Source organism: Streptomyces seoulensis, assembly GCF_022846655.1.
GTDB lineage: Bacteria > Actinomycetota > Actinomycetes > Streptomycetales > Streptomycetaceae > Streptomyces.
In genome coordinates this window covers 3792069-3849739 of sequence record NZ_AP025667.1, presented here as the reverse complement: position 1 = coordinate 3849739, position 57671 = coordinate 3792069, and the positions used below count along the sequence as shown (strand labels likewise).

At 73.8% G+C, this 57671-nt stretch carries 43 protein-coding genes (2 of these 43 cut by a window edge); 27 read left to right on the top strand and 16 right to left on the bottom strand.

Annotated elements, in window-relative coordinates; all coding sequences use genetic code 11:
- The 7 genes in view from HEK131_RS17675 to HEK131_RS17645 are tightly spaced (at most 47 nt apart) and all read left to right on the top strand, a layout consistent with a single transcriptional unit that may run on beyond the window.
- Positions 1-252, top strand: partial view of a hypothetical protein gene (locus tag HEK131_RS17675; protein WP_244336072.1) — the end only. It extends 285 nt beyond the left edge of the window; the window shows 252 of its 537 coding nt (coding positions 286-537); its start codon lies beyond the left edge, outside the window; its stop codon occupies positions 250-252.
- Positions 245-1426: an SRPBCC family protein gene (locus HEK131_RS17670; RefSeq protein WP_244336070.1), complete on the top strand. Its 1182-nt coding sequence runs from the start codon at positions 245-247 to the stop codon at positions 1424-1426. Before HEK131_RS17675 ends, HEK131_RS17670 begins: the two co-directional genes overlap by 8 nt.
- A 33-nt stretch (positions 1427-1459) precedes the next feature.
- On the top strand, positions 1460-1894 hold the full coding sequence (locus tag HEK131_RS17665; RefSeq protein WP_244336069.1) for a gas vesicle protein: 435 nt from the start codon (positions 1460-1462) through the stop codon (positions 1892-1894).
- Positions 1887-2666: a GvpL/GvpF family gas vesicle protein gene (locus HEK131_RS17660; protein WP_244336068.1), complete on the top strand. Its 780-nt coding sequence runs from the start codon at positions 1887-1889 to the stop codon at positions 2664-2666. Before HEK131_RS17665 ends, HEK131_RS17660 begins: the two co-directional genes overlap by 8 nt.
- 2 nt (positions 2667-2668) lie before the next feature.
- The gene (locus HEK131_RS17655; protein WP_244452054.1) at positions 2669-2902 is read left to right on the top strand and encodes a gas vesicle protein; all 234 of its coding nucleotides are present in this window, start codon (positions 2669-2671) and stop codon (positions 2900-2902) included.
- Positions 2903-2904: 2 nt separating this feature from the next.
- Positions 2905-3207 carry a gas vesicle protein K gene (locus HEK131_RS17650; protein ID WP_217462134.1) on the top strand — a complete coding sequence of 101 codons (303 nt, stop codon included), beginning with the start codon at positions 2905-2907 and terminating at the stop codon, positions 3205-3207.
- Positions 3208-3254: 47 nt separating this feature from the next.
- A complete protein-coding gene (locus tag HEK131_RS17645) occupies positions 3255-3665 on the top strand; it encodes a hypothetical protein (RefSeq protein WP_217462087.1) in 411 nt (136 codons plus the stop codon).
- 118 nt (positions 3666-3783) lie between these two features.
- On the opposite strand, the gene HEK131_RS17640 is transcribed toward HEK131_RS17645, so the two are convergent.
- The gene (locus tag HEK131_RS17640) at positions 3784-4881 is read right to left on the bottom strand and encodes a glutamate--cysteine ligase 2 (protein ID WP_244336067.1); all 1098 of its coding nucleotides are present in this window, start codon (positions 4879-4881) and stop codon (positions 3784-3786) included.
- A 56-nt stretch (positions 4882-4937) separates the two neighbouring features.
- The gene (locus HEK131_RS17635; RefSeq protein WP_244336066.1) at positions 4938-5738 is read right to left on the bottom strand and encodes an SDR family NAD(P)-dependent oxidoreductase; all 801 of its coding nucleotides are present in this window, start codon (positions 5736-5738) and stop codon (positions 4938-4940) included.
- Positions 5739-6012: 274 nt separating this feature from the next.
- Here HEK131_RS17635 and HEK131_RS17630 point away from each other — a divergent pair, with 274 nt between their 5' ends.
- The gene (locus HEK131_RS17630; RefSeq protein WP_217462084.1) at positions 6013-6162 is read left to right on the top strand and encodes a hypothetical protein; all 150 of its coding nucleotides are present in this window, start codon (positions 6013-6015) and stop codon (positions 6160-6162) included.
- Positions 6163-6172: 10 nt separating this feature from the next.
- Here the strand turns inward: HEK131_RS17630 and HEK131_RS17625 are convergent, their stop codons facing one another.
- The 3 genes from HEK131_RS17625 to HEK131_RS17615 are packed head-to-tail and all read right to left on the bottom strand — an operon-like array spanning position 6173 to position 8810.
- Complete coding sequence (locus tag HEK131_RS17625; protein WP_244336064.1) at positions 6173-7186, bottom strand: NAD(P)/FAD-dependent oxidoreductase; 1014 nt, start codon at positions 7184-7186, stop codon at positions 6173-6175.
- Positions 7183-7707: an isoprenylcysteine carboxyl methyltransferase family protein gene (locus HEK131_RS17620; RefSeq protein ID WP_244336062.1), complete on the bottom strand. Its 525-nt coding sequence runs from the start codon at positions 7705-7707 to the stop codon at positions 7183-7185. The genes HEK131_RS17625 and HEK131_RS17620 overlap by 4 nt, the downstream gene beginning before the upstream one ends.
- Before the next feature lie 44 nt (positions 7708-7751).
- Positions 7752-8810: a type III polyketide synthase gene (locus tag HEK131_RS17615; protein ID WP_244336060.1), complete on the bottom strand. Its 1059-nt coding sequence runs from the start codon at positions 8808-8810 to the stop codon at positions 7752-7754.
- Positions 8811-8948: 138 nt separating this feature from the next.
- On the opposite strand from HEK131_RS17615, the gene HEK131_RS17610 reads away from it, so the two are divergent.
- Both HEK131_RS17610 and HEK131_RS17605 read left to right on the top strand, forming a co-directional pair.
- Positions 8949-9827, top strand: a complete 879-nt coding sequence (locus HEK131_RS17610) for a UbiA family prenyltransferase (RefSeq protein ID WP_217462080.1) — start codon at positions 8949-8951, stop codon at positions 9825-9827.
- 88 nt (positions 9828-9915) lie between these two features.
- Entirely contained in the window at positions 9916-10095 is a 180-nt protein-coding gene (locus HEK131_RS17605) for a DUF6480 family protein (RefSeq protein WP_217462079.1), read from the top strand.
- A gap of 7 nt (positions 10096-10102) precedes the next feature.
- On the opposite strand, the gene HEK131_RS17600 is transcribed toward HEK131_RS17605, so the two are convergent.
- Genes HEK131_RS17600 through HEK131_RS17580 form a run of 5 tightly spaced genes read right to left on the bottom strand, consistent with a single transcriptional unit; the run spans position 10103 to position 15438 of the window.
- Positions 10103-10972 (bottom strand): carbohydrate ABC transporter permease, encoded by an 870-nt coding sequence (locus HEK131_RS17600; RefSeq protein WP_217462078.1) that lies wholly within the window; start codon positions 10970-10972, stop codon positions 10103-10105.
- The gene (locus HEK131_RS17595; protein WP_244336058.1) at positions 10969-11937 is read right to left on the bottom strand and encodes a carbohydrate ABC transporter permease; all 969 of its coding nucleotides are present in this window, start codon (positions 11935-11937) and stop codon (positions 10969-10971) included. The genes HEK131_RS17600 and HEK131_RS17595 overlap by 4 nt, the downstream gene beginning before the upstream one ends.
- Entirely contained in the window at positions 11931-13256 is a 1326-nt protein-coding gene (locus HEK131_RS17590; RefSeq protein ID WP_244336056.1) for an ABC transporter substrate-binding protein, read from the bottom strand. The genes HEK131_RS17595 and HEK131_RS17590 overlap by 7 nt, the downstream gene beginning before the upstream one ends.
- Positions 13253-14233: a GNAT family N-acetyltransferase gene (locus HEK131_RS17585; protein WP_244336054.1), complete on the bottom strand. Its 981-nt coding sequence runs from the start codon at positions 14231-14233 to the stop codon at positions 13253-13255. Before HEK131_RS17585 ends, HEK131_RS17590 begins: the two co-directional genes overlap by 4 nt.
- Before the next feature lie 29 nt (positions 14234-14262).
- A complete protein-coding gene (locus HEK131_RS17580) occupies positions 14263-15438 on the bottom strand; it encodes an exo-beta-N-acetylmuramidase NamZ family protein (protein WP_244336052.1) in 1176 nt (391 codons plus the stop codon).
- A gap of 155 nt (positions 15439-15593) precedes the next feature.
- Here HEK131_RS17580 and HEK131_RS17575 point away from each other — a divergent pair, with 155 nt between their 5' ends.
- The 6 genes from HEK131_RS17575 (at position 15594) to HEK131_RS17550 (ending at position 20931) form a co-directional block, all read left to right on the top strand.
- Positions 15594-16064 carry a DUF6584 family protein gene (locus tag HEK131_RS17575; protein WP_244336050.1) on the top strand — a complete coding sequence of 157 codons (471 nt, stop codon included), beginning with the start codon at positions 15594-15596 and terminating at the stop codon, positions 16062-16064.
- A gap of 375 nt (positions 16065-16439) precedes the next feature.
- Positions 16440-18188 (top strand): sensor histidine kinase, encoded by a 1749-nt coding sequence (locus HEK131_RS17570; RefSeq protein ID WP_244336048.1) that lies wholly within the window; start codon positions 16440-16442, stop codon positions 18186-18188.
- A gap of 83 nt (positions 18189-18271) precedes the next feature.
- A complete protein-coding gene (locus HEK131_RS17565) occupies positions 18272-18730 on the top strand; it encodes a roadblock/LC7 domain-containing protein (RefSeq protein WP_244336046.1) in 459 nt (152 codons plus the stop codon).
- Positions 18727-19074 (top strand): DUF742 domain-containing protein, encoded by a 348-nt coding sequence (locus HEK131_RS17560; RefSeq protein WP_217462072.1) that lies wholly within the window; start codon positions 18727-18729, stop codon positions 19072-19074. Before HEK131_RS17565 ends, HEK131_RS17560 begins: the two co-directional genes overlap by 4 nt.
- The gene (locus tag HEK131_RS17555; RefSeq protein ID WP_217462071.1) at positions 19055-19672 is read left to right on the top strand and encodes a GTP-binding protein; all 618 of its coding nucleotides are present in this window, start codon (positions 19055-19057) and stop codon (positions 19670-19672) included. Before HEK131_RS17560 ends, HEK131_RS17555 begins: the two co-directional genes overlap by 20 nt.
- A complete protein-coding gene (locus HEK131_RS17550) occupies positions 19669-20931 on the top strand; it encodes a cytochrome P450 (RefSeq protein ID WP_244336044.1) in 1263 nt (420 codons plus the stop codon). The genes HEK131_RS17555 and HEK131_RS17550 overlap by 4 nt, the downstream gene beginning before the upstream one ends.
- 43 nt (positions 20932-20974) lie before the next feature.
- On the opposite strand, the gene HEK131_RS17545 is transcribed toward HEK131_RS17550, so the two are convergent.
- The gene (locus HEK131_RS17545; RefSeq protein WP_244336042.1) at positions 20975-22201 is read right to left on the bottom strand and encodes a cytochrome P450; all 1227 of its coding nucleotides are present in this window, start codon (positions 22199-22201) and stop codon (positions 20975-20977) included.
- A gap of 663 nt (positions 22202-22864) precedes the next feature.
- Between HEK131_RS17545 and HEK131_RS17540 the strand changes: the two genes are divergently transcribed.
- The 3 genes from HEK131_RS17540 to HEK131_RS17530 all read left to right on the top strand — a co-directional run bounded on the left by HEK131_RS17540 (position 22865) and on the right by HEK131_RS17530 (position 45287).
- Entirely contained in the window at positions 22865-23083 is a 219-nt protein-coding gene (locus tag HEK131_RS17540) for an MbtH family protein (protein ID WP_244336040.1), read from the top strand.
- Positions 23084-23481: 398 nt separating this feature from the next.
- On the top strand, positions 23482-37785 hold the full coding sequence (locus HEK131_RS17535) for a non-ribosomal peptide synthetase (RefSeq protein ID WP_244336039.1): 14304 nt from the start codon (positions 23482-23484) through the stop codon (positions 37783-37785).
- Complete coding sequence (locus HEK131_RS17530; RefSeq protein ID WP_244336038.1) at positions 37782-45287, top strand: non-ribosomal peptide synthetase; 7506 nt, start codon at positions 37782-37784, stop codon at positions 45285-45287. Before HEK131_RS17535 ends, HEK131_RS17530 begins: the two co-directional genes overlap by 4 nt.
- Here the strand turns inward: HEK131_RS17530 and HEK131_RS17525 are convergent.
- The gene (locus HEK131_RS17525) at positions 45284-45697 is read right to left on the bottom strand and encodes an SRPBCC family protein (RefSeq protein ID WP_217462065.1); all 414 of its coding nucleotides are present in this window, start codon (positions 45695-45697) and stop codon (positions 45284-45286) included. The two genes, HEK131_RS17530 and HEK131_RS17525, sit on opposite strands and share 4 nt — an antisense overlap.
- Before the next feature lie 258 nt (positions 45698-45955).
- Between HEK131_RS17525 and HEK131_RS17520 the strand changes: the two genes are divergently transcribed.
- Positions 45956-46507, top strand: coding sequence for a DUF4334 domain-containing protein (locus HEK131_RS17520; RefSeq protein WP_244336036.1), 552 nt, complete (start codon positions 45956-45958; stop codon positions 46505-46507).
- Positions 46508-46593: 86 nt separating this feature from the next.
- Complete coding sequence (locus HEK131_RS17515; RefSeq protein ID WP_244336035.1) at positions 46594-47583, top strand: NAD-dependent epimerase/dehydratase family protein; 990 nt, start codon at positions 46594-46596, stop codon at positions 47581-47583.
- A 2-nt stretch (positions 47584-47585) separates the two neighbouring features.
- Here HEK131_RS17515 and HEK131_RS17510 read toward each other — a convergent pair whose 3' ends face one another.
- Together HEK131_RS17510 and HEK131_RS17505 are read right to left on the bottom strand one after the other, a co-directional pair.
- A complete protein-coding gene (locus tag HEK131_RS17510; protein ID WP_244336033.1) occupies positions 47586-48698 on the bottom strand; it encodes a sensor histidine kinase in 1113 nt (370 codons plus the stop codon).
- 1 nt (position 48699) lies between these two features.
- A complete protein-coding gene (locus HEK131_RS17505; protein WP_244336031.1) occupies positions 48700-49539 on the bottom strand; it encodes a response regulator transcription factor in 840 nt (279 codons plus the stop codon).
- 105 nt (positions 49540-49644) lie between these two features.
- On the opposite strand from HEK131_RS17505, the gene HEK131_RS17500 reads away from it, so the two are divergent.
- From HEK131_RS17500 to HEK131_RS17490, 3 genes are all read left to right on the top strand, one after another.
- On the top strand, positions 49645-50376 hold the full coding sequence (locus HEK131_RS17500) for a glycosyltransferase family 2 protein (RefSeq protein WP_244336030.1): 732 nt from the start codon (positions 49645-49647) through the stop codon (positions 50374-50376).
- A gap of 94 nt (positions 50377-50470) precedes the next feature.
- Complete coding sequence (locus tag HEK131_RS17495) at positions 50471-51088, top strand: TIGR04282 family arsenosugar biosynthesis glycosyltransferase (protein ID WP_244336028.1); 618 nt, start codon at positions 50471-50473, stop codon at positions 51086-51088.
- On the top strand, positions 51085-51846 hold the full coding sequence (locus HEK131_RS17490) for a class I SAM-dependent methyltransferase (protein WP_244336027.1): 762 nt from the start codon (positions 51085-51087) through the stop codon (positions 51844-51846). Before HEK131_RS17495 ends, HEK131_RS17490 begins: the two co-directional genes overlap by 4 nt.
- Positions 51847-52171: 325 nt before the next feature.
- On the opposite strand, the gene HEK131_RS17485 is transcribed toward HEK131_RS17490, so the two are convergent.
- Positions 52172-53413, bottom strand: coding sequence for a molybdopterin-dependent oxidoreductase (locus HEK131_RS17485; protein ID WP_244336025.1), 1242 nt, complete (start codon positions 53411-53413; stop codon positions 52172-52174).
- Between the two features lie 113 nt (positions 53414-53526).
- Between HEK131_RS17485 and HEK131_RS17480 the strand changes: the two genes are divergently transcribed.
- On the top strand, positions 53527-54864 hold the full coding sequence (locus tag HEK131_RS17480; protein WP_244336023.1) for a hypothetical protein: 1338 nt from the start codon (positions 53527-53529) through the stop codon (positions 54862-54864).
- 13 nt (positions 54865-54877) lie between these two features.
- Here the strand turns inward: HEK131_RS17480 and HEK131_RS17475 are convergent, their stop codons facing one another.
- Complete coding sequence (locus tag HEK131_RS17475) at positions 54878-55378, bottom strand: GNAT family N-acetyltransferase (RefSeq protein WP_244336022.1); 501 nt, start codon at positions 55376-55378, stop codon at positions 54878-54880.
- A gap of 237 nt (positions 55379-55615) precedes the next feature.
- Here HEK131_RS17475 and HEK131_RS17470 point away from each other — a divergent pair, with 237 nt between their 5' ends.
- Both HEK131_RS17470 and HEK131_RS17465 read left to right on the top strand, forming a co-directional pair.
- Positions 55616-56467 carry an SDR family oxidoreductase gene (locus HEK131_RS17470; protein WP_244336020.1) on the top strand — a complete coding sequence of 284 codons (852 nt, stop codon included), beginning with the start codon at positions 55616-55618 and terminating at the stop codon, positions 56465-56467.
- Between the two features lie 173 nt (positions 56468-56640).
- A protein-coding gene (locus HEK131_RS17465; protein ID WP_244336018.1) for an MFS transporter crosses the window boundary here: on the top strand, positions 56641-57671 show its 5' portion. The gene runs 322 nt beyond the window's last position; the window shows 1031 of its 1353 coding nt (coding positions 1-1031); the start codon lies at positions 56641-56643; the stop codon falls past the right edge of the window.

Genomic DNA, 57671 nt, shown 5'->3' with positions numbered 1-57671 from the left:
CGCACGAAGGCCCTGGACGGCCCTCAGGGCGGCGAGGCCGAGGAAGAGGCGGAGGAAGAGGAGGAGAAGCCGGCCAGGCGGCAGCGCTCCTCCGCCTCCGAGGGAACCCGCCGCAAGACCGCCCCCGCCCGCAAGCGGACCGGCGCCGCGAAGTCGGCCGCCTCCCGCACCGGGGCCTCGCGGGCCGGCGGAGCCGCCAAGAAGCGGGCCTCCTCCGCCACGCGCAAGAGCGGCGGTAACGGCAATGGCTGACTCCGCCCTGAGCAAGGCCAAGGACGAGGTCGTCCACAACGAGTCGACCGACCGCCTGAAGGAAGCGCTGGGCAACTACCTGCGCGCCCGCGCCGAGCACACCGTCAGCCAGCTCGGCCACCGGCTGGGTGAGAGCGTCACCAAGCTCGGGCAGCCGGGCGAGGGCGGCCCGCTCAAGAGCCTCGCCAAGGGCGGGCAGGCGCTCGCCGACGGCAAGTCCCCCGCACAGGCGGCCATGTCCGCGGGCGTCTCCCACCTGAAGGACACCGTGAAGGACAAGGTCAAGGGCCTGTTCGGCAAGGGCCGCAAGTCCGGCGGCGGCAAGTCCAAGAGCGTGACCATCGTCGAGGACATCGACGTCGGCGTGCCCGTGCGCGAGGCGTACGACCAGTGGACCCAGTTCCAGGAGTTCTCCACCTTCGCCAAGGGCGTGGTGAGCGTCGAGAAGGCGGACGACACCACCAGCAACTGGAAGGTCAAGGTCGCCAAGTCCACGCGCAGTTGGAAGGCCAACGTCACCGAACAGGTCCCGGACGAGCGGATCACCTGGACGACCGAGGGCGCCAAGGGCACGGTCAAGGGCGTCGTCACCTTCCACGCCGTCACCGACAACCTCACCAAGGTGCTGCTGGTCCTCGAGTACTTCCCCAAGGGGCTGTTCGAGAAGACGGGCAACATCTGGCGCGCCCAGGGCCGCCGGGCCCGTCTCGACCTCAAGCTCTACCGCAAGTTCATCATGATGCGCGGCGAGGCCACCGACGGCTGGCGCGGCGAGGTCCGCGACGGCGAGGTCGTCGTCACTCATGACGACGCCATCGAGCAGGAAGAGGCGGAACGGGCCGAGGAGGAGACGGACGAGCCGCGCGCCGAGGACGAGGGCGACGGCCGCGAGCCCACCGAGGGCGAGGAGGCCGACCTCGACGACGCGGACGACGACGCGTTCACCGACGAGGACGAGGAAGCCGCCGAGGACGACGAGGACGAGTACCTCGACGAAGCCGACGACGGGCTGACCGACGAGGCCGAGGAAGACCAGGACGCCGAGGACGTCGAGGAGTACGAGGCGGAGGCCGAGGAGCCGGACGCCGAGGAGTCCTACGACGAGCCCGAGGACGACGAGGAGGCGGCCCCCCGGTCCTCCCGACGCCGGCGCACCGCCGGCGCCAGGGCCTGATCCGGGAACCAGCCGAAAGACAGGGTTGAGAACGTGTCCGATTCACTCGCCGGTCGTATGCCGGCCCCTCCGCGCACCGCGCCGTCCTACGCGGGGCAGGGAAGCAGTGCCAACCTGGCCGACATTCTGGAGCGGGTCCTCGACAAGGGAATCGTGATCGCGGGGGACATCCAGATCAATCTGCTCGACATCGAGCTGCTGACCATCAAACTCCGCCTGCTCGTCGCGTCCGTCGACAAGGCGAAGGAGATGGGCATCGACTGGTGGGAGCACGATCCCTCGCTGTCCTCCCGCGCGAAGCCCGCCTCCGCGGCTCCCGCCGCCCCCGACCCGGCGCTGAGCGAGGAGAACGAGCGGCTGCGTGCCGAGATCGCCCGGCTGCGCGCCGCCACCGAGCTGCCCGCCGGCCACACGGCCGACGGCGGCGCCCGGCCGGAGCCCGCGGAACGGGAGGCAGGCCGTGAGTGAAGCGGAGATGCAGTACGTGTACGCCGTCGGACTCGGTGATCCGGGCCTGGGCGGGACGACCGTCCCGGTCACCGGGGTGGACGGCGGCGCCGTACGCGCGGTCGGCGGCGGACGGGGGCTCACCGCCCTGGTGTCCGCCGTCCCCGCCGACCGGTTCGCCGAGGAGCACCTCGCCCCCCAGCTCGAGGACCTGGAGAGGCTGGAGGCGATCGCGCGGGCCCACCACGCCGTGGTGGACGCCGCCTTCGCCACGGCCACGGTCCTCCCGATGCGCCTGGCCACGGTCTACCGCGACCAGGCACGCGTGGCCGCCATGCTCGACGAGCAGCACCCCCACTTCGAGGAACTGCTGCGCACGCTGGACGGCCACGTCGAGCTCGGCGTGAAGGTCTACGCCGAGCCCCGGGCGGCGGCGGCCGCGCCGGAACCCGAGCCGGCCCCGGCGAGCCCCGGACGCGCCTACCTGCAACGCCGCCGCGCCGAACGCCGCCTCGCCCAGGACACCTACTCGGCCGCCCGCGACACGGCGGAGCGGGCGGCGGGCCTGGCGTCGGCGCTCGCCTCCGCCCGTGCCGTCCACCGGCCGCAGCAGGGCGAATGGTCCGCCGGGCGCGGCGAGAACGTGGCCAACGAGGCGTACCTCGTGCCCCGGCGCGACGTGGACCGGTTCCGTACGGAGCTGGGCGCGCTCGCCCTGGAGACCCCCGGTGTCACCGTCGAGGTGACGGGGCCCTGGGCGCCGTACTCCTTCGCCGGCGGTGGCGCGCGGTGAGCATGCGGCCCGCCGACGGACAGGACGTCGAGCCGGTGGCCCAGCCGCCCGTCGCCCTGATCGACCTGCTGGACCGGCTGCTGAACGGCGGGGCGGTGCTCACCGGCGACATCGTGCTGAGCATCGCCGATGTCGACCTGGTGCACATCAACCTCCGCGCGGTCATCCGCTCGATCACGGGGGACGCGCCGGGGCCCGCCATCATGCCGCCGCGTGCCCGTACCGAGGAGCTGTGACGATGCCGGAAAAACCCGCGAACGCGCTCGCGGCCCATATGCGGACGGATCCCGACACGGTGGAACGGGATCTCATGAAGCTGGTGCTCACCATTGTCGAATTGCTGCGCCAGCTCATGGAGCGCACCGCCATTCACCGGGTGGACCAGGGAGATCTCGATGACGACCAGGAGGAACGCATCGGTATGACGCTGATGATTCTCCAGGACCGCATGGAAGAACTCTGTGAGCGGTACAACCTGACAATGGACGAACTGAATCTGGATCTCGGGCCGTTGGGATCGCTGCTGCCTAGGGACCTCTGAAATCGAAAACCCTGTTTCGTCGCCGGGGGAAAGGACAGTAGGGAATTATGACTGACGACAAAAAGACCACCAGGAGCACGACCGCGGCGAATGCCAAGAAGACCGCGTCCTCCGCCAACTCCACGACGCGTGCGGCGGCGGCCGGCACCAAGGAGACGGCACGGGAGGCGAAGAAGACCACGGTCTCCGGCGCCCAGTCGGTCGGCGACACCACCCAGCGGGTGAGCCGTGCCGCCGTCTCCGGTCTGCAGACCGGGCAGCAGGTCGTCGCGGCCAACACGGCCAAGGCCGTCGAGGCGGCCGGCACCGCGTGGACGGTCATCAAGCACCGCAAGGCGGTCGCCGCCGCGGCCGCGGCGGGTGTGGCGGGCGTCGCCGGAGCCGCGTTCGCCATCGGCCGCTCGACGGCCAAGCCCCAGATGGGTCCCCTGACCCGGCTGGCACGGGGCCGGATCTGAGCACAGCCGCTCCGGCGAGGAGCGTGATCACCACGGCGACCTCCCTCGCGTCCCAGGACGCGCGGGAGGTGCTCGTGTGTACGGGGGCGGACCACCCACGGCGTGGCGGGGCCTGCGGTCATCCTCCGGCGGTGAGGCGTACGCACTCGGTGACGACGGCCCGGAGGCTGTCGGTGCGCCCCAGGATCGCGCGCTGCGCCCTCGCGCCGTTGCCGTGCTTCAGCAGGCCCGACAAGGTGTCCTGGACGCCCTTGGTGTCGCCGTGGGCGTCCAGGGCGTCGCGGACGTGGTCGAACAGCGCGCGCACCACCGTCTCCGCCGGGGCCGGGCGCATGGTCAGGGGATGCAGCAGACGGTCGTCGAGGCCGTAGCGGGCGGCCTGCCAGTTGGCGAGATGCACCAGCGAGGTGCCGAGCCGGGCCGGGGGTTCGCCCGCCTGCCACTGGCGGGCGGCCGTCTCGACGAGGGCGCGGCACAGCAGCGCCAGGAGGACCGTGGTGTCCGGGTCCAGGCAGACGTCGGCCACCCTGATCTCGACCGTGGGGTACCGGTGGGAGAGGCGGGCGTCGAAGTAGAGCATCCCCTCGTCCCGCAGGACCCCGGTGCCGACCATGTCGCGTACCTGCTCGTGGTACCGGTCGGCGGAGCCGAAGATCTCCGTCGGCCCGGCCGAGGGCCAGCGTCCCCACATCTGGCTGCGATAGCTGCTGTAGGAACTGTCCTGGCCCTGCCAGAAAGGGGAGTTGGCGCTCAGCGCGAGCAGGACGGGCAGCCAGGGACGGATGCGGTCCAGCACGGCGACGCCCTCCTCGTCGGAGTCCACCGAGACGTGCACATGACACCCGCAGGTGAGCTGGTCCGACAGGGTCAGCCCGAAGCGCTCGGCCATCCAGCGGTACCGGGGATCGGGGGTCAGCGCCGGGCTGACCGGGAGGGGAGAGGTGCCGAGGGCGGCGACCGCGGCACCCGTCCGCCCGGCGAGCCGTGCCGCCTCGGCACGGCACCGGCGGATCTCGGCCGCGAGTTCGTCCGCCCGCGTCTGCGGGCTGGTGGCGAACTCCACCTGCTGGCGCTGCAGTTCCTGCTCGAAGACCTGCTCGCCATGTGTCCCGACGGCTCCGTCGGAGTGGGCCAGCACCGCGGCCGAGACGGCCTGCGGTTCACCCGTCTCCGCGTCCACCAGGAGAAGTTCCTCCTCCACTCCCACGCTGCGCACGCGGCCGTCCTCCCTGTCCGGTCCGGGGACCGGTCCTCTTCCACGCGTACCGTCGGTCAGTCCTGGTCGCCGGAGCCGGGTTCGGCCAGCTTGCGGTGGGCCTCGGCCTTGAGCTTGTCGGGCACCACCTTGGCGGCGATTCCCTGCGCCTTCGTCGCGGCCGACCCCGCGATCACCTTGTCCCTGCCCGCGAAAAGGGCATCCAGTCCCTCCCGCGCGACCTCGGCGGGGTCGTCCTTCTCCTGTCGGCCGACCTGGGTGTCGTCCATCTCCGCACGGTGGAAGAAGTCCGTCTCGGTGGGGCCCGGCATGAGCGCGGTCAGCGTGACGCCGGTGTCCTTCAGCTCGCTCTGCAACGCCTGGGTGAGGGACTGCACGAACGACTTCGACGCGTTGTACACGGCCTGGAAGGTGCCGGGAATCGTGGAGGCGATGGACGAGGTGACCAGGATGCGGCCCCGGCCGCGGTCGACCATCTGACGCACGACCCGCTTGGCCAGATGCACGGTCGAACGCACGTTGAGATCGACGATCTCCAGTTCGTCCGCGAGATCGGTGTCCGCGAAGGCGCCGCCCTGGCCGACGCCCGCGTTGAGCACCGCGACGTCGAGCGGGCGCTCCGCCGCGGTGACCGCCGTCCACAGCTCCTCGACCTGGTCGTAGTGGCGCAGGTCGGCGCGGACCGCCTCCACCGACACCCCGACCGCCCGGATCTGCTGGGCCGCCTGGCGCAGCCCGTTCTCGTTCTCGGCGTTGATGATCAGGTCGTAACCGCGCTCGGCCAACTGCATGGCCAGTTCGAAACCGATACCGCTGGACGCGCCCGTGACGAGGGCGAGGGGCTTCACGTCGTTCATGGCCGGATCACTTCCAGGGTGAGGTCGGTGCGGGGGAGGCGGCCGGGGCGCGCCGTGCGCACCTCCCGAAGTTCCCAGATCGGCCCGTATTGAACGGCCGGACGGCGACGGCCCCGCGCGAACGGAACGGCCGGGCGTTTCCACCGACCCGCGCGTGGGGACTCGCCGTCCAAGGTGGCCGCCGTGTGCCGGTCCTGCGGGCCCACCGGCCGAGCGGAGTCCCCGCGAGGTCCGCGACCCCGGCCACACCGATCACCCGACAAGGAGGCCGGTCATGAGCGAGACGACACCGTCCCAGGCGGAGGGCGAGCGGGAACCGGATCCCGAGACCGAGGGCCGGCCGGGCCGGACCGTCCACCCCGACGTGCCGCGCACGACACCCTCGCAGGCCGAGGGCGAGCGCCTGCCGGAGGACGACGAGTAGCCGCCCCCGGTCACCGGAGCGCGTGGACCGCCGCCGAGAAGACCGCGGGCACCCGGCACGCCAGCGGAACGACGAGCCGGGCGGTCCCCGGACGGCCGCTCGCGGCCAGCAATGCCCTGGTCAGCAGGCGGTGGCGCCGCGTCAGCAGGGTCCAGTCCCGCTCGTACCGCTCCGGCCGTCCGGCCACGACACCGCGCACGGCGGCCTCGGCGGTCGCCAGGGCGAGGGCGATGCCCTCCCCGGTGAGGGCGTCCACGTAGCCCGCCGCGTCGCCGACGAGCAGCACCCGGCCCGCGACCCTGCGCCGCACCCGCTGGAGCAGCGGCCCGGCGCCCCGCACCTGGGTCGCGGCGGCCCCGCGCAGCACGGCGGTGAGCGCCGGGAAACCGGCCAGATGCTCGTCGTAACCGCGCCGGACGCGGCTGAGCACCGCGACCCCCACCAGATCGTCGGCGACTGGTGTCACGTACGCCTCGCCGTGGCCGGACCAGTGGACCTCGACGAAGTCCGTCCACGGTTCGACGCGGTAGTGCCGGCGCAGCCCGTAGCGGCCCCGCGCGCCGCCGGGCAGTTCCAGCCCCAGCCGACGGCGCGTGGGGGAGTGCAGGCCGTCGGCGGCGATCAGCCACCGCGCCGTGATCCCGGCGGCCGTGACGCCGTCCGGCGTCTGGCGCACCTCACCGACCTTGCCGGGCTCGACGTGCACGCCGAGGCTGAGGGCACGCTCGTGGAGCGCGTGGTGGAGGGTCGTACGGCGGACGCCCAGCCCCGGGCTGTCACGGAAGGGAGCTTCGGCGCGGCGGGCGCCGTCGACGTAGCGGATGCCGCGCAGCTCCCGGCCCGCCGCCTCGACGCCCAGCGCCCGCAACGCGGCGACCCCGCCGGGCATCACGCCTTCCCCGCACGCCTTGTCCACGGGCGCTGTACGCGGCTCCACCACCACGACGGTCAGTCCGGCGAGCCTCGCGTGCACGGCCGCGGCCAGCCCGGCCGGCCCGCCACCGGCCACCAGGACGTCGATCACGCCGGTACCGGTGCGTCGGCGGTGGCCAGGGCCTGGTTCTCGCACCGGATGCGCACGGTGAGCACGACGGCGTCGAGCACCGTGAAGACGACCGCCGTCACCCAGGCGGTGTGCACCAGCGGCAGCGCCAGCCCCTCGGCCACGACGGCCACGTAGTTCGGGTGCCGCAGCAGCCGGTACGGCCCCCGCGCCACCAGCGGCAGACCGGGTACGACGATCACGCGGGTGTTCCAGCGCGGCCCGAGCGTGCCGATGCACCACCAGCGCAGCGCCTGGGCGCCCGCGAGCACGGCCAGCATCGGCCAGGCCAGCGCGGGCACGAAGGGCCGGCCGGCGAGCCACACCTCCAGCGGGCAGCCGACCAGCAGACCCACGTGCAGGGCCACCATCGCCGGATAGTGACCGTCGCCCGCCACGATCGCGCGCCGGGCCCGGCTCCACCGCTCGTTGCGGCGCGCCACGACGAGTTCGGCGACCCGCTCACCCGCCACGGCGGCCACCAGCAGTGCGTACCAGATCATGTGTCCTGTTCCCGTGCCTAGTTCCGCCGCCTCCGTCCTTCACCTCACCAGCGCAGCAACACCAACTCGCAGGCCAGCCCCGGTCCGATGGCCAGCAGCAGGCCCGGAGTCCCGGGTGGCGGGGGGTGTTCGGAGAGGGTGTCGCGCAGTACGTGGAGGACGGAGGACGAGGAGAGGTTGCCCACCTCGGCCAAGTGGCGTCTGCTCAAGGTGAGTTCGTCGGCGGGGAGATCGAGCGCGTCGGTGACGGCCCCCAGGATCCTGGGGCCTCCGGGGTGGCACACCCAGGCCGTGACGTCCTGGGGTTTCAGGCCGTGGTCGCCGAGGAACTCCTCGACGTCGTCGGCGAGATGGCGGCGCAGCACCTCGGGAATCCCCGGATCGAGGACGACCTTGAAGCCGGAGTCCCCGATGTCCCAGCCCAGGGCGTCACCGGCGTCCGGGTACAGACGGCTGCGGGCGTCCACGATCGTGGGACCCGTGAACTCGCCCGCGCGCTCGGCGCCGCAGGCCACGACCGCGCTGGCGCCGTCCCCGAAGAGGCCGGTGGCGACCAGATTGGCCGTCGAGGCGTCGCCGTGCTGGAGGGTGAGCGAACACAGCTCGACCGACAGCAGCACCGCCACCTGATCGGGTCGCCCCAGCAGGAGGTCGTGCATCCGCGCCAGGCCCGCCGCGCCTCCGGCACAGCCCAGCCCGAACAGCGGCAGCCGCCGGACGTCCGGCCGCAGCCCGAGCCGCCCCGCCACCCGTGCGTCGACCGACGGGACGGCGACACCCGTGACCGACGTGAAGACCAGCAGGTCCACATCGGCCGCCGACAGCCCGGCCCCGCGCAGCGCTTCCCGGATCACCCTGGTGCCCAGATCGGTGGCGGTGGCGATGAAGATGTCGTTGGCGGCGCCGAAGCCGTCCAGCGTCTCGTACCGGTCGAGCGGCAGGGTCATGTGGCGGGAGCGGACCCCGGCGTTGTGGTGCAGCCGGTCCAGCAGCCGGCGGTCGGCGCCCTCGGGCAGACAGGCACGGGCCACCATGTCGGTGATCTCGGACTGGGCGTACCGGTGCGGCGCGAGGGCACCGTGGAGGGCGGCGATCCGCGTCATGAGGCTCCCGTCCGGAGACCGATCTGGGCTCAGCAGACCTTCCCGCGACCCGTGCCCCGACACCAGAGATCGCCCGTCCGGCCGGTCAGGACCGTGGCGCGCCCCTGCCCGGCCGCCGAGGGCTCCTACGATCGCCGGGTGGCGACTCCCGAGCACTCGACGACCGGCGGCTCCCCGGCGACCTGGGCCCGCCGGGCGGCCGCCCTGGCCGGGGCCTGCCACCCCGGTCCCCTGGTGGTGGTCACCGCGCTGACGGCCGCGCTGACCGTGGCCGCGGGTCAGGAACCGGGACGCGGCCTGCTGACCACCGGCGCCGTGCTGACCGGGCAACTGTCCATCGGCTGGTGCAACGACGCCTTCGACGCGCGCCGGGACGTCGACACCGGCCGCCGGGGCAAACCCGTCGCCGACGGAACGATCGGCACGGGCCAGGTGTGGACGGCCGCGTGTGCCGCGCTGGCCCTGTGCGTCCCGCTCTCCTTCGCCTGCGGCCGGTCGGCGGGCGCCGTCCATCTGACCGCTGTCGCGGCGGCCTGGGCCTACGACCTGCGGCTCAAGGCCACCCGCTGGTCCTGGGCGCCGTACGCGGTGGCCTTCGCCGCGCTCCCGGCGTTCGTCACCCTGGGCCTGCCGGGCCGCCCGTGGCCCGCCTGGTGGGTCGTCGCCGCCGGGGGGCTGCTGGGCGTCGGGGCCCACCTCGGCAATGTGCTGCCGGACATCCGCGGGGACCTGGCGACCGGCGTACGGGGCTGGCCGCAGCGGCTGGGTCCCGACCGGGTACGACTGCTGCTGCCGGTACCCCTGGTCACCGCGTCCGCCCTGCTGGCGCTGGCGCCGCCCGGACCGCCCGGTGCGCGCCGGGTGGCCGCGCTGGCGGGGGCCGGGCTGATCGCGGTGGCCGGCACGGTACTGGGCCGCCGCCGGGAGCGGGCCGCGTTCGCGGCGGCTGTCGCCGTCGCGGCGCTGGACGTGGCGCTGCTGCTGGGCGGCGGTGGCCTCGGAACCGGCGCATCCTGAGAGAACGGGGGAGCCGCATCCGAGCGGCGCCCCGGGACCGAAGTACCCCACGTGTCGCCGGTGGCGGCATCGCCGCAGGAGGTGAACCATGCCCGACTCACTGCAGCCGCCCGGCGAGACCCCTCCCGTCGAGGGATCGACCGCGGAGGCCCACCCCGAACGGCCGGACGGCGGGCCCTTCGAGCACCCCCGGTTCTGGCTGTTCCTCATCATCCTCGGCTGCGCGATGATCGCCGCGTTCTTCCTGGTCAGGATGATCGACCTGTGAGCACCCCTCACTTGAGCCCGCTGAGCATGATCCCCCGGACGTAGTGCCGCTGGAGCAGCAGGAAGAGGACCAGCACCGGAAGGATGCTCAGGACCAGGCCGGCCATCACGATCGGCATCGTGCGCGTCGGGTCGACGTGGTCCTGGAGCATCTGGATGCCGACCGGCAGGGTCATCACGCCCGGGTTGGCGGTCGACACCAGCAGCGCCCAGATGTACTCGTTCCACGCGTCGACGAACGTCAGCAGCCCCAGCGTCACCATCACCGGCTTGGTCTGCGGCACCACGATCCGCCACCACACGGCGAACTCCCCGGCCCCGTCGATCCGCGCGGCCTCCAGCACCTCGTCCGGGATCGAGACCATGAACTGGCGCATGAGGAAGATCCCGAAGCCGTTGACGAGGAACGGCATCGCCAGCGCCACGATGCTGACGGTCAGCCCCGCACCGCCCCGCCCCAGCAGGTCGTTGCCGCCCGCCAGCGGCCAGTGCACCAGGATCAGGAAGTGCGGGATGAAGAAGAGGAACGGCGGGAACATCATCGTCGACAGCACCAGCCGGAAGATGAAGTCCCTACCGGGGAAGCGGAGTTTGGCGAGCGCGTAGCCCGCCAGCGACGAGGTGAGCAGCACCGAGGCGTTGATGACGGTCGTGGCGATGACGCTGTTGCGGAACAGCACCGGCAGATCGAGCTGGTCGACGGCCGCCCGGTAGTTGGACAGGTCGAACGCCTCGGGCAGGAACCGGTACGGCAACGTCCCGGACTCGCCGGGCCCCTTGAACGACGTCATCACCATGTCGAGGAACGGCACCACCGTGAGGACGGCGCCCGTCACGACCACCAGATACGACAGCCACGGGAAACGGCGGCGGATCATGCGTCCTCCCCCTTGCGCCGGAAGATCCACAACTGCACCAGGGTGACCAGCAGGATCACCACGAACAGCACGAAGGCGGCGGCGCTCGCGGTCCCCCAGTCGCCGTAGGAGAACGCCTGCCGGTACATCTCCAGCGCGGCCACGTTGGTCGCGTCACCGGGACCGCCCTTGGTCATCACGATGATCAGCGCGAACGACTGGAGACCGGTGATGAACTGGGTGACGCACACGAACAGCAGCGACGGCCGCAGCAGCGGCAGCGTGATCCGCCAGAAGACGGTGACCGGCCCGGCGCCGTCCAGCGCGGCCGCCTCGTAGTACGACTCGGGGATCGACTTCAGCCCGGCGGTCAGGATGAGGATCGCCGTGCCGACCGACGCCCACGCCTGCACGACCACCACGGCGGGCAGCGCGGTGTCCGGGTCCTGGAGGAACGCCACCGAGTCGAGCCCCACGGCGTTCAGGGCGCCGTTGACCAGCCCGCCCGGTTCGTACATGTACTTCCACACATTGCCGACGGCGACCACGGTCGTGACGATCGGCAGCAGGTACAGGGTGCGCCACAGCCCCTGGAAGCGAAGGTTGTCGATGCAGGTGGCGACCAGCACCGCGCCCGCCAGTGCCAGGGCCACCGTGCCCAGCGCGAACAGCAGGGTGTTGGTGAGGATCGGCGTCAGGAAGGTCGAGCCGTCCGCGAACAGGCTGGTGAAGTTGTCCAGGCCGACCGGCCGGATGTCACCGAGGTCGAACCCGGCCCAGCGGGACATCGACAGCAGCAGCGCGAAGCCCAGCGGCAGGATCAGGAAGACCGCGAAGAACAGCAGCGTCGGCGCCAGGAACAGGTAGGCGACCACCGCCTGATGCCGCCGGGCCCGGCCGAGCCGGTCAGCGGTGGCTCCCGCGGGCGCCGAGGAGCGCGGGCGCGGCGGCCGAGTGGTCGTCTCCGGGGTAAGGGCGTTCACCATGAGCGCGACACCTCCTGGTCGACCTGGCGGCGGATGGTGCGCAGCGACGCCTCCACCGACTGCTGACCGGTCCACAGCGCCTCGATGTTCTTGCGCAGCAGCGACTTGGCCTGCTGCGCGCCCGGCACGTTCGGCTCCGGCACCGCGTACTCCAGCGCGTCCAGGAACGGGCGCAGGTTCGGATCGCCGCCCTTGCCGAGCAGCGTCCGCATGTCGCCGGGGCGGCCGGTCAGGGAGCCCACCGACACCTGGAGGGCGCTCATCCGGGTCACCGTCGCCCCCTTGCTCACGCCCACCCGGTCGCTGTTGAGCCAACGCAGGAACTCCCATGCCTCACCAGGGTGTTGACTGGAGGCGTTGACGCCCAGCATGAACCCGGTGGCGAGCGTGGCCGGCTTGTCGCCCAGCTCAGGGACGGGCACCGGAGCCACGGCCACATCCCGATAGGCCGCGCCCATCTGGGACTTGAGGCTGCCGGTCCACCATCCGGCGCTGATCACCATCGCCACCTGCCCGGACTGGAACGCCTTGTAGACGTTGACGCCGGGCGCGCTCGCCCCTCGGCTGACGAGACGGTGCTCCAGATCCAGCACGGCCCGCCCGGCCGGTGAGTCGATGGCGGTGCTCCTGCCGTCCTTCGACACGAACGTGCCCCCGGCCGCGTTGAGCAGGGCGAGGGTCTGGCCGACGGTGGTGGAGTCGTCGTACGTCGACAGGCCGAAGCCCTGGACCAGGGTGTTGCCGTACCGGTCGCGGCGGGTGGTGCTGTAGGCGGTGTCCTCCAACTCCCGCCAGGTGCGCGGGGGATGGGTGATTCCGGATGCCCGGAGCAGGCGCTTGTTGTAGTAGAGGGCGTACGTCTGCGCCTCGGTGGGATAGCCGTAGACCGTGCCGCCGACCGATGCCGAGCCGACCGCCGCCGCGCCGTAGCCCCGGGTGATCTCCGCCGTGTCCTCCGGCGGGGCGGGGCGCAGGACTCCGGCGCGGACGAGCTGGCCGTTCCACAGGCAGTACGGCTGGAGGATGTCGGCGCCCTGCCCGGCCGCCTGCCGGACCATGAACGTGGTCAGCAGGTCGTTGAACTCCACCGCCTTGGTGCGCACCTTGACCCGGTCGTGCGTGGCGTTCCACTCGTCCACCGGGCCCTGGAGGGCGGCCTTCAGCTCACCGCTCGCGTAGTGGGAGAGCAGGGTGAGGACGACCGGGTCGCCGGGCCGCCCGGTGCCCTGGCGCGGGGCGGCACAGCCCGCCGCGAGCAGGGTCGCGGGGAGCGCCAGCGCGAAGCGGCGGCGGCTCAGCCCGCGCGGTGCGCCGCTCACCGGGCCGCCTCCCGGCGCAGCACCCGGAACACCCGCGTCGTGCCGAACCCGGCCCGGCGGTACAACCGGGCCGCCGAGGACTGATGGTCGGTCCACAGGAACCACGCCGACCCCGCGCCCAGCGCCCGCATCCGCTCCAGGACCAGATGCAGCAGCACGTTGCCGAGGCCGGTCCCGCGCATCTCGTCCAGCACCCCGAACGGGCCGAACCGCTCGATCGCGGACTCGTACGCGCCGTGCATCGCCCAGCCCACCAGCCGGCCCGAGGGGTCCCGCGCGACCACGATCCGGTCCAGCGGGGCGCCGTCGAGCAGGCACTCCCGGATCGCGCGCGCCCAGTCCGGGACGAAGTGGACGGCGGCCAGGGCGAGGAGTGCGGGCAGGTCGTCGTCGGTGGGGGTGCCGAACTGGTAGCCCTGCGCGCTCAGTTCGGCGGCCCGCCGCGCGACCTCGGGCGGGAGGGTGTAGCCGGACAGCGAGCGGTCCATCGCCACCGCCTCGTCCACCGTGCGAAAGCCCAGGGACTCCAGCAGAGCCGCCGCCTCCGGGTAGGTCCCGGCGTCCAGACCGGGGAGGAAGTAGTTCGGGGTGTACGGGGCGAAGTCGACGCGGGTGCGGCCGTGGGCGAGCAGCCAGTCCAGGGCGTCGGTGAGCAACTCCCGTCCCACACCGCGCCCACGGGCGTCCGGGTCGACGAAGAAGAACGGCAGCCAGCCCTGCTCCGGCTCCAGGTCGGTGCCGGTCATCGGGGTCAGCCGGCGCACCGCGTAGGCCGCGCCGACGACCCGGCCGTCCTCCACGGCGACCCGGAGCCCGGCCGGGTCGAAGTTGGCGTCGAGCAGCACCAGGGAGCGGAAGCGGTTCGCGGTGACGGGGTCGGCGGGCGCGCTCCGGCACCACGCCGCCACCAGCGGCGGACCGTCGCCCGCCCGGAACCCGCGCAACTCGGTCCGGGCTCTCGTCGTCGGATCGGTCATCGACGTCCTTCCATGCGCGGTCGCGGCCATCAGGGGTAGAGCAGTACGTCCTCCCCGGCCCACCGGCCGGGCGGTGCGGGCGGATCGCACAGCGGCAGCGGGTCCTCGCCCGCGTCGATCGCGCGCCGCAGCCGGTCGGAGCCCCAGAGCTGGTCGATGAAGCCGCTGTCCGCGCCGTCGGCCCAGGCGAAGTCGTCCGGGTACAGCCGCCGCAGGGTGGCGAGCATGGCGACGGCGGTGCGCACGGGGGCGAACGCGTCGCGGTCCGTGACGTGGAGCTGCACCCCGCGCAGGGGGCGTCCGGCGTGCTTGTGGAAGGTGGGTACGAAGCGCAGGTCGCGGAAGTGCACACCGGGCAGGGCGAGTTCGGTGAGCGCGGGGGCGAAGCGGGCGTCGATGTACGGCGCTCCGACGATCTCGAAGGGCTGGGTCGTGCCCCGGCCCTCCGAGACGTTCGTGCCCTCGAACAGGCAGGTCCCCGGGTAGACGGCGGCGGTGGCGGGCGTCGGCATGTTCGGCGAGGGTGCGATCCACGGCAGGCCGGTGGCCCCGGCGTCCATGGCGCGCCGCCAGCCGACGGCCTCGATCACCGTCAAGTCGACCTGCCGGCCCGCCGCTTCGGGCACGGCCGAGGTGTTAAGCCGGCGGGCTAGCTCGCCGCAGGTGAGACCGTGCCGGACGGGCACCGGCGCGCGTCCGACGAAGCCCGCCCAAGCCGGGTCCAGCAGCGGGCCCTCGCTGACGAGGCCGCCGAGCGGATTGGGGCGGTCCGCGACCACGAACCGCAGGCCCGTACGCGCGGCCGAGACCATCAGGTCGAACATCGTCCAGACATAGGTGTAGAACCGGGCCCCGACGTCCTGGAGGTCGTGGACCAGGGCGTCGACACCGCTGTCGATCAGCAGCTTGTCGAGGCGCTCGCCTTCGCACCGGTAGGTGTCGTGGACCGGCAGGCCGGTGGCCGGGTCGACCCCGCCGGACTCGCCGCCGCCCGCCTGGGCGGTGCCGTACAGCCCGTGCTCGGGGCCGAACAGCGCGACCAGCCGGGCGCCCGCCTCGAGCAGCGCGGGTGCCGACGGACGCAGGTCGGGGAGGACGCCGGTGTGGTTGGTCACCAGCCCGAGCCGTCCGGGCCCGGCGAGTCCGGGTGACGCGCACAGCCGGGCGATCCCGGTCGTCACCGTGAAGCGGTCGTCCCTGCTCATCCTCGCCCCCTGTCGGAAATTCTCTTGAATGTCCCGGAATTGGGCAATGCTGCGGACACTACCTCCCGGTGCGGGCGAGTCGGCGGCGGTGACGTTCACCCGTCGGGGTGGAAACCCATTCGACTCCGGCCAACACGCGGCCTGATCATCTGCTCATGCCACTGAGAGACACCCTTGCCCGAGTCGAGGAGGACCTGGCCGCCGGCCGCGTCCCCGTCGCGCGTCAGCGTCTGCGTGGACTGGTGTCGTCGTTCCCCCGCGATCCGGAGCTCCGTCGTCGCCTGGCCGAGGTGTACCGGCTGTACGGGGAGCCCGCCGAGGCCGGCCGGTGGATGTACCTCGAAGAGGACCGGGACGCGGCCGAGACCGCCGCTTTCGAGGCGAGGTACCGCACGGCGTCCAGGCGTCTGGCGGCCCTCGGCTGGGACGCTCCCGAGTCGCTCGCCCCCACGGACTTCGCCAGGGAGCAACTCGCGGCACTGCGTGCGGACGGCCCGGAGGCCGGCACCGAGGCGCGGGACGCGGGGGGTTCCGCCAAAAGCTGCCTGGCGACTGCCGGTTGCCTGGTGGTCGCTGTCGCGTTCCTGGCGGTCTGGGTGAACGGTTTTCTCGCCTTCCTCGACTGATCGGCACCTGGCCTGATCGTGCGGTTGGCTGGAAAACGGTCCCTCCCAAGGGGGTTGACGCCTCAAGGATGCTTTGCGGTCGCTACCTCGGGGGCGGGGCATCCGGTGCGCATGGGGTCTTTCCGGGCCCCGCACCAGCGATGAAGCGTGCACTGCCCTCTACCACGCCCTGTCGTCCGGATGGTTGCTTCACGACGACTTCAGGTCCGGGGGTCCAGGAGGGGCCAATGGGAACTTCGCGCCTTGCGGTGTGACTAGCATGTGGGCGTAACCGGCTGGAAGATCGCCTTCCTCCGAGGCGGCCGCTTCCGGACCCGCGATCGAGGCGTTCGGTCGCCGCCGTTTTTTTCTGCTCGCAGACCGAGGGACCGCGGAATGTCAGTTCCTGCACCGTCCGTTCAACACCGCTCGACGGCCGTTCAGCGCAGCTCGTGGGCGGTGCCCGCGGCCGTGGTGGCGGTGGCCGCCGTGGCCGCCGGCGTCGCGGTCGGGGCGGCGCCGTCCGGCACCCGCAGATGGACACTTGCGGTGGCGGCGGCGGGCTGGGGATGCGTGGCTCTGGCGGTGCTCGTCGGCCACCTCCTCCTGCGCCGGGCCAAGCTCGCCGCCGCCACGCAGGCCGCCGAGAACGACCGGCTCCGCGCGCAGGCCCAGCAATCGGCGGCGCAGACCGGCCACTTGGTGAACGTGACGCTGCCCGCCCTGCACAACCTGGTGCTGACCGGCAGCGGTGCCGTCGAGGCGGTCGAGGGCGTGTCGATGCCCAACGACCAGAACCTGCGCAGGCTCGCCCACATCTCCGCCGCCGCCCTGGAAGAGGCCGTGAGCCGCGCGGCCGCCGCGGACGACGAGCGCCTGCGGACCCAGGAGGCGCTGAACGAGATCCTCGCCGAAGCGGACCGGCTCGCGCGCGAGACGCTGCCCGCCGCCGTGGCCCGGCTCGCCGAAGGCCGCTCCGCCGACACGGTCCTGGGCGAACTCAAACTGCCGCAGGTGCCGGCGATGTACGAGCTCGGCGAGCGGTTCGTGAGTGAACTGGCCCGCAGCGAGCGGCGCGCGGGCGGTACCCGTATCGCCTCCACCAAGGCGCTGAGCCGGGTGCAGGCCAAGGCCGTCAGCATGCTCGCGGACCTGCGGGAGATGCAGGACGAGCACGGCGGCAAGATGCTCGGCGACCTGATGCGGCTGGACCACAAGACCTCCCAGCTCGTCCTGATCGCCGACCGGCTGGCGCTGCTCATGGGCGGCAAGACGAGCCGTACCTGGAACAAGCCGATCCGGATGGAGAGCATCCTCCGCGGCGCCATCGGCCGCATCGCCGCCTACCAGCGGGTCCGGCTGCACTTCACCTCCCAGGCAGCCGTCTCCGGGTTCGCCGCCGAAGGCGTGATGCACCTTCTCGCCGAACTGATCGACAACGCGGCGAACTTCTCCCCGCCCACCGACGAGGTCCACGTCTACGTCGAGGAGCACCGGGCCGGGATCGTCGTCACCGTCGAGGACAGCGGACTGACCATGTCCGAGGCGGCGATGAGGCACGCCGAGGGCGCGGTGGCCGGAAGCATGGCCGACCTCGCCTCCCTCCAGGGCACCCGGCTGGGCCTCGCCGTGGTCGGCCTGCTCGCGCTCAAGTACCGGATCAACGTCAGCTACCGCCCCTCCTCGCGCGGCGGCACCGGCGTGGTCGTCCTGCTGCCCAGGCACCTCATCGCGCAGCAGCGCGACCCGTGGCCCGCGCAGCGGGAGGCGGCCCACGCGGCCACCGTCCGTCCGGTCCCGGAGCCCGAAGCGCCGGCCCCGGCCCCCGTCCCCGCCCCGGCCCCGGCCCCCGTGGCCGAGGCACCCGTCCGGCCCGAGCCGCCCGTCATCGTGCCGGAAGTGCCCGAGCAGACACGGCATGAGCCGCCCGCCTCCGCCACACCGAACGGGCTCCCCGTCCGCAGGCCCGGCCGCACCATGAGCGAGGCCGAGCGTGCCCAGCGGCCCGCCCCGGAGGCCACCCCGCCCCGCAAGCGTCCCGTACACGACGTGGGCTCCCGCTTCGGCGCCTTCCACCGCTCGCGCAAGCCCTCCGGCGGCACCCAGGGCGGCAACCCCGACCCCGAGCCGCCGACCGCCGGATAAGCCCTACCCCCCACACACCCCGCCGGGCCGCGTCCCGGTAGCGATGTCCCCCCTCGTGCCCATGAGATTGGAGGAACGGGCCGGTGACCGATCAGCCGGACACCACCGTCCCATCACCCATCATGCAGACCACCGACAACAGCCTCGTCTGGCTGCTGCAGAACCTGCTGGAGCAGACCCCCGGTGCCCGGCACGCCCTGGTCCTGTCACGGGACGGGCTGAAGCTGTGCTGGACCCCCGACCTGGCCGCCGATCAGGCCGACCAGCTCGCGGCGATCTGCTCCGGCCTCCAGGCCCTGTCCCACGGCGCGTCCGTGGAGTTCGGTGACGGCTCCGGCGGCGTACTCCACTCCATGACCGCCTTCCACGGCGGCCTGCTGTGCATCGTGGGAGCCGGCGAGGGCGCGCACCTGGCGGTCGTCGCCGCCGAGGACGCCGACCCCGGCCGCCTCGGCGAGGAGATGACCGGCCTGGTCGACAAGATCGGCGAGCACCTGCGGGCCGCGCCCCGGCAGCCGTTCCAGGGGAGTACACCGTCGTGAGCCGCAAGCCGGTGGACACCGGCGCCCCCGACCGGCTCTACACGGTCACGAACGGGCGCAGCAGCGTCGACGACACCCTGGACCTGGTCACACTCATCGTCGCCGAGTGCAACCCGACCACGGGAATGCAGTCGGAGCACGCCCGCATCCTGACCCTCTGCCAGCATCCGACCTCGGTGGTGGAGATCTCCGCCGAGCTGGAACTGCCGATCACGGTCGTACGCATCCTGCTGGGCGACCTGCTCGACACCGGTCGGATCACCGCCCGTCACCCACCCGTGAACCCCTCGCTCCCCGATCCCGCCCTTCTCAAGGAAGTGCTCCATGGGCTCCGCAATCTCTGAGCTGCCCGCCCACCGCACGCCACTGGCCGACGCGGCGGAAACCGGTCTGAAGATCGTCGTCGTGGGCGGCTTCGGCGTCGGCAAGACCACGCTGGTCCGCTCCGTGAGCGAGATCCGGCCACTGAACACCGAGGAGGTGATGACGGAGGCCGGCGTCGGCATCGACGAGACCAGCGGTGTGGCGGCGAAGTCGACCACCACCGTCGCCTTCGACTTCGGCCGGATCAGCCTCAACGACACCATGGTGCTCTACCTGTTCGGCGCGCCTGGGCAGAAGCGCTTCTGGTTCCTGTGGGACCGGCTCTTCTCCGGCACCCTCGGCGCCGTCGTCCTCGTGGACACCCGCCGGATGGACGACTCCTGGTACGCGATAGACCGGCTGGAACACCACCGCACGCCCTTCGTGGTGGCCGTCAACCGGTTCGAGGACGATGCCACGCACCACTCCCTGGACGAGATCCGGCAGGCGCTCGCGCTGCCCGATCATGTACCGATGCTCGACTGCGACGCACGGTTCAGGGAGTCGGGCAAGGACGTGCTGATCACTCTCGTGGACCATGTGTACACGCTGGCCACGGCCCAGGAGGCGACCCCGTGACCGACCCCGGCCCCTTCTCCGCGCACCAGGCGCCGCCCGGCTGTCCCGCCCACACCGACGCGGTGCGCCTGGCGGGCCTGCAGTACCAGCAGACGCCGTCGCAGATGTACCGGGCGCTGCGCCGCGAGCACGGTGCGGTCGCGCCGGTGCTGCTGGACGGCGACATCCCGGCGTGGCTGGTGCTCGGCTACCACGAGGTGGCTCAGGTGACCAGCCATGACGAGCTGTTCGCGCGCGACTCGCGGCGCTGGAACCAGTGGGACAACATCCCGCCGGACTGGCCGCTGATGCCCTTCGTCGGCTACCAGCCCTCGGTGCTGTTCACCGAGGGGGAGGAGCACCGGCGGCGGGCCGGGGTCATCACCGAGGCGCTGTCCGGGGTGGACCAGTTCGAGCTGGCCCGTGACTGCGAGCTGATCGCCGACGAGCTGATCGCCCGCTTCGCCGGCAGCGGCCAGGCGGAGCTGATGACCTCGTACGCGCACGCGCTGCCGATGCGGGCCGTGGTGCAGGTATGCGGAATGCCGCTCTCGGGCGCGGACACCGAGCAGCTCGTGGACGACCTGCGGATCTCGCTGGACGCGGCCGAGGGCGACGACCCGGTCGCCGCCTACGGGCGCGTGGGTGAGCGCCTGGTGCGGCTGGTGCGGGACAAGCGTGCCGAGCCGGGCAAGGACGTCACCTCGCGGATGGTGACGCACCCGGCGGGGCTCACCGACGAGGAGATCGTCCAGGACCTGATCTCGGTCATCGCCGCCGCGCAGCAGCCGACCGCGAACTGGATCTGCAACGCGCTGCGACTGCTGCTGACCGACGAGCGGTTCGAACTCAGCGTGTCCGGCGGCCGGGTCAGCGTGGGCGAGGCGCTGAACGAGGTGCTCTGGCTCGACACGCCCACCCAGAACTTCATCGGCCGCTGGGCGGTGCGGGACACGCAGCTCGGCGGCCGCCAGATCAAGGCCGGAGACTGCCTGGTGCTCGGGCTGGCCGCCGCCAACACCGACCCGGGGCTCTGGCCCGAGGGGCACGTGGGCGCGGAGAACGCCGCGCACCTGTCGTTCAGCAACGGCGAGCACCGGTGCCCCTACCCGGCCCCGCTGCTCGCGGACGTCATGGCCCGCACCGCCGTGGAGACGCTGCTGGAGCGGCTTCCCGACCTGGTGCTCGCGGTGAACCCCGAGAACCTGACCTGGCGGTCGTCCATCTGGATGCGAGGGCTGACCACCCTGCCCGTGCGGTTCACCCCGGTGGACGGATAGCCGGTGGCCGGCTGGGCCCCGAGCGGGGCCCAGGGGCACGGCGTCAGGCGGACACTGGGGTGAACCGCACCGGCACGGACTGGGGTCCACGCGTGAACACGCCCTGCTCGACCGGGTCGAAGCCGTCGGCGAACCGCAGGTCGGGCATCGCGTCCAGCAGTTGGGCCACACCGATCTCGACCTCGGCCTTGGCGAGGAGGGCGCCGACGCAGAAGTGCCGGCCCAGCGCGAACGCCAGGTGGTCGGCGGCCGCGGAGAAGGCGTTCGTGGCGGTGAGGTCCTCGCGGAAGATGTCGAAGCGGTCGGGGTCGCGGTAGCGGTTCTCGTCCCGGTTGGCCGCGCCTATCAGGCAGGTGACGGTGACCCCGGCCGGGATGGTGCCGCCGCTGAGCTCCACCTCGGTCGCGGACTGCCGCATGATCATGTGCACCGGCGGGGTGAACCGCAGGGTCTCGGCGAACGCCCTCGGGATCAGGCTGTGGTCGGCCCGGACGGCGGCGAGCTGGTCGGGGTGGGCCAGCAGGTTGGCGAAGATGCTGGCGATCGCCTTGTCGGTGGTCTCGCCGCCGGCGGCGAGCAGCAGGCTGCAGAACGCCTTGATGTCCTCGTCGCTCATCCGCACCCCGTCGACCTCGGCGGCGCACAGCACGGAGAGCAGGTCGTCGCCCAGGTTCTCCCTGCGCGCGCGGATGATCGGCAGCATGTACTCGGCGAACTCCACGCGGGTGCGGTCGCCCGCGGCGGCCACCTCCTGGTCGCCGGACAGGTTGCCGAGGAAGGCGATGACGGCCGTGTACCAGCGGTGGAAGCGGGAGTGGTCGGCCTTGTCCAGGCCCAGCATGTCGGCGATCACGTTGACCGGGAACCGGGTCGCGTAGTCGGTGACCAGGTCGGCGGAGCCGGTGTGCCGGAAGGTGTCGATCAGTTCGCGCGAATTGCGCTCGATGACGGGCAGGAACTTCTCCTGCAGGTCCCGGCCGCGGAAGGCGGGGGCGACCAGGGCCCGGCGTACGGCGTGCTCGCGGCCGCTGAGCTGGAGGATCGTCTTGCCGTGCACCGGCTCGATCTGCCAGTCGTAGTTGTCGGTGGTGAACTCGCCCTGCTTGTCCTTGAAGACGCGTTCGACGTCCTCGTAGCGCGAGATGATGTAACTCTGCGTGGCCTCATGCCAGACGAGGGGTGCTTTGTCCCGCATCAGGCGGTAGGTGGGGTAGGGGTCCGCCGCGAACTCGGGCGAGAGGATGTCGGGTATCTGTGCCGCAGTGGTCATGATGCTCCGTCGGGACCGGGAATGACGTGTTCCGTAAGGTTATTGATCGTTCGTCAGTCATAACAGCCCCAAAGTGCTTCGACTGGTGCGGAGGGCACTCCTTGGCCGGATACCGGTCGGCCGAAAGCGGGGCGTGCGGTCGGTTCTTCGGTCCTCGTGTCTCGTTCTGGCCTCTTCGCCGGGCCGGCGGGGCCGGAAACGGGGCGCACGGTCGGCGCATGGGAGCGTCGCGCGGCGTCATGCGTGCTCATGTGAGGGCGCGGGAACGCATGCGGGGGATCAGCCGGATCAGGGTGGTTCACATGGGGGCAACAGCCGCATTTCCGGCACGTGTTGGCTGATTGACGGCCTTTGAGGGCGCATCGGCATATGCCCGGGGCAGTCGTGGCTATTATTGCGCGCTCTATTACCGATGGGTAATCGATCGAACGAGTACCTTCGAACGTGGACTTTCCCTTAGTGTGATGAGTGTGAATGCACAGGGTCCGGGCAGTCTGGTTCCGACCGGCCGCACGGCACTGTCATCTCGGGGGTGGAGCGATTCGCTCCTTCGTTCGATCTGACGCATCGTTCGGATCGGGTAAGACGTCCGGGGGCCGCGACGGTGGTATTGCGAGACGGCCCGGAAAACAAACTGATGTACGTGCTGCCAAGGGGGGCGTCGTGGTCAATCCTTTCGACGATGAGTCGGGCAAGTTCCTGGTGCTCGTGAACGAAGAGGCCCAGTACTCGCTCTGGCCGGCGACGCTGGCCGTGCCGGGCGGCTGGCGAGTCGAGGGCCCGGAGGGGTCGCGCCAGGAATGCCTGGACGCGATCGAGGCCGCCTGGACCGACATGCGGCCCGCCAGTCTGGTGCGGGCGATGGCGGCCGACGCCGGCTAGGACGTCCGGATCCCAGGTCCGCCTGGGGTGTCATGCCTGGTCGAACGCTGTTCCGCCACTCCGAGCTCCCTTGGGCGCCGCTCTCGCCCTGGGGGCCCGCAGTGCTGCCGCACCGGCTGACCGGCGCCCTCGGCGAGGCGTCGATGCCGGTTCCCGTTCCCGCTCGCGGAGATCCCGGCGGCCCGTCCGGCCGCCCGGTCGACGCGCGTGGATACGGCGGGCTGTCGTCGCGGGCGAGCGGAAGCGCGGGTGACGCTGTCGCGTTCGACATCTCGGATACGCGCTTTCTTCCTTTCGCCGTCACGGGAACGCCACGGGGCGAACCGCGTATGCGCGCGTTCGCTTTACCCCTGCTTTCCTCACCGTCCCCGAAACCTCTCCCCAAAGGTTGATCCCGCATGCGTGAAAACCGCTCGGCCGTGTTCGCCGTGACGCCCGAAGAACCGTTCGAACTGACCGCTGCGCAGCAGGGTGTGTGGTATGGGCAACTGGTCGATCCGAACAGCCCCAAATACAACATCGGGGAATGCCTGGAGATCCGGGGCGGCCTCGACGAGGATTTATTCGCCGCCGCGGTGGACCGGGCCGTGGCCCTCCACGACAGCCTTCACCTGGAGTTCGTCACAGACGGTGAAACGATTCGCCAACGGGTGGTCCGTCCCGGACCGGACGCCCCGAGCCGGCTCGACCGGGTCGATCTGAGCGGCGCGGACGACCCCGCCGCTGCGGCCGAGCGGTACATGGCCGACGACATGGCCACCGTCGACCGACTGGACGCCCCGCAGCACCACTTCGCCCTGCTGCGCCTCGGCCCCACGCTGCACTTCTGGTACATCCGCTACCACCACATAGCCGTCGACGGCCTCAGCGGCGCCCTCGTCGCCCGCACGGTCACGGACCTCTACACCCGCGCCGCACGGGGCGAGAGCCAGGACGAGGCGGAGACCGCCACCGCGCCCCTGCGCGACCTCGTCGCCGAGGAGAGCGCCTACCGCGCCTCCGGCCGCCTCGAGACCGACCGCGCCTACTGGACCGGCCGGTTCACCGGCCCGGCGGGGGAGGGCCCGGACGACGACGCCGACACGCGCGCCGCCTCGCCCCTCATCCGCCGCCGCGGCGACACCCCCGCCCCGCGCGCCGCCTCCGACGCACCGGTGCAACTGCACTCCGGCGAGACCCTCCCCGTCACCGTCCTGGACGAACTGCGCCGACTGGCCGGGGACAACCGCACCACCTGGACCGCCGTCCTCGTCAGCGCGGTCGCCGCCTACGTCGCCCGCGTCACCGGCACCCAGGACGTCAGGGTCGGGCTCGCCTCGCACGGCCGGCACGCCGGACTGCGCCACATCGTCGGCATGACCTCCAACATCCTGCCGCTGCGTCTGACCGTCACCCCCGGCATGACGGTCGGCGCCCTGGTCCGTGCCGTCGCCACCGAGATGCGCGGCGCGCTGCGCCACCGCCGCTTCTCCCGCGAACAGCTCGCCCGCGAGCTGAACATGGCCGACGGGGCCCGCCTCACCGACGTCGTCGTCAACATCATGGGCTTCGAGTACGGCCTCGACTTCGCCGGCAGCCCCGCCACCTCCCGGCTGCTGTCCATCGGCCCGGTGGACGACGTGTCCCTCTTCGTCTCCGAACGGTCCGAGGGACAGGGGCCGTTGATCGGCTTCGACACCAACCCCGAGCTGTACCACCCGGACGACGTGCGGCTGCACCAGCAGGCCGTCGTCTCCTTCCTGACGGCGCTGGCCGGGGCGGACGCCGGAACCCCGCTCGCCGAACTGCCGTTGCTCGACGACGCGGCGACCGCCGCCGTGCTGGCGCAGGGGCGCGGCACCGGACTGCCCGCCGTGGACACCGCTCTGCCGCAGGCGTTCGCCGCGCAGGTCCGCCGCACCCCGGGCGCCCCGGCCGTCGTGGACGGCGCCCACACCCTCACCTACCGTGAACTGGCGGGGGCATCGGCCGAGTTGTCCGGCGCCCTGAGCGGCTGGGGCCTCGGCGCCGAGGACGGCGTCGGCGTACTGATCGGACGCACGGCGGCGGTCGTGGCGGCCACGCTCGGCGCGGTGGGCGCGGGCGCGGCGTACGTACCGATGGACGCCGCGTGGCCGGTCGAACGGCTGGACCGGGTCGCCGGGACCGCCCGCGTCCGCGCCCTGGTGGTGGACGCCGCCACCGCCGACGAGGACTGGGTCAAGGAGAGGGCCGGCACGCTCCCCGTCCTCGTCGTGGACGAGCGCGGCACCCTCCTGCGCGGCGCCCCCGAGCGGCCGGGAACCCCGCCCGAGGTGCGGCGCGGCGACCACCTCGCCTACGTGATGTTCACCTCCGGCTCGACCGGCCTGCCCAAGGGCGTCGGCGTCACCCACGCCGACGTGCTCGCACTCGCCGCCGACTCGACCTGGCGGGACGGGGTCGCCGACGCGGTCCTGATGCACTCGGCGTACGTATTCGACGCCTCCACCTTCGAGATCTGGGCCCCGCTGCTGCACGGCGGCCGGGTGGTCGTCGCCCCGCCCGGCGGCCTGGAGCCGCGCGTCCTGCGGGAGATGACGGAGCGGTACGGGGTCACCGCACTGTTCCTGACGACCTCGCTGTTCAACCTCGTGGCCGAGACCGACCCGGCCGCCTTCGCCGGACTCCGCCTGGTCGCCACCGGCGGTGAGACCGCCGCCCCCGGCCTGACCCAGCGGGTCGCCGCGGCCGCCCCCGGCACCCGCGTGCTGAACGTGTACGGGCCCACCGAGACCACCACCTTCGCCACCCGCCACCCGGTCGCCGCCGACACGGCGGGCGTGCCCCCGATCGGCCGGGCCCTGGACGGCATGAGCCTGTACGTCCTGGACGACCGGCTGCGCCCGGTGCCGCCCGGCGTCGTGGGCGAGCTGTACGTGAGCGGCCGGGGCGTGGCCCGCGGCTACCAGGGGCGCGCCGCGCTCACCGCCACCCGTTTCGTGGCCGACCCGTACGACCCGAGCGGCGCCCGCATGTACCGCACCGGCGACCTCGCCCGCTGGAGCGCCGGCGGTGACATCGAGTACGCCGGGCGCGTCGACGGGCAGGTCAAACTGCGCGGGTTCCGCATCGAGCCCGCCGAGATCGAGAACACCCTGCTCGCCGACCCCGCCGTACGCTCCGCCCGCGTCCTGGTCCGCGAGGACGTGCCCGGCGACCGGCGTCTCGTCGGCTACGTCGTACCCGCGCCCGGCGCCGCCCCGGACGCCGCCGCCCTCGCCCGTGCCGTGGGCCGGACGCTGCCCTCCTACATGGTGCCGTCCGCCTTCGTCCTGCTCGACGCGCTGCCGCTGAACGCCAACGGCAAGCTCGACCACCGCGCCCTGCCCGCGCCCCGTGCCTCCGTGACCGCCGGGCGCGGCCCGCGCACCGCCCACGAGGAGGTGCTGGCGGGCCTGTTCGCCGACGTGCTCGGTGTCTCCGGCGTCGGCGTGGCCGACGACTTCTTCGCCCTTGGCGGCCACTCCCTGCTCGCCACCCGGCTCGCCGGACGGGTACGGACCGCGCTCGGCGCCGAACTCGACCTGCGGACCCTCTTCGAGCACCCCACGGTCGCCTCCCTCGCCGCCGTGCTCGACACCTCCGGCGCGGCCCGCCCCGCGCTCGTCCCGCAGGACCGGCCCGACACGGTGCCGCTGTCCTTCGCGCAGCGGCGGCTGTGGTTCCTCAACCGGGCCGAGGGCTCCGGCGACACCTACAACGTCCCGCTCGTCCTCGACCTCGAAGGCCCGCTGGACACGGACGCCCTGCGCGGCGCCCTCGCCGATGTCGTCGCCCGCCACGAGAGCCTGCGCACCGTCTTCGCCGAGGAGGACGGGGAGGCCCGCCAGGTCGTCCTGGACGCCGGCACCGCCGCCGCGCTCGTCCCGCTCGCCGTCGAGGAGCCCCCGGACGCCGGGACCGCCGACGTGTGGGCCGAGGAGGCGGTCCGCCGGCTGTCCGGCGCCCCGTTCGACCTCGCCGGGGGCGTCGCCTTCCGCGCCGGGCTGCTCCGGCTCGGCGCCGAGCGTCACATCCTGGTCCTCGTCCCGCACCATGTCGTCGCCGACGGCTGGTCCCTCGCCCCGCTCAGCCGCGACCTGGGCGCCGCCTACCGCGCCCGGCTGGCCGGCGACGACACCCCCGACTGGCCCGCGCTGCGCGTCCAGTACGCCGACTACGCCCTCTGGCAGCGCCGGCTGCTGGGTGAGGACGGCGACCCGGACAGCCTCGCCGGACGGCAGCTCGCCTTCTGGCGCGAGGCCCTGCGCGGGGCTCCCGACCTGCTCGAACTGCCCCTGGACCGGCCCCGTCCGGCAGCGCCGAGCCACCGGGGCGGGGCGGTGCCCTTCGACCTGCCCGCCCCCGCGCACGCCGCGCTGGTCCGGTTGGCGCGCGAGGCCGGCTGCACCCCGTTCATGGTGCTGCAGGCCGCCCTCGCGGTGACCCTGCGCGCCCACGGCGCGGGGGAGGACATCCCGCTCGGCACCGCCGTCGCCGGGCGCGCGGACGAGGCCCTGGACGACCTGGTGGGCTTCTTCGTCAACACGCTGGTGCTGCGCACCGACCTCTCCGGGGACCCGACCTTCCGCGAACTCCTCGGCCGGGTGAAGGAGTTCGACCTCGCCGCGTTCAGCCACGGGGACATCCCGTTCGAGCGGCTCGTGGAGGCGGTCAACCCCGAGCGCTCCGGTGACCACCACCCGCTCTTCCAGACCATGCTGGTCCTGCAGAACCAGGAGCGGGCCGCGATCGACCTGCCCGGCATCACCAGCCGCGACCGCTCCGGGCACACCGGGATCAGCAAGTTCGACCTGACCTTCTCGCTCACCGAGAACAAGGAGTCCGCCGACCGGACCGAACCCGCCCAGGGCATCGGCGGCTACCTGGAATACGCCTCCGACCTCTTCGACGAGGCCACCGCCCGCGCCCTGTGCGACCGGTTCGCCCGCGTCCTCACCGAGGCCGTCGAGGACCCCGACCGGGCCGTCGGCGACCTCGATCCGCTCGGCCCCGGCGAACGCGACCGGCTCCTGGCCCAGGGCCAGGGCACCGACCGCCCCCTCCCCACGGCCACCGCACCGGAAGCGGTCCGGCTCTGGGCCTCCCGCACCCCCGGCGCGACCGCCGTACGGGACGCCGACACCAGCCTCACCTACGCCGAACTGGACGCCCGGGCCGACGCGTTGGCCCACGTACTGCGTGCACGCCGCGCGGGACGCGAGACGCTGGTCGCGCTCGCGCTGCCCCCGTCCGTCACCACCGTCGTCGCCATGCTGGCCGTCCTGCGCGCCGGTGCCGCCTACCTGCCCGTGGACCCGCGCTACCCGGCCACCCGCATCCGGCACATGTTCGCCGACGCCCGCCCGGTCCTGCTGCTCACCACGAGCGAGGTCCACCAGGCGCTGCCGCACACCGACGTACCGTGGCTCGACCCCGGCCAACCGGGTTCCGTGGAGACCGAGTCGGCCGACCCGATCCACCCCGCCGACCCGGCGTACGTCATCTACACCTCCGGCTCCACCGGCCGCCCCAAGGGTGTGACCGTGCCGCACGGCGCGCTCGCCAACCACATGGCCTGGATGGCCGGGCACCTGTCGCTCACCCGGGGCGACCGGGTCCTCGCCCGCACCTCCACCAGCTTCGACGCCTCCGTGTGGGAACTGTGGCTGCCGCTGATGAACGGCGCCGAGGTGTGCGTACTGCCCGACGGCGCCAACCAGGACCCGCGGGCGCTGGTCGGCTGGATGGACCGGTTCGGCGTCACCGTCGCCCAGTTCGTGCCCTCGCACCTCGCGCTCGTCCTCGCCGAGGCCGCAGACGCGGCGCCGCTGCCCGCGCTGCGCGCCGTCCTGTGCGGCGGCGAACCGCTGCCGCGCGCCCTCGCGGACGAGATCGCCCACACCTGGCACGCCCAGGCGCACAACCTGTACGGCCCGACCGAGGCCACCATCGACGCGACCGCCCACCGCGTCCCCGAGGGCGAGGGCCCGGCGTCCGAGACCGTGCCGATCGGCCGCCCCGTCGACACCATGCGCACCTACGTCCTCGACGCCCGGCTGCGTCCCGTCCCGGCCGGTGTCACCGGCGAGCTGTACCTCGCGGGCCCCAACCTGGCGCGCGGCTACCTGGGCCGCCCCGGCCTGACCGCCGGGCGCTTCGTCGCCGACCCGTTCGACACCGCGGGCGCCCGGATGTACCGCACGGGCGACCTCGTGCGGTGGAACCGGCACGGGCTCATCGAGTACGTGGCCCGCGCCGACGACCAGGTCAAACTGCGCGGCTTCCGCATCGAACTGGGCGAGGTCGAGGCCGCGCTCCTCGCCCGCCCCGGCGTCACCGCCGCCTGCGCCGTCATCCGCGAGGACGCCCCCGGCAGGCGCCGGCTGGTGGCCTACGCCGTCACCGCCGACGGGGCACCGCGCGCCACGGCGCTGCGCGAGGACCTTGCCGAGACGCTGCCGCACTACATGGTGCCCGGCGCCGTCGTCGTCCTCGGTGAACTGCCGCTGCTGCCCAACGGCAAGGTGGACCGGCGCGCCCTGCCCGAACCCGAGCCGGACGCCGAGACCCCGGCGGTCTCCGGGCGGGGCACCCCGCAGGAGGAGCTGCTCGCCGGGATCTTCGCCGACGTCCTGCACCGCCCCGCCGTCGGCCCCCACGACAGCTTCTTCGACCTCGGCGGCCACTCCCTGCTCGCCATGCGCGTCGTCAGCCGTGTCCGCGCCGTCCTCGGGGCGGAGCTCGCGGTCCGCACCCTCTTCGAGCACCCGACCGTCGTCGGACTGGCCCGCGCCCTCGACACCCCCGGCCGGGCCCGCCCCGCCGTCCTGCCCGCCGCGCACCGCCCCGATCCGCTGCCGCTGTCCTACGCCCAACTGCGCCTGTGGTTCCTCAACCGGCTGGAGGGGCCCAGCTCCACGTACAACATCCCGCTCGTCCTCGAACTCGACGGCGCCCTCGACCCGGACGCCCTCCGGGCCGCGCTGGGCGACGTCATCGAGCGGCACGAGGCGCTGCGCACGGTGTTCCCCGAGCGCGACGGCGTACCGCACCAGACCGTCCTGCCCGCCGGGGAGGCCACGCCCGGGCTGCCCGTGGTGAGCACGGCACCGGCCGACATGGACGCCACCGTGCTGGCCGCCGTGCAGGAGACGTTCGACGTCACCACCGACCTGCCGCTGCGCGCCCTGCTGCTGCGCTCGGCGCCCGAACACCATGTGCTGGTCCTCGTCGTCCACCACGTCGCCGGTGACGGCTGGTCCCTCGCCCCGCTGGCCCGCCACCTCGGCACCGCCTACCGGGCCCGCCTCGAAGGCGCCGAGCCGGGGCTGACCCTCGGCACCCCGCTCCAGTACGCCGACTACACGCTCTGGCAGCGCGCGCTCCTCGGGGAGGGCGAGGACGAGAGCGAGGGCGTGCTGCGCGGCCAGCTCGACCACTGGCACACCGCGCTCGCCGGGATGCCCGGTCTGATCGACCTCCCGCTGGACCGGCCGCGCCCGGCCGCCGTCGACCCGAGGGGAGGCGTCCACACCTTCGAGGTGCCCGCCGAGCTGCACGGCCGACTGCTGCGGCTGGCACGGGAGTCGGGCAGCAGCCTGTTCATGGTGCTCCAGGCGGCCGTGGCCGCCCTGCTGCACCGGCACGGCGCGGGCGACGACATCCCGCTCGGCTCGCCCGTCGCCGGCCGCACGGACGAGGCGCTGGAGGACCTGGTCGGGTTCTTCGTCAACACCCTCGTGCTGCGCACCGACCTCTCCGGCCGCCCGAGTTTCCGCGAACTCCTCGTGCGGGTGCGGGAGTTCGACCTCGCCGCCTACGCGCACCAGGACGTGCCCTTCGAGCGTCTCGTGGAGCACCTCAACCCGGTCCGGGCACGCGACCACCACCCGCTGTTCCAGACCATGGTGGTGCTCCAGAACCAGGAGAGCGTCCGCCCCGACCTGCCCGGCCTGGTCGTCGAGGACCGTCTGGTCCACAACGGGCTGAGCAAGTTCGACCTCACCTTCGCCTTCACCGAGGACCGGGACGGCGGTCTCGGCGCCGGGGTCGAGTACGCCACCGCGCTGTTCGACCGCGGCACCGTCGAGAACCTCGCCGCCCGGCTCCTGCGTCTGCTGGAGCAGGTCGCCGCCGAGCCCGAACGGCCCTTGGCCGAGCACGACTTGATGACGCCGGACGAGCACACCCGCGTGACCCGGTGGGGGACCGGCCGCGCCCTGCCCGCCACCGACGAGGGCGCCGACCTGCCCGCGCTGTTCGCGGCCCAGGCCCGGCGCACCCCGGACGCGGCGGCCGTCACCGCCGACGGCACCACCCTCACCTACGCCGAACTCGACGCCCTCTCCGACGCCCTCGCCCGCACCCTCGCGGGCCTGGGCATCGGCCCCGAGACCGGCGTGGGCGTACTGCTCGGCCGGTCCCCGGCCGTCGTGACCGCGTCGCTCGGCACGGTCCGCGCCGCCGGGGCCTACGTCCCGCTGGACGCCCGCTGGCCCGACGAACGGCTCGACCAGGTCGCCGGGGCGGCCGGAGTGCGCGTCCTGCTGGTCGACGAGGCGGCCTGCGGCTCACCCTGGGTGGCCGCGGCCGCCGCACGGACACCGGTCGTCGCGCTGGACCGGCTCGGCCGGGTCCTGCGCGGCGCCCCCGAGCACCCCGGTCACCCGGTTCCCGTACCGGACCCCGCCTCGACGGCCTACGTGATGTTCACCTCCGGCTCGACCGGCCTGCCCAAGGGCGTCGGTGTCACCCACGCCGACGTGGCCGCGCTCGCCGCCGACTCCGCCTGGCGGGACGGCGCCGCCGACGCCGTGCTGATGCACTCGGCGTACGTCTTCGACGCCTCCACCTTCGAGATCTGGGCCCCGCTGCTGCACGGAGGCCGGATCGTCGTCGCACCGGAAGGCGTCCTGGACGCCCGCACCCTGGACGACGCGGTCCACACCCACGGGGCCACCGCCGTCTTCATGACGACCGCCCTGTTCAACGTGATCGCCGAGACCGACCCCGGCGCCTTCACCGGGCTGCGGCTGGTGTGCGCCGGCGGTGAGCTCGCCTCCCCGGACGCGATGCAGCGGATCGCGGCCCTCGCGCCCGACACCCGGGTCCTGCACGTGTACGGGCCAACCGAGACGACCACCTTCGCCACCCGCTACCCGGTGACCGCCGACCTGCCCGCGGGACCGCCGCCCATCGGCCGCCCGCTGGACGGCATGCGTCTGCACGTCCTCGACGGCTCCCTGCGGCCCGTCCCGCCCGGCGTGGTGGGGGAGCTGTACCTCGCCGGACGCGGGGTGGCGCGCGGCTACACCGGCCGACCCGGCCTGACCGCCACGCGCTTCGTCGCCGACCCGTTCGACGCGTCGGGCGGGCGCATGTACCGCACCGGAGACCTGGTCCGCTGGACCCCGGACGGCCAGATCGCCTACGTCGGGCGCTCCGACGGCCAGGTGAAGCTGCGCGGCTACCGCATCGAACTGGGCGAGATCGAGAACACGCTGGCCTGCTGCGAAGGTGTCGCCGACGCCTTCGCCGTCGTCCGCGAGGACACACCGGGGGACCGGCGCCTGGTCGCCTACGTGGTGCCCGCGAGCGGCGCCCGCCCCGACCCCGGCGACCTCGCCCGAGCCGTCGGCCGCTCCCTGCCCGCCTACATGGTGCCCAGCGCCTTCGTCACGCTCGACGCCCTCCCGCTCACCCCCAACGGCAAGGTGGACCGGCGGGCGCTGCCGGTGCCCGAGCACGCACCGGTGAGCGGGCGCCCCGCCCGTACCGCCCGCGAGGAGATCCTCTGCGGACTCTTCGCCGACGTGCTCGGTCTCGACGCGGTGGGCCCCGACGACGACTTCTTCGCGCTCGGCGGACACTCCCTGCTCGCCACCCGGCTCACCGCCCGCATCCGCGCCGCACTCGGCGTGGAGGTGCCCGTCAAGTCCCTCTTCGAGCACCCGGCACCGGCCGCGCTGGCCGCCGTGCTCGACGGCGCCGAGGTGGCGCGGCTCCCGCTGGAGCGGGCGGAACACCGCGTGGAGCCGCTGCCGCTCTCCTCCGCGCAGCGCCGACTGTGGTTCCTCAACCGGTTCGAGGGCCCCAGCGACACCTACAACGTCCCGCTCGTGCTGCGGCTGGACGGTCCGCTGGACGCCGACGCCCTGGAGAACGCGCTGGCCGACGTGGTCGAACGCCACGAGAGCCTGCGCACCGTCTTCCCCGACACCGACGGCGTGCCGCGCCAGTCGATCCTCGACGCCCAGGCCGCCGACCTCGACCTCACCCCCCGCGACACCGACCCCGTCCGCCTGGACGAGGTGCTGGCCGCCGAGGTCTCCCACGCCTTCGACGTGAGCGCCGAGGCGCCGGTGCGGGCCCGGCTGCTGCGGCTCGGCGCCGCGTCCCACGTCCTCGTCCTGGTCCTGCACCACATCGCGGGCGACGGCTGGTCGCTCGCGCCGCTCGCCCGCGACCTCGGCGAGGCGTACCGGGCACGGCTCGCGCACGAGGAACCCGGCTGGACCGACCTCGCCGTCCAGTACGCCGACTACACCCTGTGGCAGCACACGCTGCTCGGCGACGAGCAGGACCCGGCCAGCCGGGCCGCGCGGCAACTGGCCTTCTGGCGCGACGCGTTGGCCGGAGCGCCCGAGCTGCTGGAACTGCCCGGCGACCGGCCCCGCCCCGCGGTGACCGAGCACCGCGGCGACGCGTTCGCCTTCCCGGTGGACGCCGGCACCCACCAGGCCCTCGCCGCGCTCGCCCGCGCCCGCGGGTGCAGCCTCTTCATGGTGCTCCAGGCCGCCCTGTCGGTGCTGCTGTCCCGGCACGGCGCCGGCGAGGACATCCCGCTCGGCACCGCCGTCGCCGGACGCACCGACGAGGCCCTGGACGACCTGGTCGGCTTCTTCGTCAACACGCTCGTCCTGCGCACCGACCTCACCGGCGACCCCACCTTCGAGGAAGTGCTCGACCGGGTGCGGGAGTTCGACCTCGCCGCCTACGACCACCAGGACGTGCCGTTCGAGCGGCTGGTGGACGCCCTCAGCCCGGACCGGGCCCAGAACCACCACCCGCTGTTCCAGACCATGCTGGTCCTCCAGAACCAGGCCGGCGCCGACATCGAGCTGCCCGGCCTCACCGTCTCGGAGCAGCCGGTGCGCACCGGCATCAGCAAGTTCGACCTCACCTTCACCTTCACCGAGACCGAGGACCGCGCCGGGCACCCCGCCGGGCTCGACGGGAACCTGGAGTTCTCCACGGAGCTGTTCACCCACGCGACCGCGTACGCCCTCGCCGACCGGCTGACCCGCCTGCTCGCCTCCCTCGCGGCCGACCCCGGCCGGCGCGTCCACGCGGCCGACGTGCTGGGAGCGGACGAGCGGCAGCGGCTGGAGCAGGCCGCGCTCGGGCCGGTCCGGCCGGTGGCCGCGCGCACCGCCCCCGAGGCGTTCCGCGCGCAGTGCGCCCGGACCCCGGACGCCGTCGCGGTACGCGGGGCCGACCACACCCTGACCTTCACCGAACTCGACCAGCTCTCCGACGACCTCGCGCACCACCTGGGCGGCCGGGGCATCGGCCGGGGCGACCTCGTCGCCCTCGCCCTGGAAGGCACCTCCGACCAGGTCGTGGCGATGCTCGCCGTGACCAAGGCCGGGGCCGCCTACCTTCCCATCGACCTGGAGCACCCCGAGGCGCGCGTCGCGTACACCCTGTCCGACGCCCGCCCCGTCCTCCTGCTCACCCACACCCACCGGGCCGCGAACCGCCGACTGCCCGTGCCCTGCCTCACGCTGGACGACCGGGCCACCTGGTCCACCGGCCACACGGCACCGCCCGCCACTGTGCCGGACCCGCGCGACGCCGCCTACGTCATCTACACCTCGGGCTCCACCGGCCGCCCCAAGGGTGTCGTCGTCGCCCACGCCTCGCTCACCAACCACATGGCCTGGATGGCCGGCCACCTCGCCCTCACCGACGCCGACCGCGTGCTGGCCCGGACCTCGCCCAGCTTCGACGCCTCGGTCTGGGAGACCTGGCTGCCGCTGCTGCACGGCGGCTCCACCTGCCCGGTACCGGCCGCCCTCAACCACGACCCCGCCGGACTCCTCTCCCGGACGCGGGAACTGGGCGTCACCATCGCCCAGTTCGTGCCCTCGCACCTCTCACTGGTCCTCACCGAGACGGCGGGCGAGGAAGCACCCGCGACCCTGCGGGCCGTCCTGTGCGGCGGCGAACCCCTGCCGCGCACCCTGGCCCGGCGGGTCCGGGACGCCTGGCGGGCCGAGACGCACAACCTGTACGGGCCCACCGAGACCACCATCGACGCCACCGCCCACCACCACACCCACGACGACACCGACACCGCCGAGGGGAGCGTGCCGCTCGGGCGCCCCGTCGACAACACCCGCGCCCACGTCCTGGACGCCCGCCTCCAGCCCGTGCCGCCCGGTGTCACCGGCGAGCTGTACATCGCGGGCGACGGGCTGGCGCGCGGCTACCTGAACCGGTCCGGGCTGACCGCCACCCGCTTCGTCGCCGACCCGTTCGGGCCCTGCGGAAGCCGGATGTACCGCACCGGCGACCTCGTACGGCGCGACGCGGACGGCCTGCTCACCTACGTCTCGCGCGCCGACGACCAGGTCAAGCTGAACGGCTTCCGCATCGAACTCGGCGAGATCGAGACCGCGCTCGCCGCCCTGCCCGGCGTCGGCGCCGCCTGCGCCCTCGTACGCGAGGACCAGCCCGGCGAACGGCGCCTGGTGGCCTACGTCGTGTCCGCCCCGGGCGCCGATCCGGCCGACGAGGTGCTGCGCCGGGAGCTGGCCGACGTGCTGCCGCCGTACATGACGCCCGCCGTCTTCGTGCACCTGGACGCACTGCCGCTGATGACCAACGGCAAGACCGACCGGCGCGCCCTGCCCGCCCCCGCGCGTGTCACGGGCGGCAGGCCGGGCGGGCATCCGCGTACCGAGCGCGAGCGCGTGCTGTGCGAGGTGTTCGCCTCCGTGCTGCGCGCGCCCGCCGTCCGCACCGACGACGACTTCTTCGCGCTCGGCGGTGACAGCATCCTGTCCATCCAGCTCGTCAGCCGGGTCCGGCAGGCCGGGCTCGCCGTCACCCCGCGCGACGTCTTCGTCCACCGCACCCCCGAGGCCATCGCGGCCGTCGCCACCGCGCTGACGGAGGACTCCGCCGGACCCGCCGAGGCGGGCACCGGCGAGATGCCGCCCACGCCCATCGCGGCCTGGTTCCTCCAGCGGCCCGGCGCCGCGGACGGCTACAACCAGTCCGCGGTGCTGCGCACCCCGCTCGAAGCCGACGTGGAATCCCTCGTCGGCACCCTCCAACTCCTCATCGACCACCACGACATGCTCCGGATGCGCGTCACCCGGTCCGCCGAGGACGAGCCGCTCCTGCACGCACAGCCGCCCGGCTCCGTCCTGGCGCGCAAGCGCCTCACCCGGCTCGACATCACCGGGCTCGACACCGGCGCCGCGTCCGCCGCCCTCGCCGAGGCGGGCGAACAGGCCCGCGCCCGGCTGCGGCCCGCCGACGGCCATGTCATCGAGGCCGTGTGGGGCGACGCGGGACCGCACACCCCCGGACGGCTGCTCCTCGTCGTCCACCACCTAGCCGTGGACGCGGTCTCCTGGCGGGTGCTCGCCGCCGACCTCGCCACCGCCTGGCAGACGGTCACCGGCACGCCTTCGGCACCGCCGGCCGTCGCCACGCCGTACCGGAGCTGGGCACGGCTCCTCGCCGCCCAGGCGCGCACACCGGAGCGGGAACGCGAACTCCCCCTGTGGGAAAGCGTGCTGAGCACCCCGGACCCGCGCATCGGGCACCGGCCGCTCGACGCGGACCGGGACACCGCCGGGCACACCCGGACCATCACCACCCGGCTGGACGCCCGCTGGACCGGCCCGCTGCTCACCACCGCGCCCGCCGCGTTCCACGCCGGGGTCGACGACGTCCTGCTCACCGCGCTCGCCCTCGCCATCCGTGCCTGGCGCGAGGACCGGGGCACCGGCCGCACGCACGACACCGCCGTCCTGATCGACCTGGAGGGCCACGGCCGGGAACAGCTCGCCGACCACATCGACCTCTCCCGCACGGTCGGCTGGTTCACCAGCCTGTACCCGGTCCGCCTCGACCCCGGCCCCGGCCGTGTCGTCGACCCCGCGCGCTTCGACGCGACCCTGATCGACCGCGCCGTGAAGCAGGTCAAGGAACAGTTGCGGGCGATACCGGACCACGGCGTCGGCTACGGGATGCTGCGGCACCTCAACCCGGCCACCCGCGACCGCCTCACCGCCCCGGCCCCGCAGATCGGCTTCAACTACCTGGGCAGGTACGACGGTTCGGCCGGGAGTGCGGGCGACTGGGAGGTCCTGCTCGACGGCGGCCAGCCGCGCAGCCAGGACCCGGACATGCCCGTCCACCACGTCATCGACATCAACGCGCACACCGAGGACCGCGCCGACGGACCCGTCCTCGTGACCCGCTGGGCCTGGCCCGGCGACCTGCTGAAGGAGGAGGACGTGGCGGACCTGGCCGACGCCTTCGCCCGCGCCCTGCGTGCCGTCGCCGAACACGCCCTACAGCCCGACGCGGGCGGCTACACGCCCTCCGACCTTCCCCTGGTCTCCCTGGACCAGGCCCAGATCGACCGACTTCAGAACAAGTGGGGTGGACGCAAGTGACCGGGTTCCAGTTGGAGGACGTGCTGCCGTTGACGCCGTTGCAGGCGGGCATGCTCTTCCACTCGCTCTACGACTCCCAGGCCGTGGACGTCTACACCACCCAGTTCGTGTTCGACCTCGAAGGCACCGTCAGCGTCTTCGGGCTGCGCGCCGCCATCGGCACCCTGCTGCGCCGCCACGCCAACCTCCGGGTCGGCTTCCTCCACGAGGACCTGGACCAGCCCGTCCAGGCGGTCGCCGCCGAAGTCCCCGTACCGCTGGAGGAGTTGGATCTCACCTCGGCGGCCGGACCGGAGGCGCTGGACGCGTTCCTCGCCGAGGACCGCACCCGCCGGTTCGACCTCACCACCCCGCCCCTGATGCGGTTCACCCTCGTGCACACCGCGCCAGGCCGGCACCGGCTGGTGATGACCAGCCACCACCTCCTCTTCGACGGCTGGTCCGTCCCGCTGCTGGTGCGCGAGCTGTTCGAGCTGTACGCCCGCCAGGGCGACGACGGCACGCTGCCCCGCGTCACCCCGTACCGCACCTACCTCGCCTGGCTGGCCGCCCAGGACCGGGCCGCCACGCTGGCCACCTGGCGCGGCGCGCTGGAGGGGCTGGAGACGCCCACCCTGCTCGCCGGGCGGGGCGCGCCGGAGGGGCCGGACTCCGCCGAGCTGCCCGACACCCTGGTGCTGGAGCTGGACCGCGACACCACACACCGGCTGCGCGAGACGGCCCGCGCCTCCCGGCTCACCCTCAACACCCTGGTCCAGGGAGCCTGGGGCCTGGTGCTGGCCCACCTCACCGGACGCTCCGACGTGGTGTTCGGCACCACCGTCTCCGGGCGGCCGCCGGAGATCCCCGGCATCGAGACGATGATCGGCCTGTTCATCAACACCGTCCCGGTACGGCTGCGCCCCGAGCCCGGCGAGAGCCTGGCCGCGCTGCTCACCCGGCTCCAGGAGGAGCAGGGGCGGCTGCTGGGCAACCAGTACGTCGGCCTGACCGAGATATGCGAGACCGCGGGGCTCGACCGGCTCTTCGACACCCTCGCCGTCTTCGAGAACTACCCGCTCGACGCCGAGGCCCTGCGCACCGCCCAGCAGGGCATGGCCGGCCTCACCGTCGCCGGCATCGAGGGCACCGACGCCGCCCACTACCCCCTCACCCTCACCATCGCCCCCGGCGAGGACAGCCTTCGGATCACCTTCGGCTACCGCTCCGCCCTGCTCGGCCACGCGGAGACCGAGCGCACCGTGGCCCGCGTGCGCCGCGTGCTCACGCTGATGGCCGCGGGGCTCGACGTACGCGCCGACAGTGTGCCGCTGCTGCTGGAGGGGGAGCGGGAGCGGCTGCTGGCGCTGGGGTGTGGCGACGAACTCCGCTCGGACGTACGGAACCTGAGCGTTCCCGACGCCGTGTCCCGGCAGGCGGAGCGCCACCCCGGCACGGTCGCCGTCACCGGCGCGGGCGAGGAGCTGACGTACGGGCTGCTGCAGGAGCTGTCCACCGGGCTGGCCGGAGCCCTCACCGGCTCCGGGGTGGGCGCCGAGGACGGGGTCGGCATCCTGCTCGCCCGCTCGTCGGCCCAGGTCACCGCAGCCCTGGCGGTCCTGCGCGCGGGAGCCGCCTATGTCCCGCTCGACCCACGCTGGCCCGCCGAACGCCTCGACCGCGTCACCGAGTCCGCCCCGCTGCGCGCCCTGATCGTGGACGGGACCACCCGCGAGAACCCGTGGGTGCGCGGCCTCGGCATCCCCGTACTCACCGTGGACCCCGCCGGACGCGTCCTGAGCGGCGGCCCCTTCGCCCCCGGCGCCCTGCCCGCCGTACCCGGCGGCGACCGGCTCGCGTACGTCATGTTCACGTCCGGCTCCACCGGCCTGCCCAAGGCCGTGGGCGTGACCCACGCCGACATCACCGCCCTCGCCGCCGACCGCACCTGGGCCGACGGCGCGGCCGAGGCGGTCCTGATGCACTCGGCGTACGTCTTCGACGCGGCCACCTTCGAGATGTGGGCGCCCCTGCTGAGCGGCGGCCGGGTCGTCGTGGCGCCGCAGGGCACGCTCCAGCCCGCCACGCTCCGGGACCTCGTCGCCCGGCACGGGGTGACGGCGGCCTTCCTGACGACCGCCCTGTTCAACGTCATCGCCGAGACCGACCCCGGCGCCCTCGGCCTGCTCCGGCTGGCCGCGGCGGGCGGCGAGGCCGCTTCGCCCGGCGTGCTCCAGCACCTGGCCGCCGCCCATCCCGGCACGACCGTCCTCAACGCCTACGGCCCCACCGAGACCACCACCTTCGCCACCGTCCACCGGATCCCGGCCGACGCCCCACCCGGCATGCCCGCCATCGGCCGGCCCCTGGACGGCATGCGGGCCTACGTCCTGGACGCGGTCCTGCGCCCGGTTCCGCCCGGCGCCGAGGGCGAGCTGTACATCGCCGGGCCCGGCGTCGCGCGCGGCTACCTGGGGCGCCCCGGCCTGACCGCCACCCGGTTCGTCGCCGACCCGTTCGAGGGGGACGGCGCGCGGATGTACCGCACGGGCGACGTGGTGCGCTGGGACGCCGAGGGGCTGATCCATTACGTCAGCCGCGCCGACCAGCAGGTCAAGCTGCGCGGCCACCGCATCGAACCCGCCGAGATCGAGGCGGTGCTGCGCACCGACCCGTCCGTGCGCGCCGCCTGTGTCCTGGTCCGCGAGGACCTCCCTGGCGACCGCACCCTCACCGCCTACGTCGTCCCCGCCCCCGGCCACACCGCCGACCCCGGCCGGCTGGCCGCGCACATCGGGCGCCATCTGCCGGCCTACATGGTGCCGTCCGCCGTCCAGCCGCTGGACGAACTGCCGCTGACCGCCAACGGCAAGCTCGACCGGGCCGCCCTGCCCGCCCCCGCCACGGACACGAGGGCGCAGGGACGGCCGCCGCGCGGGGCGCACGAGGAGATCGTCGCCGGGCTGTTCGCGGACGTGCTCGGCGTGCCCCGGGTCGGCGTGGACGACGACTTCTTCGCCCTGGGCGGGCACTCCCTGCTCGCCACCCGCCTCGTGGGCCGCGTCCGCACCGCGCTGGGCACCGAGACCGAGATCCGCACCCTCTTCGAGCACCCGACCGTCGCGTCCTTCGCCGTCGCCCTCGCCGACGGCGACCGCCCGGCCCGCCCCGCCCTCGTCCCGCAGCCCCGCCCCGCCGTGCTGCCGCTGTCCTACGCCCAGCGGCGCCTGTGGTTCCTGCACCGGCTCGACGGCCCCTCCGCCACCTACAACATCCCCTTCGCCGTCCGCCTCGACGGCCCCCTCGACCGGGAAGCCCTGCGCGCCGCGCTCGACGACGTGGTGGCCCGGCACTCCGCGCTGCGCACCGTCTTCCCGGCCGACGGGGAGGGACCGCGCCAGTTCATCACCGAGCCCGGCGCGGCGACCGTGCCGTTCACCGTCCGGGACACCGACGAGGGCCTACTCGGCGCGGCCGTGGCGGAGGCCGCCGCCGAGTCGATCGACATCGAGCGTGAACTCCCGCTTCGGGCGACCCTGTTGCGGCTCGCCGCCGACTCCCACGCCCTGGTCCTGGTCGTCCACCACATCGCCGCCGACGGCTCCTCGCTCGCGCCCCTCGCCCGCGACCTGGGCATCGCCTACCGGGCCCGCGTGGGCGGCGAGGCGCCGGGCTGGACCGTGCCGCCCGTCGACCACGTGGACCACGCCCTGTGGCAGCGGGCCCTCCTCGGGGACGAGGGCGACCCGTCGAGCGTGCTGTCCGGGCAACTGGAGCACTGGCGGCAGGCGTTGGGCGGCCTGCCCGAGCTGATCGACCTGCCGTGGGACCGGCCGCGCCCCGCCGTGCCCCAGCACATCGGCGCCACCCACGACTTCAGCCTCGACGCGGACACCGCCCGCCGGATCGCGGACCTCGCCCGCACCAGCGGATGCAGCGTCTTCATGGTGCTCCAGGCCGCGCTGTCCCTGCTGCTGTCCCGGCACGGCGCGGGCGAGGACATCCCGCTCGGCACGGCCGTCGCCGGACGCACCGACGAGGCCGCCACCGACCTGGTCGGCTTCTTCGTCAACACCCTCGTCCTGCGCACCGACCTCTCGGGCGACCCCACCTTCCGCGAACTCCTGGACCGGGTGAAGGAGTTCGACCTCTCCGCCTACACCCACCAGGACCTCCCCTTCGAGCGCCTGGTCGAACTCCTCAACCCCGCGCGCTCGCAGAGCCACCACCCGCTCTTCCAGACCATGCTGGTCCTGCAGAACCACGGCCCCGCGGCCCCCGTCGAGCTGCCCGGCCTCACCGTCAGCCCGGTACCGGCTGAGCTGGACGTGGCCAAGTTCGACCTGTCCTTCACCTTCACCGAGACCCGCGACCACAGCGGGGCACCGGGCGCCATGCGGGCCGCCGTGGACTACGCGACGGAACTCTTCGACGCGGCCACCGTCCACGCCCTCGGCGAGCGGCTCGTCCGGCTGCTCACCGCCGTCACCACCGACCCCGACCGGCCGCTGCGCGCCTACGACGTCCTGACCGACGCCGACCGCGCCCGCGTCACCGCCTGGGGCACCGGCCCCGAGGCGGACCTGCCCGAGAGCGTCCCCGCCCTCTTCCGGCGCCGGGTCCGGAGCACCCCGGACGCACCGGCGGTCCGCGACGCCACCACCACGCTCACCTACCGCGAACTCGACGCCCTCGCCGACTCCGTCGCCGCCCGCCTCACCGCGCGCGGCATCGGCCCCGAGGACCGGGTCGCCGTCGCGCTGCCCCGCACCCGCGAACTCCTCGTCACCCTGCTCGGCGTCCTCAAGGCCGGCGCCGCCTACGTACCGCTCGACCCCGACTATCCGGCCCGCCGTCTCACCCACATGGTCGAGGACTCCCGCCCCCGCCTGCTGCTGACCACCCCCGAGGTGCGCGAGCGGCTGCCCGAGCTGCCGGTGCCGTACGTCCACGTCGGCGACCTCACCGCCGACCGGGCGCCGGCCACCCTGGGCGATCCGGACCCGGCGCACCCGGCGTACGTCATCTACACCTCCGGCTCCACCGGCCTGCCCAAGGGCGTGGTGGTCACCCACCGGGGCGTCGGCGCGCTGGCCCGCACCCATGCCGAGCGGCTGCGGGTCGGCCCCGGCGACCGGGTGCTGCACGTGGCGTCCGTCAGCTTCGACGCCGCGTTCTGGGAGATGTGCATGGGCCTGTTCACCGGGGCCTGCCTGGAGATCGACGAACGCGACGCCCTGCTGCCCGGCCCCGCCCTCGCCGACACCGTCCGCGAACGCGGCGTCACCCACCTCACCCTGCCGCCCGCCGCGCTCGCCGTGATGCCGCCCGGCTCGCTGCCCGAGGGCACCACCATCGCCCTCGCCGGCGAGGCGTGCCCGCCGCACCTGGTGCACACCTGGGCGCGCGACCGGCACCTCGTCAACGCCTACGGCCCCACCGAGACCACCGTCTGCGCCACCATGAGCGCCTTCCAGCACGCCGACGGCCCCCTCGCACCCGACCGGACCGTGCCCATCGGCGTCCCCGTCGACGGCACCCGCGTGCACGTCCTGGACGACCGGCTGGCCCCCGTACCGCCGGGCGTGGCCGGTGAGTTGTACGTCTCCGGCGCCAGCCTGGCCCGCGGCTACCACGAGCGAGCCGCCCTGACCGCGACCCGGTTCGTCGCCGACCCCTTCGACCGCGCGGGCGGCCGGATGTACCGCACCGGCGACCTGGCGCGCTGGACCACTGACGGCGAACTCGTCTACGTCTCCCGCGTGGACGACCAGGTCAAACTGCGCGGCTTCCGGATCGAGCTGGGCGAGATCGAGGCCGCGCTCACCGCGCTGCCCGGCATCGCCGCGGCCTGCGCGACGGTCCGCGAGGACCGCCCCGGTGACCGGCGCCTGGTCGCCTACACCGTCGCCGAGGAAGGGCGGCAGGCACCGGACGCGGCCGAACTGCGCGCCCGCCTCGCCGAGAGCCTGCCCGACCACATGGTCCCGGCCGCCTGCGTCCCGCTCGACGCCCTGCCCCTCACCCCCAACGGAAAGACCGACCGGCAGGCCCTGCCCGCGCCCGAGCGGACCGCGACAGGCGAGCACACGGCCCCGCGCACCGACCTCGAACGGGAACTGTGCGCGGCGTTCGCGGAGACCCTCGGGGTGCCCCGAGTCGGCGTCGAGGACGACTTCTTCGCCCTCGGCGGCCACTCCCTGCTCGCCGTCACCCTCGCCCAGCGGATCGAGGAGCGCTGCGGCCGGCGCCTGTCCCTGCGGGAGCTGTTCGCCGCGCCGACCGTGGCGGGCGTCGCCCGCCTGCTGGACCGTACGCCCAGGGAGCAGGGGTACGGCGGCGGACTCGACCTCGCCGCCGAGGTCCGCCTCGCACCGGACATCACGGCCACCGTCCGCCGGAGCGCCCGCCCCGCCTCGCGCCCGCTGCTCACCGGCGCCTCCGGGTTCCTCGGGGCGTTCCTCCTGCGTGACCTCGTGGAGAGCACCGACGGCCCGGTCGACTGCCTGGTCCGCGCCGAGGACCCCCGGCGTGCCGCCGAGCGGCTGCGCGCCAACCTGGAGCACTACGGCCTCTGGCAGCCCCGCTACGAGACCCTGGTCAACCCGGTGCCCGGCGACCTCGCGGCTCCCGGCCTGGGCCTGACCCCCGAGGACCGCGCCGCGCTGGTCCGCCGTCTCGGCGCCGTCCTGCACAACGGCGCACGCGTCAACTTCGCCGCCGGGTACGGAGATCTGCGCGCGCCCAACGTCGCGGGCACCGAGGAACTGCTGCGGCTGCTCGCCGACTCGGCCTCACCGGGCATGCACTACATCTCGACCACCAGCGTGTTCGCCCCGGCGACCGGACCCGACCCCGTCGTCATCACCGAGGCCACCCCGACCGGCCCGGCGGCCGCCCTGCCCGACGGCTACGCCCGGAGCAAGTGGGTCGCGGAGGGCCTGGTCGGGCTCGCCCGCGAACGCGGCCTGCCGGTCACCGTGCACCGGCCCGGCCGGATCAGCGGCGACACCGTCACCGGCGCCTGCCAGGACCGGGACCTGCTCTGGCAGCTCATCAAGGGCTGCCTCCAGGCCGGGGCCGTCCCCGACCTGCCGTACGGCTCCACCGACTGGGTGCCGGTGGACCACGTCAGCAGGGCGGTCGTGGCGCTCGCCGGGTCGGCGCAGACGGGCGGGGAGGTCCATCACTTCACCAACCCGGACGCCCCTGACCTGGGCCGCGTCTTCGAGGCGGCCGCCCGCCTCGGCCACGAGCCGGCGACCGTCCCCGTCCAGGAGTGGCAGGCCCGTGTCGCGGCCGACCCGGACAACGCGGCGCAGCTCTTCCTCGGCGACGAGCCGCAGACCCGGCACGAGGCGATGGACCGGCGCCGCTTCGACTCCCACCAGACGGCCAAGGCCGTGGGCGCCCTGGGTGTCCACCAGCCCCCGCTGACCGACGAGGTGCTCACCCGCTACCTCACCTGGTTCCACCGCACGGGCTTCCTGCCCGCGCCCACGAAGGGAGGGGGGACCCGCTAGCGGGCGGACCGCTCGGCGGCGCGCTTGATGCCGCGCAGGGCCTCCTCCAGGCCGCGGCTGACGTGCTCGCCCTCGACGTTGTCGGTGTGCAGCTCGACGGTCAGCCGCGAGCTGCCCGACTCGTCGCCCGCTGCCACGTGCAGCCGGCCGTGGTAGTCGTCGGGTCCGGGCGCACCCCACTCCAGGCTCTTGCCGTCCTCCAGCACATGGACCCACGCCTGGCTGGTGACGTCCTGCTCGGGCTCGCCGGGCGGGTCGATGTGCGCGGTGACGGTGACGCGGTCGCCGCCCTCCGGCTCGACCGAGGTCAGCCGGGGGAGGTAGGCCGGGAGGTTCTCCACGTCCGCGAGGTAGTCGAAGAGGCGGTCGGCCGGGACCGCCACGGTGATCGAGTCGTCGTAGTTACCCATGGTCCCGCTGTGCCCCGGCCCGGGGACCGGTAACGGTGCGGCGGGTCCGATTGGTCCGGACGGGTGAAGCGATGCGCCGGGTGGCGCAGTGCCGGGTCCGGACGCCCGGTCCGGCCGCGCACCTTCTCCGAGAAGCTTCGCCTCCCGGTCGTCGTCGACGGCGTCGCGGCGGCGGTGAAGCTCGCTGGCGAAGCGGAGGGTGTGGGGGAGCCCGGCATACTGAGCCGGCCGAGGGCGACCGGACGAAGGAGATCGCGCATGCTGAAGGACCTGTTCGGAGCGGTACCGGCCACCGCCGCCGAGGCCCTGGACGTGTTCGACGAAGCCGGGACGGTCGAGCCGGACTTCATGTTCGGCACCTGGCGCGGTGCCGAACTCCCCACCGGTCACCCGATGGACGGCCTGCTCGCCGCCACCGGGTGGTGGGGGAAGCGGTTCGTGGACGCCGAGACCGTCCATCCGCTGCTGTTCCCGGCGCCGGACGGTGCCTCGCTGTGGGCGTTCGACCCGGCCAAGGCGTTCCTCGGCCTCGGACTCACCCGGAGGCTGCCGGTGTTGAGGAACCGCTCGCTCGTCGCGCCGGTCACCACGCTGCGGCCCGTCCTGCGGACGCGTGACCCCAAGGCGCGGTTGCGCAGCACCCGGTACCGCGGCAAGGACACCGCCACGATGCTCTACGACCAGGTCCCGGTGAACGACGTCTTCCGCAGGCTTTCCGACGACGCGGTGATCGGCGCGATGGACATGCGCGGCCTGCGCAGCCCCTACTTCTTCGTGCTGCGCCGGGACGACTCGCTCCGGGTGGAGTAGGGACGGTGGGCGGCCGGTCCTTACGGAGTGGTGACGTCGGGGCGGTGAGGCGGGGGAGCGGCCGATCAGGGGCCTAGTTTGGGGCCATGCGTGTATTGGTCACCGGTGGTGCCGGGTTCATCGGGTCACATGTCGTGGACGTCCTGCGGGCGTCCGGGCACGAGGCCGTGCTCTTCGACGTCCGCGACGACCCCGCCGCGGACGTCCGCGACCGCGCGGCCGTCGCCCGCGCCCTGACCGGCGTGGACGCCGTCTGCCACCAGGCGGCCATGGTGGGCCTCGGCGACGGCGTGGCCGACGCGGCCGAGTACGTGTCCCGCAACGACCTGGGCACCGCCGTCCTGCTCGCCGCGATGGCGGAGGCAGGCGTGCGCCGGCTGGTGCTGGCCGGGTCGATGGTCGTGTACGGCGAGGGCCGCTACGAGTGCCCCGCCCATGGTGTCGTGCGGCCCGGTCCGCGCGCCGAGGCCGACCTCGCTGCCGGCCGCTTCGAGCCGCCGTGTCCCGAGTGCGGCACCGCACTCGCCCCCGGCCTGGTGGGCGAGGACACCCCGGCCGACCCGCGCAACGTGTACGCCGCGACCAAGCTGGCCCAGGAGCACCTGGCCGCCGCGTGGGCCCGCGCCACCGACGGCACGGCACTCTCGCTGCGCTACCACAACGTCTACGGCCCCCGGATGCCCCGCGACACCCCGTACGCCGGAGTCGCCGCGTTCTTCCGCTCGGCGCTGGAACGCGGGGAGGCCCCAAGGGTGTTCGAGGACGGCGGTCAGCGGCGCGACTTCGTGCACGTGCGGGACGTGGCGGCCGCGAACCTCGCCGCGCTCACGGCGCCGGCCCGGCCCGGCACGCTCACCGCGTACAACACCGGCAGCGGTGAGCCCCGTACGGTGGGCGAACTCGCCGAAGCCCTGGCCGCCGCCCACGGCGGGCCCGAGCCGGTGGTCACCGGCGAGTTCCGGCTCGGGGACGTACGGCATGTCACCGCCGACTCCTCCCGGCTGCGGGCCGAGCTGGGCTGGGCGCCGCGGGTCGCCTTCGCCGAGGGGATGGCGGAGTTCGCGCGGGTCCGCTGAAGTCAGGAGGCCGGGGCGGGCAGGGTCACCTCGAAGCGGCAGCCGCCCGGGATGTTCCGCACACTCGCCCGCCCCTGATGCGCCTCCACGATCCCCCGGACGATCGCCAGCCCGAGCCCCGCACCGGCGGGAGGCGTACGCGCGTCCGTGCCGCGCCAGCCGGTGTCGAAGACCCGGGGCAGGTCCTCCTCGGGGATGCCGCCGCAGCCGTCCGTCACCGACAGCACCACGCCCTCCGGACCCCGCCCGGCCGCGATCGCGACCGTGCCGTCCGCCGGGGTCCGGCGGATGGCGTTGACCAGCAGGTTGGCGAGGACTCGGCTCATCTCCTTGCCGTCCACCTCGACCGGCACCGGCCGCACCCCGTCGCCCACCAGCCGTACGCCGTGCTCGCGGGCGAGCGGTCCCACCCCGGCGAGGGCGTCCCCCACCAGGTCGTACAGCGAGATCCGGGCCGGGCTGAGGGGAAGCGTCCCGGCGTGGATGCGGGACAGCTCGAAGAGGTCGCCGACCATGTCGTTGAGGCGCTCCACCTCGGTGCGGATCTGCCGGAGATAGCGGGCGGGATCGGCGGCCACCCCGTCCTCCAGCGCCTCCGACATGGCGCGCAGCCCGGCCAGCGGGGTGCGCAGATCGTGCGAGATCCAGGCGACGAGCTCGCGCCGGGACGCCTCCAGGGCCCGTTCGCGTTCGCGGGAGGCGGCCAGCCGGGCGCTGGTCGCGGCCAGTTCCCGGCTCAGGGCGTCGAGTTCGGCGGTGGCCGGGGTGGTGGGCGCGGCGAAGGCGCCGGCGTCGCCGAAGTGGCGGGCGGCGTCCGCCAGTTCCCGGCTGCGGGCGACGACCCGGCGGCCCAGGAGCAGCGCGGTGGGCAGGGCGACGACGGCCGCCATGGCGACGACCGTGGTGACCACCCGCAGGTCGTGGGCGGAGAGGAACATCGCCTGCGCCACGGCCATCGTGCCCGCCAGCATGGCGAACACGCCGACGCCCGCCACCACGCCGAGCGAGGCGGTCAGCGAACGGCGCCGGATCAGCCGCAGCACGGCGGCGCCGAGCAGGCCCGAGGCGGCGGCGCCCAGGAAGGCGTAGAGGGCGATGAGGAGGTAGTCGCGCACGTCAGTCCTCCCGCGACTCGGTGGCCGGGCCCGTGCCGTCCGCGTCCGTGCCGTCCGTGTGCGTGCCGTCTTCCGCCTCCGTGTCGTCCGCCTCCGCGTCCGGTTCGAAGCGGTAGCCGACGCCCCAGACGGTGCGGATCAGGCGGGGCCGGGCCGCGTCGTCCTCGACCTTGCCGCGCAGCCTGCGGACGTGGACGGTGACGGTGGACAGGTCGCCGAACTCCCAGCCCCACACCTCCCGCATCAGTTCCTCGCGGCCGAAGGCGCGGCCCGGATGCCGCAGGAAGAACGCCAGCAGATCGAACTCCCGCAGTGTCAGCGAGAGTTCGGTGCCGTTCTTGGTGGCGCGACGGGCTTCGGGGTCAAGGGTCAGGCCCGCCGCCGAGAGCGGGCCTGAACCGGGCCGGGTCCGGTCGGCGGGGCGGGTGCGGCGCAGTACCGACTCCACGCGCAGCACCAGTTCGCGCGGGCTGAACGGCTTCGTCACATAGTCGTCCGCGCCGACCTCCAGGCCGAGCACGCGGTCGGCCTCGTCTCCGCGCGCCGTGAGCATGATGACCGGTACCGGGCCGCGCTCGCGCAGCCGTGCGCACACCTCCAGGCCGTCCATGCCGGGCAGCATCAGGTCGAGCACCACCAGGTCGGGCCGGTGCCCGGCGGCGCACGCGAGGGCGGAGGGACCGTCGGCGGCGCGGTCCACCACATGTCCGGCACGGGCCAGGTATCCGGCGACGACCTCCGCGACGGTCGGGTCGTCGTCCACGACGAGGACCCGGCCGGCGGCCTCGGACCGCCGCTTCGGGTCCGGTCCGGCGGATGGGGCTGTGTACGGCTGCTGCATGCCGTCCAGCCTGGCAGCACGTCCGGGCTCCGGCCGCCGAGGGGCTCGGACGTCCGCGTTTCGTAAGGAGCGGAAGTCCGGTTCGTGGTGATTCCGGTTCGTAGGGTGAACGACGTGACCACCTCACCCCCTCCCACCGGTCCCGACGTGGACGTCGTGCTGCCCTGCCTGGACGAGGCCGAGGCCCTGCCCTGGGTGCTGGCCCGCATCCCGGCGGGCTGGCGTGCGCTCGTCGTGGACAACGGCTCCACCGACGGCTCCGCCGAGATCGCCCGCGCCCACGGCGCGACCGTCGTGCGCGAGGAACAGCGGGGCTTCGGCGCCGCCTGCCACGCCGGGCTGCTCGCCGCCACCGCCGACGTGGTCTGCTTCTGCGACTGCGACGCCTCCCTCGACCCCCGCCTGCTGGTGCCCTTCGTCCAGGAGGTCCGTTCCGGCGGGGCCGACCTGGTGCTCGGGCGGCGCCGGCCGCAGGGGCGGGGAAGCTGGCCCGCGCACGCCCGCGCGGGCAACCTCGCGCTCTCCCTGCTGCTGCGCCGCCGCACCGGCCTGGCCCTGCGCGACCTCGGCCCGCTGCGCGCCGCCCGCCGCGAGTCACTGCTCACCCTCGGCCTCACCGACCGGCGCAGCGGCTACCCCCTTCAGATGGTGGTGCGCGCGGCCGACGCGGGCTGGCAGGTCACCGAGCACGACGTGCCGTACCTGCCCCGCTCCGGCGCCTCCAAGGTCACGGGCACCTGGCGGGGCACCTGGCACGCGGTACGGGACATGAGCCGCGTCCTGCGCGAGGCGGCCCCCGCCCAGCGGGAGGGGACGGCGCCCGGGGGAACCACGTGAGGGCCCGGTCTCTCACCGGCACCGGCACCAGTGCCGGCTCGGAGCGAGCCGCCGCCGTCCGCGCCCGTCTCTTCCCGGTCCCAGGAGAAAACCCATGACCACCCTCCTCGTCATCGCCAAGGAACCCAGGCCGGGCCGGGTCAAGACCCGCCTCACGCCCCCGTTCTCGCCCGCCCAGGCCGCCGAGCTCGCCGAGGCGGCCCTCGCGGACACGCTGCGCGCGGTGGCCGCCACCCCGGCCCGGCGGCGGGTGCTCGTGCTGGACGGCCGGCCGGGGCCCTGGCTGCCGGACGGGTTCGAGGTCGTACCGCAGTGCGCGGGCGGCCTCGACGAGCGGCTCGCTGACGCCTTCGCCCGCTGTACCGGGCCCACCCTGCTGGTGGGCATGGACACCCCGCAGATCACCCCGGCCCTGCTGACCGTGGACTTCTCCGGCCGCGATGCCGTCCTCGGTCCCGCCGAGGACGGCGGATTCTGGGCGATCGGCATGGCGCGCCCCGAGCCCGAGCTGCTGAGAGGCGTACCGATGTCCGTGCCCGAGACGGGAACGGTGCAGCGGGAGCGGCTGGCCGCGGCCGGGCTGCGGGTGGGCGACCTGCCCCGGCTCCGGGACGTCGACACCGTCGACGACGCCCGCGCCGTCGCCGCCCTCGCCCCCGACACCGCCTTCGCCGCGCGACTGGCGGCCCTCACCCACCCTGGAGCGTCATGAGCACCTCGATCGCGGCACCCGCGTGGGAAGTCTCCGACCCGTACACCACGGCGCTGCGCACCGGCCGGGGGCCGCTGTTCCTGCGCCGTGGTGACGGCTGGCTGCTGCCGCTGGACGTCGAGCGCTGGTGCGCGCGCGCCGACGTCGTGGACCGGGCGGTGCTGGAGCGCTGCGAGGGGGCGGTGCTCGACGTGGGCTGCGGACCCGGCCGGCTGGTCGCCGAACTCGCCGCGCGCGGCCGCAGCGCCCTCGGCGTCGACGTGAGCGAGGCCGCGGTGGCCCGTACCCACACGCTCGGCGGCAGGGCGCTGCACCGCTCGGTCTTCGACCCGCTGCCCGGCGAGGGCGACTGGGGCACGGTGCTGCTCATGGACGGCAACGTGGGCATCGGCGGTGACGTGCCGGCTCTGCTGCACCGGATGCGTGAACTGCTGCGCCCAGGCGGCCTGTTGATCGCCGAGACCGCGCCCGGTGAGATCGACGAGTGGGCCCGCGTGCAGGTTGTGGACGTGGCCCACGGCGGGGAGGCCGTGGGCGAGCCGTTCCCCTGGGCGCGGGTCGGCAGCCCGGCGCTGCTGAAGCGCGCACGGCGGGCCGGCTGGCGCGCGGTCGCTCAGTGGGCCGAGGGCGACCGGTGCTTCGTCGCCCTGCGCAGCCGCAGTGCGAGCAGCAGCGCGGAGCCGCCGAACAGGACGGCGGTGATCAGCAGCCAGCGGGTCAGGAACACGTCCGGGTCGAGCCCGGTGGCCGACCGGTAGCGGTCGGCCGAGGCGCCGAGAACCAGCGGCCACCACACCAGGAGCGCCAGCCCGGACAGCACGACGGGCACCCGCACGTACGGCGTCCAGGAGCGCCGCCCGGCTGCATCGGTCCCGGCCCGCAACGCGCGGTCGAGCGCGGAGTACAGCGGCAGCAGCACCAGGTCGTGCAGCAGGGCCGCCCCCGCGAACCAGAGGGCCACCGCGAGCCAGTCGTCGGCCAGCAGACGCACGCCCGCGTAGGCGGCGAGCGCGAACGAGCAGGCCAGCAGCAGCAGTTGCAGCGGGCTGCCGAACGCAGCAGGGGTCGGCCTCGGCAGATGCATCACAGGTCTCCGAAGGTCAGCCGGGCCACCCACTTGGTGTTGTGGACGCCGGGGGCGGCGGGCACGATGATCCGCGCCGGATAGCCGTGGTCGGGGGACAGCGCCTCGCCGTTGACGTACAGGGCGAGCAGCGAACGCGGGTCGGACACCTGGTTGGCGCGCAACGCGGCCCGGCGGAAGGCCCCGTGACGCTGGAGGGACTCCACGAGCACGTCGGGCGGATCGACGTCGTACCCGGCGAGCGCGGCCAGGTCGCGCAGCCGCACCCCGCGCCACCACTGGTCCGCCGTGGACCAGCCCTCCACACACGCGATCGGCAGCGACGCACTGTGCTGGGGCAGGCGGAGCAGGTCGGCCCGGCCGAGCCGCACGGTCCCGGCCGGTCCGGTCACGACCAGCCGCCAGGCGTCCGGGTGGGTGTCCGCGGTGGTGATACCGGCGTAGCGCGCCGTCTTGTTGATCTGGAAGCCGTTCGGGCCGCCACCGGGATCGGACCCGCCGTGCGGAGCGAGCAGCGCGGTACGGCGCAGCGGGCCACCGAGGCTCTGCCCGACGGTCGTGGCGAACAGCAGCAGCGAACCCCCGCCGACCAGCCACAGCGCGCCGCGCCGGGACACAGTCGGCGGGGCCGGGTCCGGGGCGGCGAGCCCCGCCTCGTCACCCTCCCCGCCCCGCCGGGCGCGTACGGCTCGCAGCGCCATGGGTGTCTTCAGCACCGCGTGCACGAGGAACGCGGCGAAGAACACCCAGGCGCCGTAGAAGTGCAGGGCGTAGAACGAACCGGGGAAGACGTAGTCCAACTGGATGTTGAGCAGCCCGGTGACGAACTGGAACAGGGCACCGCCGACCAGGAGCAGCAGCGAGAGACGCTCCAGCGCGTGCGCCACCGAGCGGGCCGGCGGCAGCGCGAACAGCTTCGGCACCACCGACCACAGCTTGGCCAGGAGGACCGGGACCAGCACGACGCCCAGCGTGACGTGGACGCCCTGGTTCAGCCGGTACAGCCAGGACGGCCCGGCCGGCCAGTCGAACAGGTAGAGACCGAGCAGCCCCTTGTCCGGGGTCGGGTCGTTCACCGGCGACAGGTCCGGGTTGTAGGCGGCGTAGGACACCAGACCGGTCACGAACAGCACGCTGATGCCACCGAGCAGCACCAGCCCGAGCACCGCGGTGAACCAGGTGCCGCGTACGGGGCTACGCCAGAAGCGGGGAGAGGCGGGAAGCCGGGGATCATCTCGCATGCCCCGACCGTAGGCCCGGGAACACCCCGGAACGGCCGCGCGACCCATGACGAAACGCTGACGTCCGGCCCGGAAGACGGACCCGACCGCCCCCCACCGCCTAGCGTGCCGGTGTGATCCACCGCCACCCCCGCACCCCACGCCGCGACCTGTACGCCGCCGCGGCGGCCGTACTGCTCGTCACGGCCGCCGTCCTGGTCGGCCGTCACATCCAGGACACCCGCCACACCCTGTTCGTGCACTGGCCGCCGCTCTTCGCCGAGTGGGACCCGCACCTCGGCGCCGGCACCCCGGCCGCGCTGCTGCTCGCGGCCGCCGGAGTGGCGTACGGGCCCACGCTCGCCACCCGGCTGCCCTGGCGCGCGTTGCCCTGGGTGACCTGGGCGGCATCGGCGGCCTGGATCGTCTCCCTCGCCCTGGTCGACGGCTGGCACGACGGCATCGCCTCCCGGCTCACCACCGGGAACGAGTACCTCCAGGTGATCGGCCGGTTCCACGACATCCCGGCCACCCTGCGCGGCTTCGACGACCACATCATCGGCGGCGTCCCCGGCAACTGGCCCGCCCATGTCGCCGGCCATCCCCCCGCCGCCACGGTCACCTTCGTCCTGCTGGACCGCATCGGTCTCGGCGGGGGCGGCTGGGCGGGGATGTGGTGCGTGGTGCTCGGCGCGTCCGCGTCCGCCGCGGTGCTGGTCGCCCTGCGCGTGCTGGCGGACGAGCGCCTGGCCCGGCGGGCGGCACCCTTCCTGGTGCTCGCCCCGGCCGCGGTCTGGATGGGCGCCTCGGCCGACGCCTACTTCGCGGCGGTGGCCGCCTGGGCACTGGCGTGCCTCGCGCTCGCGCTCACCCGGCGCTCCCTGCCCTGGGCGGGAGCCTCCGGCCTGCTCTTCGGCCTGACCTGCTACCTCTCCTACGGCCTCACCCTGACCGCCCTGATCGGGATCGCGGTACTCGTCCTCACCCGGACGGACTTCAGGGCCCGCCCCGCGCTCCTGCCGGTCTTCCTCGCCGGACTGGCCGTCGTACCCGTGGTGTTCGGCCTGCTCGGGTTCAACTGGTGGACGGCCTATCACCTGTTGGTGACCCGCTACTACCAGGGCGTCGGCGGCACCCGCCCCTACGCCTACTGGATCTGGGCCAACCTGGCCTGCACGGCGGTCATCACCGGCCCGGCGACGGCAGCGGCCCTCCCGCGCACGGTCGGCTCCCTCACCCACCGGGACGACCGTCCCGCCGCGCGCCTCGCCCTGATCGTCTGCGCGGCCCTGGTGGCCTTGCTGATCGCGGACCTCTCGGGCATGAGCAAGGCGGAGACGGAACGCATCTGGCTGCCCTTCGCGGTGTGGCTGCTGCCCGCGTGCGCCTTCCTCCCGCGCCCCCGGATCTGGCTGGGCGCCCAGGTGGTCCTGGCGCTGCTGGTCAACCACCTTCTGCTGACGGGGTGGTGACCTGCCCGGCTGCCTACCCTCGACGCACCAGGTCGAGCTGGTACCAGCTACCCGACCTGCCGCCGAGGTCGGCCGGACCGGCCGGGCCGGTGAGGACGAACCCGGCCTTCAGCAGGACGCGTCGGGAGGCGGCGTTGTCGTGGGAGGTGGCCGCGCGGAGGGTGTGCAGGGCGTGCCGGGTCACGGCCAGGCCGCACAACTCCCGTACGGCCGCCGTCGCCACGCCCCGCCCGGTGACCTGCTCCGCCACCCGGTAGCCGAGGTCGGCGGTGCCGTCCTGAAGGTCGTAGAGGTTGAACCGGCCCAGGACCGAGCCGTCCTCGGCGACGAGCAGGTAGAAGGCACACACTCCGTCGGCCTGTTCGGCGAGCAGGGCGTCGTACCGCTCGCCGAACCGGGCGAAGTACTCGTCACCCCGGTCGGAGACGGCGGCGGCGAAGTAACCCCGGTTGGCCAGCTCGAAAGCCAGCACCGCGGGGGCCAGTCCGGGGTCCAGCAGCTTCAGTTCGGGCATCGGCCGACTGTACGGTCTCGGCGCCCGGCGGACCGTGCCGTCCCACGGAGCGGAGCGCGCCCATCGGCCGACGCGCGCGGGCCGTGCTCGTACGCGCCCCTCCCTGCGCGCCCCGTGCGCTCCTGCGGGTCCTGCCCCCGGCTGTCACGATCGACGCGGGCGGCCCGGCTCCGGCCACGACGGCCACCATTACGGCTGCGACGACGGCTGCGGCAGCGGCCGTGACGAGGGGGACGCATGACGCGGCGATGGCTGGTGACGGGATGTTCCTCCGGGCTGGGACGGGCGCTGGCGGAGGCCGTGGCGGAGGCGGGTGACCGGCTGGTCGCCACGGCTCGCCGGCCCGCCGTGCTGCACGATCTCGCGACCCGGTTCCCGGACCGGGTGACGACGGTGGCACTCGACGTGCGCGACGCCGCGCAGTGCGAAGCGGCGGTGGCCCACGCCGTCGACCGCTTCGGCGGGGTGGACGTGCTGGTCAACAACGCCGGGGCGGGCCTTTTCGGCGCGCTGGAGGAGGTGGCGGACGACGAACTGCGCGACCAACTGGAGGTGCTCGCGGTGGCGCCGTCGCGGCTGGCCCGTCTGGTGCTCCCCTTCATGCGCCGCCAGGGCTTCGGCCACATCGTCAACGTCTCCTCCCTCGCCGGCCGGATCGGTTTTCCCGGCCTGTCCGCCTACGTGGCGGGCAAGTACGCGCTGGAGGGGATGAGCCAGGTGCTCGCGGCGGAGGTCGCGCCGTTCGGCATCCGCGTGAGCGCGGTCGAACCCGGCGGATTCGCCACGGGTTACGGCGCCGCCCTGGCCGAGACCGCCACACGTGTCCCCGCCTACGCGGACGTCACGCGGGACATGTGGGCGGCGCTGCGCGGGATGGGGGACAACCCCGAGCTGGGCCGCCCCGAGACGTTCGCCGCCCAGGTCCTGCGTCTCGTCGAGGCGGATTCGGCACCCGTGCGGGTGCCCGTCGGGGCGGACGCCTTCGCGTACCTGGAGGCGGCCGAGGCGGCGGCCCGCGACGAGCTGACCGCCGCCCGCGCCCTTGTGCCCGGTCCGGCGACCACCACGGCGACGGCGCCGGTCACCTGAGAATTCCGGGGCCCGCGGCCCACGCGCGACCGCACCGGCCCCCCCCCCGCCCCGGGTAGGACCGGGCCCGGCCGGGCAGCCATGGCTCTGACGGGTGACCGGTGGTGCGGGCGGGTCGGGTGGTCCGGCCGTGTGCCGGGCGCGAGGGAGTGACGACGGTCGAGGGCGCTGCCATGGAGCTGAATCACGAGGACCGTGCGACCGGGGGCCGCAGGCCGTCGGTGCGGGCGCTCGCCGCCGGGTCGGTGGGCAACTTCATCGAGTGGTACGAGTTCGGTGTCTACGGCTACTTCGCCACGGTGATCGCGGAGCGGTTCTTCACCCCGGCCGGCGGCGGCTCGGTCGAGGGCCTGGTGAAGACCTACGCCTCCTTCGCGCTGGCCTTCTTCTTCCGGCCCGTCGGCGCGGCCCTGTTCGGCCGGCTCGGGGACCGGATCGGTCGGCGGCCGGTGCTGATCCTGGTGATCTCCCTGATGACGGTGACGACGGCACTGATCGGCGCGCTGCCGACGTACGCCACGGTCGGCGTCCTGGCGCCGTGGCTGCTGACGCTGCTCCGGGTGCTCCAAGGGCTGTCCGCCGGAGGGGAGTTCGGCGGCGCGGTCGCCGTGATGACCGAGTTCGCGCCGCCGGGCAGGCGCGGGCTGTACGGAGCGTGGCAGTCGTTCACCGTGGCGCTGGGGCTGCTGGGCGGGGCCGGTGTCGCGGCAGCGCTGGCGAGCGTGCTGACCGAGGCCGAGCTGAGCGCGTGGGGGTGGCGGGTGCCGTTCCTCCTCGCCCTGCCGATGGGTGTGGGCGCGCTGTGGCTGCGGTTGCGGCTGGACGAGACGCCGCGGTTCAGGGAGCAGGGGCCGGACGCGGCCGAAGTCCTGCCCGCGCGACAGGTGGCGTGGGCCATCGCGCTGGGCGCCGGACGGGTGATGGGGTGGGCGGCCGCCGGGTACGCCTTCCTCGTCGTCCTGCCGTCGTACCTCCAGACTGCCCTGCACGCGACCTTCCGGGAGGCGCTCACCGCGACCGTCCTGGCCAACCTCGGCTTCGCCGCCACCATCATCCCGGCGGGCCTGCTGAGCGACCGGATCGGGCGGCGGCCGGTGATGCTGACGGGGGCCGGCCTGGTCGTGGTCCTCGCGGTGCCGCTGCTCGACGTCCTGCAGAGCGGCGGCACGTCCACCCCGCTCAAGGGCCTCGCGGTGCTGCTCGC

What these genes read in the sequence shown, in the direction of transcription:
- HEK131_RS17595 (WP_244336058.1), bottom strand. Translation starts at nt 11,937, where the DNA reads ATGGTGAACGCCCTTACCCCGGAGACGACCACTCGGCCGCCGCGCCCG.
- HEK131_RS17490 (WP_244336027.1), top strand. Translation starts at nt 51,085, where the DNA reads ATGAGCACCTCGATCGCGGCACCCGCGTGGGAAGTCTCCGACCCGTAC.
- HEK131_RS17615 (WP_244336060.1), bottom strand. Translation starts at nt 8,810, where the DNA reads ATGACGCGGATCGCCGCCCTCCACGGTGCCCTCGCGCCGCACCGGTAC.
- HEK131_RS17520 (WP_244336036.1), top strand. Translation starts at nt 45,956, where the DNA reads ATGCTGAAGGACCTGTTCGGAGCGGTACCGGCCACCGCCGCCGAGGCC.
- HEK131_RS17470 (WP_244336020.1), top strand. Translation starts at nt 55,616, where the DNA reads ATGACGCGGCGATGGCTGGTGACGGGATGTTCCTCCGGGCTGGGACGG.
- HEK131_RS17475 (WP_244336022.1), bottom strand. Translation starts at nt 55,378, where the DNA reads ATGCCCGAACTGAAGCTGCTGGACCCCGGACTGGCCCCCGCGGTGCTG.
- HEK131_RS17495 (WP_244336028.1), top strand. Translation starts at nt 50,471, where the DNA reads ATGACCACCCTCCTCGTCATCGCCAAGGAACCCAGGCCGGGCCGGGTC.
- HEK131_RS17515 (WP_244336035.1), top strand. Translation starts at nt 46,594, where the DNA reads ATGCGTGTATTGGTCACCGGTGGTGCCGGGTTCATCGGGTCACATGTC.
- HEK131_RS17545 (WP_244336042.1), bottom strand. Translation starts at nt 22,201, where the DNA reads ATGACCACTGCGGCACAGATACCCGACATCCTCTCGCCCGAGTTCGCG.
- HEK131_RS17575 (WP_244336050.1), top strand. Translation starts at nt 15,594, where the DNA reads ATGCCACTGAGAGACACCCTTGCCCGAGTCGAGGAGGACCTGGCCGCC.
- HEK131_RS17535 (WP_244336039.1), top strand. Translation starts at nt 23,482, where the DNA reads ATGCGTGAAAACCGCTCGGCCGTGTTCGCCGTGACGCCCGAAGAACCG.
- HEK131_RS17555 (WP_217462071.1), top strand. Translation starts at nt 19,055, where the DNA reads ATGGGCTCCGCAATCTCTGAGCTGCCCGCCCACCGCACGCCACTGGCC.
- HEK131_RS17635 (WP_244336066.1), bottom strand. Translation starts at nt 5,738, where the DNA reads ATGAACGACGTGAAGCCCCTCGCCCTCGTCACGGGCGCGTCCAGCGGT.
- HEK131_RS17580 (WP_244336052.1), bottom strand. Translation starts at nt 15,438, where the DNA reads ATGAGCAGGGACGACCGCTTCACGGTGACGACCGGGATCGCCCGGCTG.
- HEK131_RS17670 (WP_244336070.1), top strand. Translation starts at nt 245, where the DNA reads ATGGCTGACTCCGCCCTGAGCAAGGCCAAGGACGAGGTCGTCCACAAC.
- HEK131_RS17650 (WP_217462134.1), top strand. Translation starts at nt 2,905, where the DNA reads ATGCCGGAAAAACCCGCGAACGCGCTCGCGGCCCATATGCGGACGGAT.
- HEK131_RS17655 (WP_244452054.1), top strand. Translation starts at nt 2,669, where the DNA reads ATGCGGCCCGCCGACGGACAGGACGTCGAGCCGGTGGCCCAGCCGCCC.
- HEK131_RS17630 (WP_217462084.1), top strand. Translation starts at nt 6,013, where the DNA reads ATGAGCGAGACGACACCGTCCCAGGCGGAGGGCGAGCGGGAACCGGAT.
- HEK131_RS17585 (WP_244336054.1), bottom strand. Translation starts at nt 14,233, where the DNA reads ATGACCGATCCGACGACGAGAGCCCGGACCGAGTTGCGCGGGTTCCGG.
- HEK131_RS17645 (WP_217462087.1), top strand. Translation starts at nt 3,255, where the DNA reads ATGACTGACGACAAAAAGACCACCAGGAGCACGACCGCGGCGAATGCC.
- HEK131_RS17620 (WP_244336062.1), bottom strand. Translation starts at nt 7,707, where the DNA reads ATGATCTGGTACGCACTGCTGGTGGCCGCCGTGGCGGGTGAGCGGGTC.
- HEK131_RS17485 (WP_244336025.1), bottom strand. Translation starts at nt 53,413, where the DNA reads ATGCGAGATGATCCCCGGCTTCCCGCCTCTCCCCGCTTCTGGCGTAGC.
- HEK131_RS17505 (WP_244336031.1), bottom strand. Translation starts at nt 49,539, where the DNA reads ATGCAGCAGCCGTACACAGCCCCATCCGCCGGACCGGACCCGAAGCGG.
- HEK131_RS17605 (WP_217462079.1), top strand. Translation starts at nt 9,916, where the DNA reads ATGCCCGACTCACTGCAGCCGCCCGGCGAGACCCCTCCCGTCGAGGGA.
- HEK131_RS17525 (WP_217462065.1), bottom strand. Translation starts at nt 45,697, where the DNA reads ATGGGTAACTACGACGACTCGATCACCGTGGCGGTCCCGGCCGACCGC.
- HEK131_RS17600 (WP_217462078.1), bottom strand. Translation starts at nt 10,972, where the DNA reads ATGATCCGCCGCCGTTTCCCGTGGCTGTCGTATCTGGTGGTCGTGACG.
- HEK131_RS17570 (WP_244336048.1), top strand. Translation starts at nt 16,440, where the DNA reads ATGTCAGTTCCTGCACCGTCCGTTCAACACCGCTCGACGGCCGTTCAG.